Source organism: Fimbriimonadaceae bacterium, from assembly GCA_023957775.1.
Lineage (GTDB): Bacteria > Armatimonadota > Fimbriimonadia > Fimbriimonadales > Fimbriimonadaceae > JAMLGR01.
In genome coordinates this window covers 172,469-222,450 of the sequence record JAMLGR010000006.1, presented here as the reverse complement: position 1 = coordinate 222,450, position 49,982 = coordinate 172,469, and the positions used below count along the sequence as shown (strand labels likewise).

Below are 49,982 nucleotides of genomic sequence, written 5' to 3'. Positions count from 1 at the left end.
TCTGCGAACGCGGTGGAACGACCCGGTGGCCAGTCCCGAGAGCGGCATCTACAAGACCACCGACGGCGGCAAAACGTGGAAGCCGCTCACCGAGGGACTTCCCGATTTCGCCAAGGGCGAGTGCGAGCGGATCGGCCTCGACATATGTGACAGCCAGCCCAACGTGGTAGTGGCCGTGATCTTCCGCGACGGCGCGGAGGTGTTCCGCAGCGAGGACAAGGGCGAAACGTGGAAGGCCGTCGAGGGCGGGACCGCGGTCAAGAACGTATTCCCCGAATACTCCTGGTACTTCGGCCAGATCCGCGTCGATCCGAACGACCCGCTGACCATGGACGTGTTCGGGCTCCGGTTCGCCCGCACCACGGACGGCGGCAAGACGTGGAAGAACGTGCGGGGCAACCACTCCGACTACCACGCGGAGTGGATCAACCCCAAGGACTCGAAGAACGTGCTGGTCGGGAACGACGGCGGGCTCATGGTCAGCCACGACGGGCTGGACTCCTACGAGCACGCGAACAACATGCCCATCGCGCAGTTCTACAACGTCTCGATCTCGCAAGCCGAAGGCACGTTCCACGCGTACTCGAGCCGTCAGGATTTCGGCGGTTGGCGTGGCGAGATTGTGGTGAACCCGGACCGCACGCTCGAGGGCAAGTCGTGGGCGCCCGGCCCCGGCGACGAGTCGGGCCGGCACGCCGTGGATCCGACCAACCCCGACCTTGTGTACTACGTGACCCGATACGGCGGCGGACCCAGCCTGGCCGACTACAGCCAGAAGAACCCGCGCAACGGAAACCCGCCCCTCAACAAATCCCTCTCGCCCGACTTCGGAACGGACCGCAAGCGGGCGCAGTGGGTCTCCCCGATCATCGTCTCGCCCGCCGATCCCAACCGGGTGCTTTTCGGCGCGCAGTTCGTGTTCGTGAGCGACGACCAGGGGGCGACGTGGCGGAAGATCAGTCCCGACCTCACCAACCTCGACGAGGCGAAGCAGGGCAACATCGCGTACTCGACGGTCTTCGCCATCGCCGAGTCCCCGCTCAAGAAGGGCGTGATCTACGCGGGGACCGACGACGGCAACGTGCAGGTCACGCGCGACGAGGGCGCCACGTGGACGAAGGCGAACGCCGGTCTGCCCGAGGGACTCCACATCGCCACCCTCGAGGCCTCGCGGTTCGACGAGGGCACCGTGTACGTCGGGGTGAACGGCAAACGCAGCGACGACTTCGGCACGTACCTCTTCAAGTCCACGGACTACGGCAAGACCTGGACCTCCATTGCGGGGAACATCCCCGGCGGCTCGGTGAACGTGGTGAAGGAGGACCCGACCAACAAGCAGATCCTTTACGTCGGCACGGACATGGGCGTGTACGTCACGGTGGACGGCGGACGCAGGTGGACCGTGCTGGGGAAGGGCCTGCCCACGGTCTACGCCCACGACCTCGCGATCCGCAGCGACGGGTTCTTGATCCTGGCCACGCACGGCCGCGGCCTCTGGGGCATCGACCTCACCGGGGTGCGAGCGCGCTGAGGGGGATCTCACGCAAAGAACGCAAGGATCGCTATGGGGGAATTGCACGCGGAGGCGCAGAGGCTCGGAGGGGAAATCTCACGCAAAGAACGCAAAGAGCGCTATGGGTTTCACGCAGAGGCGCTGAGGCGCTGAGGGTGTTTTCGTCGGCCGAACCTCGCAGGGCGCGCTCCATCTTTGCGTCTTTGCGTTCTTCGCGTGCCAATCCCCCGCGCCTCAGCGCCTCCGCGTGAGATTCCCCTAGCGATCTTTGCGTTCTTTGCGTGAAACCTTCGGCGCCTTTGCGCCCCCGTCACAAATCGGTCACCTTCGCTCATGGACCCTTGGTTCAACGTTTTGACCAAACGAGGAGGACATGATGAGGATCCAAGTGACAACGCGCGCATTCGGCCGACTCTTTGCCGGAGTCGCCGTCTTCGCGGGGCTGAGCCTGCTGGCGGGTGCCCAGGCCCCTGACACTCAGGATGCGATCGCGCAATTCAGATTCACGGCCGTCCATCGAAAGGCGATGGCCGCCCTCAAAGCCGACTCCGGGCTGACGCGGAACCCGTATGCAGTTCTCGTCAAGTTTCGGAACGAAGCCGCAGTCTCCGCCAACGAATGGGCGAAGTTCGTAGCAGGGGCCACCACCCTGCGCAAGTTCCAGCTCGTTCCGGGTTTGGAACTGGTCGCCACGAACGGACGCTCACCCGAGGCGGTCGTCGCCGACCTCGAGCGAACGCCGGGCGTCGAGTACGCGGAGCTGGACGTGGTGATGCACGTCGACCAGAGCGGCGAACAGAGGTTCCCCAGCGACCCGAGCTTCTATCCGACTTCGTGGGGTTTCCACAACGACGGGCAGGCCTTCAACGGCTACCAAGCCACCGCCGGGGCGGATGTGAACGCGCCGGAAGCGTGGTGGATGACGATCGGCGACCCCGACTTCGTCGTGGCGATCATCGACACGGGCATCCAGTACACCCACCACAATCTCAACGACAAGATCTGGAGCAATCCGGGCGAGATCGTGGACGGCCTCGACAACGACAACAACGGCTATGTCGACGACATCCGGGGCTGGGACTTCTCCGAAGGAGACAACGATCCCATGGACCTCAACGGCCACGGCACGCACGTCGCGGGCATTGTCGGGGCGGAAGAGGGTGGCACCGAGCCGTTGCAGGGCATCGTGGGCATGATGTGGCAGTGCCAGCTCATGCCCCTGCGCTGCTTCGACGCGAACGGCAGCGGCCTGATGTCCGACGCGGCGCTCGCGCTCCAGTACGCGGTGAACAAGGGCGTCAAGGTCTCGAACAACAGCTATGGCTACAGTTCGGGGACGATCATCCAGACGCTCTACGATGTGATTCAAGCATCCCAGACGGCCGGGCACCTGTTCGTCGCCGCCGCGGGCAATGAAGGAAGCAACAACGACAAGGGGAAGAAGCGCCACTACCCCGCGTCCTTCGACCTGGACAACATCATCAGCGTGGCCGCGACCGACATGAACGACCAGATGCCAAGCTGGTCGAACTACGGCGCCTCCACGGTGGACGTCGGCGCGCCCGGCGACTACATCCTGAGCACCTGGCTCCTTAGCCAAGGCGTGACCCAGCAGTTCCTCAGCGGAACTTCCCAGGCCGCGCCCTTCGTCGCGGGAACGGCGGGTCTGCTCTACGTCCAGAACCCGGGCTGGACCTACCAGCAGGTTCGAAATCGGATCTTGAACACGGCGAGGCCGATCGCGGCTCTGGCCGGCAAGACCGTCTCGGGAGGCGTGGTGGACGCCGGTACGGCTCTCGGCAACGCGCCCGTGGGTCCGCCGACTCCACCCAACGCTCCGGGCACCCCGAGCCTTGGCAGCAGCGGAGGCACCGTGACCATCGCGTGGTCCGACAACTCGAACAACGAGGACGGGTTCGTGGTGGAGCGCGAGAGGAAGGTCGGCAACCGGTGGCGCGAGACCACGACCGTCGGCACCGTCGGTGCCGATGTCACGTCCACCACCGACCAGCCTGGCTCGGGGACCTTCCGGTACCACGTGCGGGCGTTCAACGGAGTGGGAACCTCCAACTGGAGCGGCTGGGCGCAGATCAACAACTAGGGGCAAACGGCCCGCGCGAAGTCGCGGGGTTTGGGCGGAGCCGGACAACGGATCCGCCCATCTTTTTGCGCGAGCCCCCCCCCCGCCTCAGCGCCTCCGTGTGAGATTCCCTTAGCGATCTTCGCGTTCTTTGCGTGAAACCTTCAGCGCCTCAGCGTGAAACACCCCTAGCGCCCTTTGCGTCCTTTGCGTGAAACTAGCAACATGCGCCAACCACGACACGGGGGCGGGTGGCGGGCGATTGCCTACACCTTGTCGAAGGCGCGTGAGAACGGGCCCATCCGGTTCTGGCGCGCGATGCGCACCAAGAACGCGTGCAAGACGTGCGCGTTCGGCATGGGCGGGCAGGCGGGCGGCATGCGGAACGAGGCAGGGCGCTTCCCCGAGGTGTGCAAGAAGTCGCTGCAGGCCATGGCCTCCGATATGCAGGGCCGCATCGAACCGCGGTTCTTCGAGACGTACCGCCTCGACCAGCTCGCCACGTTCTCGCCGCGCGAACTCGAACTTGCGGGACGGCTGGCCTTCCCCATTGTGGCCGGGCCGGGGGACACCCACTTCCGCCCTGTCTCTTGGGACGACGCGCTCGACGTCTGCGCCGACGCGCTTCGGGCGTCGCCCCCCGAGCGAACGTTCGTCTACTCCAGCGGCCGCTCGTCCAACGAGGCGGGGTTTCTGCTCCAACTTCTCGCGCGCGCGCTCGGTACGAATCACGTCTCCAACTGCTCGTACTACTGCCACCAGGCGAGCGGCGCGGGGCTGAAGGCGTCCATCGGCACCGGCACCTCCACCGTCGCGCTCGAAGACCTCGAGCGTTGCGATCTGCTCTTCCTGATCGGCGGCAATCCCGCGTCGAACCATCCCCGGCTCATGAGCGAGCTGATGCGCCTTCGCCGCCGCGGCGGCCACGTGGTGGTGGTCAATCCGCTGCGCGAGGTGGGGCTCGAGCGGTTCAACGTCCCGTCGAGCGCGACAAGCCTTCTGTTCGGTTCGGAGATCGCGTCGCTCTACGTGCAACCCACGATCGGGGGGGACATCGCCCTGCTGTTGGGAATCGCCAAACGGCTGCTGGAAAGCGGCGCCGTCGATCGGGCGTTCGTGGATAACCACACCGAGGGCTGGGAGGCGTTCCGACAACGGGTGGAGGACACGTCCTGGGAGGCCGTGGAGCGGGACTCCGGCGTCTCCCGCACCGAGATCGACGCTGTGGCGGACCTCTACGGGGCATCGAAGAGCACGGTGTTCTCGTGGAGCATGGGCATCACCCACCACCTTCACGGCGTGGAGAACGTGCGCTGGATCGCCAACCTTGCGCTGATGCGCGGGATGGTCGGCAAGCCCGGAGCCGGATTGATGCCGATCCGCGGCCACTCGAACGTGCAGGGTCTGGGCTCGATCGGCGTCACGCCCCAGATCCGCGCCCAGGCCGCCGAGCGGCTCGGCGAACTGGGGTTGACGGTGCCCTCTTTCGAGGGTTACGACACCTTGGCGACGATGGAGGCGGCGAGCCGGAGGGAGATGCAGGTCGGCGTCTGCCTCGGGGGCAACCTGTTTGGCGCGAACCCCGACGCGTCGTTCGCCTCCGAGGCGCTTGGACGGGTGGACACCCTGGTCCACCTCAGCACGACCCTCAACACGGGCCACGTGAGGGGCCGTGGTCAGACCACGGTGATCCTCCCGGTGCGGGCGCGCGACGAGGAGGAGCAGAGCACCACGCAGGAGTCGATGTTCAACTACGTGCGGCTCTCGGATGGGGGCCCCGCGCGGCTGGAAGGTCCTCGAGGCGAGGTGCAGGTGCTGGCGGAGATGGGGCGGCGGGCGTTCGCAGGTGCGGCCGCGGTGCTCGATTGGGCTGAACTCGCCGACCACAACGCGATCCGGCGCCTCATCGCCCGCCTCGTGCCCGAGTTCGAGCCGGTCGCCGACATCGGGACGACCAAACGCGAGTTCCACATTCCCGGCCGCGTTCTGCACGAGCCCACGTTCCGGACCGGGTCGGGCCGGGCCCGGTTCACGGACTTCCCTGTTCCCGAGGCGACGCCGCTGGGCGAACGCCAACTCAGGCTGATGACCGTCCGCACGGAGGGCCAGTTCAACACCGTGGTGTACGAGGAGACGGACCTCTACCGCGGCCAGGACCGTCGGGACGTGATCCTCATCCACCCCGAGGACCTGGCGCGGCTGGGACTCAAGCCCGACCAGACGGTGGAGGTGCGCAGCGAAGCGGGAACCCTGCGCGCCGTCGCGAGACCCTTCCCCATCGCCCGCGGGTGCGCCGCCATGTACTTCCCCGAGGCCAACGTCCTGGTCCCCAGACGCGCCGACCCCGTGTCGAGGACCCCCGCCTACAAGTCCGTGGTCGTAGAGGTCACGTAGCCTGGGAGTGCACGGTGGCGGCCGGCCTGGGAGTGCGCGAGCTTGCTCGTCGCCTTGCATCCGCCGGGCTCGCCCGGCGCTTCGGAACTCGCGGCAAGCCGCTCGGGTTCAGGGCGGCGCGCAAGCGCGCGCACTCCCACGTTACGGTGGCGGCCGGCCTGGGAGTGCGCGAGCTTGCTCGTCGCCTTGCATCCGCCGGGCTCGCCCGGCGCCTCGGAACTCGCGGCAAGCCGCTCGGGTTCAGGGCGGCGCGCAAGCGCGCGCACTCCCACGTTACGGTGGCGGCCAGTCTGGGAGTGCGCGAGCTTGCTCGTCGCCTTGGCTCCGCCGGGCTCGCCCGGCGCTTCGGAACTCGCGGCAAGCCGCTCGGGTTCAGGGCGGCGCGCGAGCGCGCGCACTCCCACGTTATGCGCGGTGGCGGCGAAGGAAGATCCTAGCGAAGAAGGCCTCCGTCTTGCGGGACCAGCGCATCATGCCGCCCTGCCACTTGTCCAGCACCGTGATCGGCCAGCGCGGCTTGGGAAGGCTTCCGTCGTAGTAGTTCACAAAATGCTTGTCCAGGGGCATCCGGTCCGGCCGCTTGTGCGTGCGGAACAGGTGATCCCAAAGCGCCACGCCCCAGAACCCCACCACGGCGAGGTTCGCGGTCGGCCGCCAGTGGTGCATGAGGTGGAACCCGTAGATGTACCGCGTGAGTTTGGCCGTGGCGGGCCGCTGCATCAGGGGCATCCACACCTTGTGGAACGGAAGGTGCAGGATCGCATGCCAGATCTCGTACGCCGAGTAGCAGATCGTCGCGCACGCGATGGTGGAAACCAGGATCGGCGCGCTCGGGAACAGCAGCTTGAACGGCAGGCCAAGCAGGATCAGGAACACGCCGTAGAAGATCGAGATCGAATACAGGGGGAACATCATCGACTCCTCCTGGTGCTTCTCTTCGATCGCGTACTCGCTGCGAACGGCTGCCAGCGCCTCCGGCTCCTTGGCCTTGACGGACGCCTTCACGTTCGTGAGGCCGTGGTGCGTCACGTGCGCGCGCATCATCGATCCGATGAACGGCAGCACCGCCGAGTGGAGCAGATAGCGGTGGTACAGATATTCGAACAGGCTCAGCGGAATCCCGAGCAGAAACGTGCAGAGCACGATCATCCAAGGGTTCGCAAGTTCGGAACGGAGCATGTCGGGGGCGACGAAGTAGAACACCACAAACGCCAAAGCCAACTGGGCGCCTGTCGCGAGGAAGAACACGCCGTAGGGCATTTTCGCGTGCTCGCCCTCGTGGCCCATCGGGTCCTCGATCACGGCTTCTTGGCTCGGAACAACGGGTTCGGCAGTCTCGTGCCGGGTGGAATCGATCGGTGTGGCCATAAATTTCTTGGGTCGTCTCGGGTTGGTCATCTTCGACGGACCCAATCCAAGAGACGCTTCAGGCGTCGGAAATTCACCGAACCTGCCAACAGATTACCCCGCGGCCCGGCACGAGGAGACGCCGGAGGCCCCAGCCCGACCCCAAGAGGGTCCCGGTAAACTCTCCCCGATGAAGATCGGAACGTTTGCTTACCCCGCACCGCGAAACGAACCCGTGCTCTCCTACGGGCCAGGAACCCCCGAACGGGCGCGGCTCAAGGAGGTCCTCGCCGAGCTGAAGGGCCAGCAGGCGGACATCCCGATGACCATCGGCGGCCAAGCCGTCCGGAGCGGCAACACCAAGGCCCTCCACCCGCCGCACGAGATCGCGCACACCCTCGGCCACTACCACGCCGGCGACCGGTCGCACGCGCAACAGGCGATCGACGCGGCCCTGGCCGCCGCTCCCGCATGGGCCGAGATGGACTGGGAGAGTCGCGCGGCGATCTTCCTCAAGGCCGCGGACCTCATCGCGGGCAAGTACCGCCCGTACATGAACGCCACCACGATGCTCGGCCAAAGCAAGAACGCGTTCCAAGCCGAAATCGACTCGGCGTGCGAGATCATCGACTTCCTGCGGTTCAACGTCCATTTCCTGGACGAGATCTACCGCCAGCAGCCCGCAAGCTCGCCCGGAGTGCACAACCGCATGGAGTATCGGGCCCTCGAGGGGTTCGTTCTCGCCGTCACCCCCTTCAACTTCACCGCGATCGCGGGGAACCTGCCCACCTCGGCCGCCATGTGCGGCAACGTCGTGGTGTGGAAACCTGCGAACTCGGCGATCTACAGCGCCCAAATGTTCATGCGGGTGATGCAGGAGGCCGGTCTCCCCGACGGTGTCATCAATCTCGTGTTCGTGGACGGTCCGACGATCGGCGACGTGTGCCTCAACCACCCCGCCTTCGCAGGCGTCCACTTCACCGGCTCCACGGGAGTCTTCCAAACGATGTGGCGGACGATCGGCGCGAACATCGAAAAGTACAACTCCTACCCGCGAATTGTGGGTGAAACGGGCGGCAAGGACTTCGTGATCGCCCACAAGAGCGCGGATCCCGACGTGGTGGTGACAGCCCTGCTGCGCGGTGCGTTCGAGTTCCAGGGGCAGAAGTGCTCGGCGGCTTCGCGGGCGTACCTGCCGAGCAACCTTGCGGGCGAGATCAAAGAGAAGCTGCTGGCCGGGATTCGGTCCTTCAAGATGGGCACGGTCGAGGATTTCTCCAACTTTGTCAATGCAGTCATTGACGAAAAGGCATTCGATTCGATTGCGAAGTACATCGAAAGCGCGAAGAACGACCCCGACAGCGAGATCCTGATTGGAGGCGGCTATGACAAGTCGAAGGGCTACTTCATCGAACCCACGGTCATCGAGGCCAAACAGCCCAAGGTCAAGACGATGTGCGAGGAGATCTTCGGCCCGGTGCTGACGATCTACACGTACGACGCGGACAAGTGGGAAGAGGCGCTCGCTCTCGTCGACGGCACGTCGCCCTACGCGCTCACCGGCGCGGTGATCGCCACCGACCGGGGCGCGATCGAGACGGCGACGCGGATGCTTCGCCACGCCGCCGGGAACTTCTACATCAACGACAAGCCGACGGGGGCCGTGGTCGGCCAGCAGCCGTTCGGAGGCGCAAGGGCCAGCGGCACGAACGACAAGGCCGGCTCCCAGCTCAACCTCTACCGGTGGCTGAGCGCCCGGACGATCAAGGAGACCTTCGAACCGCCGGTGGACTACCGCTACCCGTTCCTGTCGGAATAGCCTGGGAGTGCGCGAGCTTGCTCGTCGCCTTTTCTCAGCCGAGCTTGCTCGGCGGCTCGAGACTCGCGACAAGTCGCTCGGGTTCAGGGCGGCGCGCAAGCGCGCGCACTCCCAGATTCGAGCTTGCTCGCGCACTCCCAGACTCGCGCGAGCTCGGGCACTCCCAGATTATCTTGGGTCGGGTTTGAGCTCCAGTTTCTGCTCCCGGGTGGCACCTCCGGCCTTCAGCCGCACCGTGTAGGTTCCGGCGGGCATCCACTCGCCGCGCGGGCCCACGGGGGTGTCGCCTTTCACTGCGGTCATCGGGAGGCGGGGACCGCCGCCGGGCGGTTGGGAGTACTGGTCCCACACCAGGCGGTGCAAGCCCGGCTCCGCGCTCACCCGCTCGGGCGGGCGCGCCCAGAGCGTCATCACCGTGATCGCGTCGGGGTCGATCGGCACAGGCTTGTCGTCGCTCGAGTACCTGCGGACGACCTTGCCGTCGCCATCCACGATCTCGATCGTTACGGGGCTCGCGACCGGGCCGCGCAGCCAGTAGTAGAGAATGGCCCCGTCGGGCGGGTTCTTGCCCGCCGGCTCCTCCGGAGGCAGCGGCGTGTCGGTGTTCTGGTTCCACACCAGCCGGTAGGACGGCTGCGGGGCAAAGAGGTAGAGGTCTTGGTTCGTCACCGGGGGGGTCGAAACCGCCATCTGTCGCAGAGGCGAAACGTCGTCCAGGATCCAGAACGAACGACCGTGCGTCCCCACGACGAGATCGGCGTCCTTCACCACCAGGTCCCGAATCGACGTCGCGGGCATGTTCTGGCGCAGGAGGTTCCAGTGGTCGCCGTCGTCGAGCGAGAAGTAGACCGCCCGCTCCGTTCCGCAGTACAGCAGCCCCCGCGCGACGGGATCTTCGCGCACCGTGTTCACCGGCTCGTTGTCCGGCAAGCCCGAGGTGATGCGCTTCCAGGTCTTGCCGCCATCGTGCGTGCGGTAGATCCAGGGCTTCAGATCGTCCACCCGGATCCGATTGATGGCCGCGTACACCGTGTCGTCGTCGAAGTGGCCGGCATCAAGCTGCGACACCTTGCTCCAAGGCGTGAGTTCGGGTGGCGTGACGTCCTTCCAGCTCTTCCCGCCGTCGCGCGTGAGGTGGATCAGCCCGTCGTCCGTTCCCGCCCAGATCGTGTCCACGGTCTTGTTCGAGGGCGCCACCGCGTAGATCACGCCCCTTCGCCGCATCGTCGCAAGATCCTGCGTGGCGAACACGCCGACGCTCGCCGGCACTGCGGGTTGCGGACGCGAAAGATCGGGGCTGATCACTTGCCACGTCTTCGCCGCATCGTCGGTCTTGTACAAGACTTCGGTGGCGAAGTACAGCGTCTTGCGATCCACCGGCGAGAAGAGCAGCGGCATCGTTCGCAACGCGCGGTGCCCCTCCCCACGCCAGTTCGGACCCACGTTCTCGGCGCGCCCTGTGCGATGGTCGTAACGGGTGACCTTCCCTCCGTAGATGAGGTTGGGATCGAGGGGATCGGGCGCGACGTAGGCGTACTCGTCGGCTCCCACAGGGTGCCAATCCCGGAACGTGATCTGCCCGTCCGGGCCGCGGCTCAACACGCCGGCCGAGCCGCTCTCCTGCTGTCCCCCGTACACGCGGTAGGGGAAAGCGTTGTCCGTCGCCACGTGGTAGAACTGCGCGGTCGGCTGGTTGTACCAACTGCTCCACGTGCGGCCGTCGTTGACGGAGATCGCCGCGCCCTGGTCGGCGGCGGTGAGGATCACCTCGGGACGATCCGGATCGATCCAAACCGTGTGGTAGTCGTCCCCGCCCGGCGAGCCCTTGATGCACGTCCACGTCTCGCCCGCGTCCTCGCTCCGGTAGAGCGAGGTGTTCGCAACGTAGATGCGATCCGGGTTCTTGGGATCGACCTTCACCTCGGCGAAGTCGTCGCCGCGCCCCCACAACCGCTGCTGATCGCTCACCCGCCGCCAACTCTCGCCCGCATCGTCCGAGCGGTAGACGCCGCCGAGGCGAGCCGCATCGACCATCGCATACATGCGCGAGGGCTTGCTGGGCGCGATGGCCACGCCGATGCGACCCAGACCTTCGGCGAACGTCGGCAGCCCCTTCGTGAGCTTGCGCCAGTGGGCGCCGCTGTCGGCGGTCACATACAACCCGCTCCCGGGCCCCTGCCACGCTCCGTTCTCCCAGGGTCCCTGCCTCGCCGACCAGAGGTCCGCGTACACGATTTTCGGGTTGGTGGGGTGCATCGCCAACGTGGCGGCGCCGGTGTTCTCGTCGATGTAGAGCACCTTGGACCACGACTGCCCGCCGTTCGTCGAACGAAAGACTCCGCGCTCGGTGTTCGGGCCGTACGGGTGACCCAGCACTCCGACGAACAACTCGTCCTTGTCCTTGGGGTTCACCACGATCGCCGGAATCTGAAGCCCGTCGCGCAGGCCCATGTGCTTCCACGTCTCGCCGCCGTCGTCGGAGCGGTACACCCCGTCGCCCACCGAAAGGTCCGGCCGCTGCAGCCCTTCCCCGCTTCCCACGTAGATCCGGTTCGCGTCGGAGGGCGCCACCGCCACAGTGCCGATCGAGCCCGTGGGTTGGTCGTCGAAGATGGGATTCCATGTGAGTCCGTAATCATCGGTCTTCCACACGCCCCCGTTGTTCACGCCCACGAGGAACGTGCTGGGATGCCCTGGCACACCGGTCGCGCCCACGGTGCGGCCGCCTCGGAACGGACCGATGCAGCGCCACTCCAGGCCTGCGTAGGCGTTGGCGGGCAGAGACTGTGCCCGGACAGCGGCGACACCGGTGCAGGCAAGGAGAGCGGCGAGGAGGCGAGTGTTCACGAGGAACTGTTCGCCGCACGAGAACGCATTCCCTTTTGGGGGGTTTCGGCACGCCCGTCTAGCGGGCGTGGCACCTTCTGCGCAACCTTTCTGCGCCCATGGATCGGCGCACTCCAGATCAGCCGACGCTCTTTTGGAACTTGGAGGTGGCCACCACGAGAAGAGCCACCGCAATCACCGACGTCGCCACAAAACTGCCCCAGAGCTCCCCGTAGCCCGCGGCCCGCACCTCCACACCCCGCAGGATCTCCAACTGGTGCGTCAGCGGCAGGGCGTTCGAGATGATCCGGAGCAAGCCGGGCATCGTGTCGCGCGGGAAGATGAAGCCGGACATCAGGATCGAGGGCATGAAGATCAGAGTCGACATCTGCAACGCCTGCGCCTGCGTGCGCGCAATCGTGCTGATCAGCAGCCCGATCGCCAGCGACGCGACGATGAACGGGAGCGAAAGCACGAACAGCAGAATCATATTCCCCGCCACGTGGACGTCGAACAGCAACGCCCCAAGGTAGATGATCCCGCTCATCTCCAACAGCCCCAACACGAAGAACGGCGCGAGCTTGCCCAACATCAGGCCGTATTTGCCGACCGGAGTGACCATGAGCTGCTCGAGCGAGCCCTGGTCGCGCTCCCGCACGATGCTGTTGGACGTGAGCGAGCTGAGCACGATCTGGAGAATGAGCCCCACCAGGCCCGGAATCATGAACACCGCGGTGCTCATGTTCGGGTTGAAGAGCACATCGACGCGCGCATCCACCTGGCCCGGTGACGGCGGCCCCGGCGCCGCAATGAACGCCGTTCGCGCCCGCGTGGCAACCTGGCTGTCCGAGCCGTCGAGCAACACGCCCACCTGAGGGTGGCCGCCCGCCAACAGCGTCCGGCTGAAATCCGGTGGGATGATCACCGCCACGCGGGCCGTGTTGGCACGCACCAACCGCGCCGCCTCTTCGGCCGTGGGGACCGTGAAGTTGAGATCCAAGTACTGGGTCGCGTGTAGCTTGGCCAGGTACTCCCGGCTCTCGCGGCTTCGGTCGAAGTCCACGACCGCCGTGGGGATGTGCCGCACGTCGAAGTCGATCGCGTAGCCGTACATGCACACCTGGAAGATGGGAATCGCCAGCGCGAGGATGAGGCTCGCGCGGTCGCGCATCAGATGCGCCAGCTCCTTGCGGGCGACGGCCCAGAGCCCGTTCACGGCTTGGCCATCCTTCGCGTCAGCGTCACGAAGACATCCTCCAGGGACGGCTCGATCTCGCGGATCGGCGGCTCGGGGAGGCCCGCATCGCGCATCGCTTCCACCACGTCGCGATCCCGCGTCGCGGCGTCTACCAGAAGGTGGACCTCGGCCTCGACCAGCGTCGCGTCCACCGTGAACGGCTGCTTCCTCAGAGTCATGAGCGCCTGCGCCGGGCTCGCGCTCAGAACGGCGATTCGGCGCGTTCCCTCGGGTGACACCTCCGGAAGCGCCTTGAGGTCCGAAGGGGTGCCCCGCACCATCAGCTTCGAAAGATAGATGTACGCGATGTCGTTGCACCGCTCGGCCTCATCCATGTAGTGCGTCGTGACGAACAGGGTCTTGCCTTCCCCGGCAAGTTGAAACAAAAGGTCCCAGAGGTCCCGCCGCGCCACCGGGTCGATCCCCGCGGTCGGCTCGTCGAGGAACACGATCTCGGGTTCGTGGATCAAGGCGGCGGCCAGGGCGAGGCGTTGTTTCCAACCACCGGATAGTTGGCCCGCCCGCCGCTCGAAGTACGGTCGGATCCCCACCAACTCGACGACGGTCTCCATGCGCTCCTTCAGGTGCGCTCCGCGCAGCCCGTACACGCCGCCGAAAAACGTGAGATTCTCCTCGACGGTCAGGTCTCCGTACAGCGCAAACGACTGGCTCATATAGCCGATCGAACGCTTCACGGACTCGCTCTCGCGCACCACGTCGTACCCGTTCACGGTCGCGGTGCCGTCGGTGGGCGCCAAGAGGCCGCAGAGCATCCGGATGAAGGTGCTCTTGCCGCTGCCGTTCGGCCCCAAGAAGCCGAAGATCGTGCCCTTCTCCACCGTGAGGCTCATCGATTCGACCGCGGTGACGGAGCCGAAGCGCTTGGTGAGATCCTCGGCGACGATTGCGCTCACTGCCATCCCCCGACACGCTTGACGGTCGCCGCCATTCCGGCCCGAATCTTCGATTCCACCCGCGCCAGACGGAGGCGCACGGCAAAAACCTGCTTCCCACGCTCTTCCGGCGTCTGCAGGTTCGCCGGCGTGAACTCGCCCTGGGTGGCGATTCGCTCGACGACGGCTGGAACTAAATCGGAAAGACCATCGACCTTCAGCTCGGCCGTATCGCCAACTTGGACCTTCGACAACTGAGACTCGGGTAGACACACCCGAAGCCAGATGTCCGACGGATCCGCAAACTGGATCACGGGCCCGCCTGGAGGAACCAGATCCCCGTCTGCAACGAGGACACTCTCCACGATTCCGTCGGCCGGGGCGACGATCGCCCCTTCGTCGACAAGGTCTTCGGCCTTGCCGAGCTGGGCCTCCGAGGCCGCCGCGCCGGCTGCCGCCTGGCCGCGTTGCTCGGGCGTCGCCCCCTTCAAGAGCTCGTCAAGCACGGCTTGCGCCTGTCGCAAACGCGCCTCGGCCGCCAGCACGTCCTCGCGCCGAGGCCCCTCAATCAAGAGATCCAGGCTCTGCCTCGCCGCATCGCGCGCCGCCCGCAGCCGCGCGATGTCCTCCCTGCGCGTCCCCGCCCGAACCGCGTCGGCCTGGGAACGCGCGGCTTCGTAGGCCTGGCGCGCCGCCTCGAGCTCCTCGGGCGGGGTCCCTCGTCGGACACCCGCCAGCACCTGTTCGGCTTCGGCCTCCCGCGCACGGGCGGTGGCCGCGGCGGTCGCCGCCGCCTCGGCTGCGGCCTTGGGCACCGCCCCGTCCTCGAACAACGCCCGCGCACGTTCCGCATCTCGCCGAGCCTGGGCGGCCGCGGCTTGGGCGGAGGCGAGCCGCGCCTCGGCCTGGCGCCGCTCCTCGGTGGTCGGGCCGCGTTGCGCGGCGCGGTATCGAGCGTTCGCCTGGCGCTCCATGGCCTCCGCGGCGGCTCGGTCCTCCGGGCGAGGCCCCGCGACGGCCAGTGCCAGGGCCGCCTCGGCCTGCGCGAGCTGCTGGCGACCGATAGCGATCTCCTCGGGCCGAGAGCCCTTTCGCAGGGCGGCGAGACCTGCTTCCAATTCGGCGACCACGGCACTCTGGCGGGCAATCTCCTCCGCCCGCGGCCCGATCTCGACCTCGAGACTCTTGAGCCGCGCTTGGTCGGCCAACGCGCGTGCCGCGTTCGCGTCCTGCTCGGTCGGCGTCGCCTCCAACCGCACCAGGACCTGTCCCTTCTTCACCGCGTCACCCTCGCGGACCAAGATCTTCGCGACGCGCCCGCCCACCCGGCTGGACAGCTTCGCGGGCTGCGCCTCGAAAATGCCCGAGAGTTCGCTGCGTTTGGCATCGCGAACGCGATCGACCGCGATGCCCGCGACCACCAGGACCAAGATGACGAACAAAGGCATGAACCTACGGACTTTCATCGACTCGACTCCTTACAAGGGAAGGCCATTGAGGCCAGGGTCTCCAGAAACTGTTTCTCGGCGGCCGCTCCCATCACTTCCATGCCGCCGATCTCCGCGTACACCGAGCGGAACCGGAAGAACCCGTCCATCGCCGACAGCAGGACGATGAGGAACATGGCCGGATCGACACCCGGCGGCAGTCCGGATCCGGGCTGGCTCATCCTGGCGCGAAGGCGCCGAACGCGCTCCCGAATGTTCGGGTCCATCTCGCCCGCGTCCAAGCTCATCCAGGCCAGCAGACGCTGAAGCTGGGGGTTCTTGCGCATCAGCTCGAATCGCGCCCGCACGATGTCCTCCAGATCCAAGCCTTCCGCCTCCTCGAAGAACCGGTCGACCACCGCCATCAGGGGACGGACCCGCTTGTCGAGCACCGCGTCCCACAAGCCGCGCTTGGACTGGAAGTGATACAGGACGAGGCTCTTGGCCAGCCCCGAGTCGCTCGCGACGGCCTCCAAGGAGGTGCCTTCGAACCCGAACTCGCCAAAGCGAGCCATCGCCGCGTCGAGGATCGCGTTGCGGGCGCCCTCCGGATCTCGCGTTTTTCTTGACCGCACGGTCAGATTATTGACCAATTGGTCAGGAAATGCAAGGCGAAAGTCCTAGTCGTCCTTCAAGACCTTCGGGCCGATCTGCAACCCGCGGCGCACTTTGGGCCTGGGCGTCTTCGCGCCCTTGATCGCGCCCCAAAGCACGTCGTTCAACTCCTCGTCCGGCAACGACTCCTCCGCGTACAGGTTGATCATGCGGGCGCTGTCCTTCGCGCGGTAAGCGTTCGAAGGATTGACCTCGCCTACGATCTCCTTGGCGGGAAGGATCGCCTCGTAGGGCTCGGAGTTGCCGGCGTCCGCGGCCAGGAATCCGAACGGCGAGGCCGCGGCGTCGTACTGGTTCAGGGGCGTCATGCCCAGCACCAACCCGATGGTCCGCAGCGCGCTGTCAGTGTTGTAGAACCGGTGGTCCACCGTCGCGCGCGGCACGTAGGGGCTGATCACCTGCACGATCGAGCGGTGCGCGTCGATGTGGTCGTAGCCCGCTTGGGCGTCGTCTTCCAGAACGATGATCAGCGTGCTCTTCCAGAAGGGGCTCTTCGACACGGCTTCCACGAGCTGCCCCACCGCGTAGTCGTTGTCCGCGACCATGGCGCGCGGCGAGAACATGCCCGGCGACGTGCCCGCCGTGTGGTTCACGCAGAACCGCACGAGTTGAAGGGACGGCATCTCGCCCGCCTTCACGAACCCGTCGAACTCGGTCTTCCACTCCGAGAACCGGCTCGGCGAGCGCTTGCTGCCGAACGACTTCAACTGCTTCGGCGCGGAGACCCCGTGTTTGATCCACGCCTCGCTGTCGGGATACGAGAGGTCGTAATGGCGGAAGTCGTCGTCGCTTCGGCCGACCAGCGCGCGCTTGGTGGGCGTGTTGTCCTTGACGTCCTTGAGCACGTCGTTCCGCTTGTCCGCAGGGTCGTTCGACTGGAGGAAGAACCCGTAGTTGCGGAACGAAACGCCGTGCTGCAGCGCCTTGTCCCAAAGGTAGCCGCCCGACGGGCGGGCGACGTCGGAGATCCCGATCATGTCCACCGGCACGCCGTTGTTGGAGCCCTCGGTGTCGTAGGAGCGACCCCGTCCGCTGTAGTTGTACGGCGTGTTGCGCGAGGCGTACGCCGAGACCATCCCGGCGGTGCTCCACAACCAACCGTCCTGCGAGACCTCGGCGGGACAGTAGAAGTTGTCCAGCAGCGCAAACCGCTCCGCCAGGGCGTGCTGATTCGGGGTCACCGGGCGCGGGAACAGACAGATGGAAGGGTCCCCACCAGGCAAATCGCCGAATACGTTGTCGTACGTGCGGTTCTCCTTCACGATGTAGATCACGTGCTGGATGCCCGGGTTGGCAAACCCCTTGAGCGTCGAGCCCGAGATGCCGGGGCGGATCCAGTTGTTGACCACCACCTGCTTCGACCAGCTCTTCAGCCGCGCCTCCGAGGGAACGGCCACCCGCGACACGGTGCCCTCGAGGATGTCTTGGATGTACTGCCCCCACGTGCCGACCGGCTTGTTGTTGGGGTTCCGCACCTGAATGCCCTTCGCGCTCGCGACGAACAGGTGCTTCCCGTCGGGGGCTGCGACGACGCTCGTGGGGAGCCAGCCCGTCGGGATGTACCCCTTCAGGCGCCTGTGCACCGTGTCCACGACGGCGATCGCGTTCAGGTCGGCCAGCGTCACATAGAGTGTCTTGCCGTCGGGCGACAGGCCGAGTCCTGTGGGCGTGGCCCCGGGCACGCCGCGCACGTCGTCCGGCCGGAGCAGCACCGTGGCCAGGATGCCGCTGCTCGCTGTGGAGAGGAAGCTCACCGTGTCGCTGCCCGAGTTGGCGACGTAGAGCACGTCCTGGTTCGGGCTCAGGGCGAGCCCGACTGGGGCGGCCCCGGTGGGCACGTTCTTGAGCAGGCGCATGTCCGAAGGATCGATCACCGACACCACGCCGTCGCGCTCGCTGGTCACGTACACGCGCTTGCCCGCACGCGGTCCCTGGGTAACCGCCGCGACGGCCATGGGGAATCCCGGCAGGGGGATGCGGCCTTGGTGGGTGCTGTTCCTCAAATCGAAGAGGCTCAAGGAAGCGCGGTAATCCGTTTCATGAGACGTCTGGTTGTTGACGACGAACAGGGTGTTGTCGCCAAACTGCCGCTCATCGAGGACCGCCAAGCCCGCCGGATGGTTGGGAATCTTGCCCTCTCCCCACCGCGGAACAGTCAGATCCGGCCCATCGGGGCTGAGTTTCCCGTTTTTGGACAACACAAAGCGCGAAATCCGGTCCTGCGCCCCGCGCGACGCGTACAGGACGGGCGTCGAACTCTCCGCCAGGTAGTCCCCTTCCCAACGAACGTCTAGCTCCGCGACGAACGCCAGTCCGTAATACAGCCCATCCCGCAACTGCCCCTGGGGCCGCGCGTTGAAGTCCAACTGCGAAACCAACTTCCCGTCTGCAACCCGAATCACGCTCAAGAACTCGCGGTACCCGGCGGTGGTGACCACGAGGAATTTCCCGTCGGGACTGAGCGCCATGTTCAGCGGGTAGCTCCCGACGGGCGTGTGCAGGCCCGCAGGCGTGATCAGCTTGCCCGTCGGCAGCTGGGCGGATTGCTGCGCCAGGCAAGGTACGGCGAGGACCCCGAGCAGAAGCGAAACAGGGAGATTTCGACCACAACGCATGGAGCCAGATTACACGCGCTCTCAGCGTCTTGACACAACCTTATCGAATGCGACCGCGGGCGACGGGGCAAACCGAAGCACGCGATCGGAGATGCGGGCGTGCAGACGCGCGGCGTTCGGGTAGCCCGTCGCCGCGGGATCGGGCTTCTCGAACATGCTTCTCCGACCCTCGATGCGCAGACTGCCGGCCGGGTCCAGCGTCACGAACGCGAACAAGGGGTCGTGGTACACGGCGCGCGCACCCTCGCTCCCAAACCCGTCTCCGGCCCAGAAGTACGACGCGCTGTTGATGTGGACGTAGTGCACTCCGTTGATCACGCTCGCCTCGTCCAGGTGGTGGTGGCCGCACAGGCACGCCACCACGGAGCCGGGGGCTCGCGCGTTGGCCTCGTCGATCACCCGGCGCACCTCGAGCCGGTTCGGCACGGTGTAGCCGGTCCACACCTCGTCCAGCGATTGGTGCGAGAGGATCACCGCGGGCTTCCCGGGCTTGGCCAACTCGCCACGAAGCCACTCGATCTGCTCGGGACTGACCCGATCGCGGAGCGAGGACTCGATGTAGTAGTTGCCGTGGTCGTAGTCCACATGCTTCCCGCCTTTGAGGATGAAGTTGCAGTCGAGCACGAGGAGCCGGAACGCCCCCGCGTCCAAGGCGTAGTAGGGCTCCGTCATGCCCCACACGTCCATGATCTCCCGCTTCGCGCCGAGGTCCATGTCGTGGTTGCCGAGCACGTGGTGGAGGGGCCCCGAGAACTGCTCCCAGCGCTTCACCAGGGCTCGGCCCGCGGGTGTCGGGTGGCAGAAGTCACCCATCTGCACGAGGAACTCGGGCTTCTGCGACTCGACCGCGGCGAGGAACGCGTCCAGACGCCTCTCCGCGTCGGGTTGCAAACCATGGTGCAGGTCGGCGATCACGCCGAAGCGGACGGGTTTCGCCCCAGGCACGAGTTTGGGAGCAATCGCCATCGCGGCCGAGGCCTGCAAGAACTCCCTGCGGGTGCACTTCACGCTTCCATCGTACGACGATCGTCCGAGAGAGCCAAGGGGGTGGCCAGGGCGGAAAGGATCGGTGTCGGGGAAGAGGATCGGAAGAACCAGCCCGCCCAATGGCCTGAATTCATTGTAATGGTTCGCGGGGCCGACGGGTGTAAGAAAGGCGTTGAAATCCCGATCGCCGGAACCGCGTGTTCTCGCCCGAGGCAAACCGGGGACAATGGAGGATATGACGTCCAGAAGTGCCGCCTCGCCCAGCGCCGCTGCGGCAGGCGGGAGCCGCGTGGGTTGCTGGCGTTCCCAACGGGAGGCGCGATGACACCGATTCGCGAACCGCTTCTCGAGGCCCGTACCGCGGCGGTCCTGCTCGCCGCTCGACGGGAGGGCAAGAGCGGAACGACCGCCTCTCTCGATCTGGGCTGTTCGCAAACGCGCGTCTCCCTCGGCGCCGAGGGAGTCTCGGCGGAGGGCCTGTCCGCCTCGTGGACCGACCTCGAGGAGATTGCCAAGGAGCCGCGCAAGGTCTTCGCCAGCATCGACGGGGAGTGGCGGCCGGTGCAGGTGTTCAGCGAGGAGACGCGTTGGCTTCGTTCCCTCTGCCCAACGGAGACCGCGCCCACGGTGCTCGTCAGCGGCATCCCCATGCATCGCATCAAAGCGTGCGACCCGATGTCCGACACCCGGGCCAAAGTGAAGGCCTTGGGAACGCCCCGGGGGCGCGTGCTCGACACCGCCATGGGATTGGGCTACACGGCGATCGAGGCAGCCAAGACCGCAGAATACGTTCTCACGCTCGAGATCGATCCTGCGGCGGTGGAGATCGCCCGCTGGAATCCCTGGTCGCGCGCGCTCTTCGAAAGTCCCGTGATCGAACTCCGCGTAGCCGATGCGGCAACCGAAATCGAGGCGATGCCGGCCAACGAGTGGAGCGCGATCATCCACGATCCGCCCACCATCGCCTTGGGGGGCGACCTCTACTCGCTCGCCTTCTACGAACAGTTGCGCCGCGTGTTGCGCCGCAAGGGCCGCCTGTTCCACTACGTGGGCGATCCCAACAGCGGGCAAGGCGCCAAGATGACCCCCGGCGTGATGCGCCGACTGTCGCAAGCCGGATTCTCGCAGGTCCAGCGCGCACCCGAGGCCTTCGGGGTCGTCGCGACCGCCTGAGCCCACCTCGACGTCTGGCGCGACGGCGTCTGTTTCCGCTAGACTGCTTCGCACCAGGAGACCATCGATGCTCGCGCTGACCGCTATCCTCGCAACCGGCGTCCCACTCGCCCAGACCGTGCTCCCTCCCCTGATTCCCAAGCCGGTGAAAGTCGTCGTGGGTCTCGGCACGTTCACCATCGACGAGGGCACCCGCTTCGCCGCTACGGGGGAGGCGCGCAAGGTGATCGAGCCTCTTCGCCAGATGCTCGCCAAGGCCAGCGGGTACAGCCTGCCCTACACCACCACGTCGGGACCCGGAGTCATCTCGGTCAGCCTTCAGCCCAACCTCGCCTACCTTGGTCGGGAAGGCTACGCCCTGGAGGTTTCGCCTGCCCACGTCCGGCTCGAAGCCCCCGCGGTCGGCGGACTGTTTTACGCTTCGCAGACGCTGCGGCAGCTTCTGCCGCCGTCGGTGGAACGCCCCGACGATCGCCAGCCCGAGAGTTGGAGACTTCCCTCGGTCGCAATCGAAGACTCCCCGCGATTCGAGTGGAGAGGCCTGCATCTGGACGTGTCGCGGCACTTCTTCCCCAAAGAGGAGATCAAGCAGTACCTGGACTCCATGGCGCTGCTCAAACTCAACGTGTTCCACTGGCACCTGGTGGACGACGGGGGGTGGCGCCTCCAGATCAAGCGCTACCCCAGACTGACCGACGTCGGCGCGTGGCGCAAGACCATGGACGAGGTTTGGTCGCAAGGCAAGCTGGAGTTTCCCGAGCCCGAGGACAAGAGCCCACGTTACGGGGGCTTCTACACGCAGGAGGACGTCCGCGAGATCGTCGCCTACGCCAAGGCGCGCAACATCACCGTCGTGCCCGAGATCGAGATGCCGGGCCACAGCATGCCGGTCATGGCGGCGTACCCTGAGGTTACGTGCACGTATTTCGCTCAAAACGTGTGGAAAATCGCCACCGGCATGCACCACGCAACCAACTACTGCCCCGGCAAGGAACGCACGTTCGAGTTCTTGGAGGGTGTGCTGGACGAGGTGATGGAGCTCTTCCCTTCCAAGGTCATCCACATCGGCGGGGACGAGGTGAACAAACTGCAGTGGAACCGGTGCGACGACTGCCAGAAGCGCATGCGGGACGAGCGCCTCGCCACGCCCGAGGCGCTCCAAAGCTGGTTCTTGCAGCGCATGGAGAAGTACCTGAACGCCAAAGGGCGCACGATGATGGGGTGGGACGAGATCCTCGAGGGTGGTCTTGCGCCAAACGCTCAAGTCATGTCCTGGAGGGGCGTGGACGGAGGGATCGCGGCCGCGAAGTCGGGGCATCCCGTGGTGATGACCCCCACCTCTCACTGCTACTTCGATTACAGCTACCAGTCCATCAGCACCCGAAAGGCGTTCGAGTTCGAACCGGTTCCAGAAGTTCTGACCGCCGAAGAGGCCAAGCTCGTGCGCGGGGGACAAGCAAACGTGTGGACCGAGTGGATGTCCACGTGGGAGAAGGTCGAGACGATGGTCTTCCCCAGACTGTTGGGCATGGCCGAGCGTCTTTGGAGCCCGGCATCGAATCGCGACGCCGACGCGTTCCTTGCCCGCTCGGATCGCTTCCTCGAGCGATTGGATGCCCTGCGGCTCGCTTACGACGTGCCGACTCCCACTCCGAGCCACTCGGCGTTGATCTTCGCCAAGCAGGCCAAGCTCACATTTGCCCCGCCCGCGACCCCCGGCGCCACCGTACGGTACACGTTGGATGGAAGCGATCCCACACCCGATTCTCCCAACTACTCGGAGGCGATCACGGTGGCCGACACGACCCAGGTTCGCGCCGCCACCTTCGTGCCGAGTGGGCGCCGCTCGGAGATCGTGTCGGTCGCTTGCGCGCGTTATGTTCCGCGAGCACGGACGGGCCTCGAGCCCGGCCTGCACCTACGCTACGTGGAAGGGGAGTGGGATCGCGTGCCCGACCTTCACATCGAAACCCCGAGGCCTGTGGCCGACATCGACCCGAAGCCGTTCCTGGGGCGCGACAAGTTCGGTCTTGAATGGACGGGATATATCTCTATTCCCTCCTCGGGCACCTATACGTTTCAGTTGGGCAGCGACGATGGAAGCGTCCTGTGGCTCGCGGGCGTCAAGATCGTCGACAACGATGGCCTTCACGGCTACGGAGCGAAGTCGGGCGCCGTGGATCTCGAAGCGGGCGTGTACCCGTTCAAACTCGGCTACTTCGAGGCAGGCGGCGCAGACGGCGTGGATTTGACCGTCTCCGGCCCCGGCATTTCTGCGGGACCTGTCCCTGCCGCTTGGTGGCTGCGTGAACCGCTCAGCCCTCCCCGCTCGTAAGAAGGACCAGGAATGAAGGAAGGCAACCAGCAACTGACGCCGGGCATGATCGCTCTTTTCGCAGGAGTGGGAGGTTTGGTCGTGGGTTCCGTCGTGGTCTTCGCCGCGATGCGCAACCAGGCCCCCAAGGTCGTGTTGCCCGCAGGCGAACCCGCACCCGTGGCGAGTGCGCCTCCCGCGGTGGTCCCCGATCCCGTGGATCCCGCCTCGGCGGAGGACCCCGGAGCCGCGGCCGACGGGGCAGGCGAGACCGCTCCGGGCACATCGCCGACGACCCAGCCTTCCGGACCGGGTGCGGCACCGACCGTTCCTCCGCCCACCTCGCAGATCAGCGGCACCCTCGGACCTGCGAACGGCCTGCCCAGCGGCACCGATCCCCTGATCCCACCCTCCCCCGATGTGACGCTCCGCGAGCCCGAGGTTCGACTGGTTCGGCTGAACGTGTACACGGCGAACCCCGAAGAGGCCCAGGAGGAGCTCGTGCGCTCGCTCAAGCCGTTGGGCGGCCAGATCCGCACGTTCGCGGATTACGGAAACCCGGCCCACACGCCATCCATCGGAATGCTGATCCTCATTCCCGAAGAGGGCGTCGAGAAGCTGGTGAACTTGGTGCACGCCCAAAACGGCAACGTCGCCGAGCAGAGCTGGAAGACGACCGTGGCCTCCCGGCAGGCGCGTCTCGAGGACGACGTCCAAGCGGCGCTCTTCGACCTCAAGGCGCAGCGCCAAAGCCTTCTGGTCAAGTACTTCGAGGATGCAACCCCTGTGAAGGAGGTCGACGAGGCGATCGCCAAGATCGAGGACAGCATCAAGAAGCTCCACATCCCGGCAGAAGCGCAGCAGCGCGCGGCCGTGAAGATCACGTTCGGCCCTCGCGGCTGACCCCCCACCTTTGCGGACTCTGCGTCCTTTGCGTGAAACTGCGGCCGGGGGGCTAGAAGCTGCAGGTACCCGCGCGCCCGGCCTTTTCGAAGTAGCGCTGGTGGTACTCCTCGGCGAGGTGGAACTCTCGGGCAGGCTCGATCGAGGCCACCACCTCGCGGCCGGCCTTTCTCTCGATCTCAGCCACCGCCGATCGCACGGCCTGTTCTTGCGCGGCGCCGTGGGTGAATACCGCCATGCGGTACTGGCTCTTCGCGCTGCTGCGACCCCGCGTGGGGTCGTTCTGGTCGAAGAACCGGCCCAATAACTCCGCGTAGGAGATCGCCGAGGGGTCGAACTCCACCTGAACAGCCTCCGCGTGGCCGGTGCCACCGGCGCACACCTGTTGGTAGGTCGGATTGGGGGCGTTGCCGCCCGTGTAGCCCACACCCGTAGCGACGACTCCGGGAATCAGGCGGAACTCCGCCTCCACGCCCCAGAATCACCCGGCGGCGAACGTCGCCAGCTCCGTCGTGCCCCCCGAGGCGGGTCGGTACCCGGTAGGTGACAATCGCGAGGCCATCGCCTCCTCTTCGGCCGGGCGCCCGAACAACCCGAGGAAGGGAATCATCGCAAGCCCCGCCGCGAGGGCCACCAAAGAGATCGTCGTGTTCATGTTCGAGAACTGGAACACATCAAGAAGTTCCTAGGTTCCGCCACAAGCCCCCGACAAACGACAAACGAAGAACGAAAAACGAAAACGCCCGCCCCGAGCCGTTCGGGGCGGGCGCTCGTCCGCGGTCTAGAACGCGGGGGGCGGGGGCGGAGGTCCGCCAAAGCCACCCGGGGGCGGGGGCGGGCCGCCGGCGTCGTCGAACTTGAAGGCCTTGCCGAGCATCGACTGCCACTTGCTCTTCTGCTGCCCGTTGAGGACGGCGAGGATCTTGGCATCGATCTCCTTCTGCATCTTCTCCATCTGCGCCCGCATCTGCTGCGGGTCCGGCCGCTGGCCGTTGCCGCCGAACTGACCCCGCATGCCCTGCATCGCGGTCTGCTGGATCTCGCGGATCTGATCCCGCTGCGTCTCGCTCAGACCCACCTTGTCGGCGACGTCCGGGCGATTGAGGGCTCGAGCGCCCTGGAGCTGGAGATCCAACTCGTGGTAGCGCTTGTACTGTCCGTCGTTGAGGATCGCCTTGACCTTCGCGTCCTGCTCCTCGGCGCGCTGGCGCATCGCCTCGGGGTCGAAGTTGGGAGGTCCACCCTGGCCGCGCTGGCCGCCGCCGACGCCACCCTGGCCACCCTGGCCGCGCTGGCCGCCGCCGACGCCACCCTGGCCGCCCTGGCCGCGCTGTCCACCGCCGAAGCCGCCCGCTCCGCCGGGGCCTCCGGGGCCACCGCCGGGTCGGCCAAACTCGGCCTGAATCTTCTCGATCTGCGTCTGCGTGAGCTTGAGCTCCTTCTGCACGTCGAGGCGCATCAGGATGCCCGGGCCGCCTTGGCCGCCCCGCATCCCACCCGGTCCGCCGGGACCGCGCTGGAAGCCGCCGCCCTGGCCGCCTTGGCCGCGCTGTCCACCGCCGAAGCCGCCTTGGGCGATGGCGGCACCCGACAACGCCACCGTTGCCACGGTCGCCAAAATCGGAATCCACTGTCTGTTGTTCATCTGTTGCCTCCATGAGCGCCGTTCGGCGCGTGTTGGTTACAACCCTAGATTCGCATCGCGGGGTGAGGAAATCGTTAGCGGCGCGTCCATCGGCGAAATTAGTTGGAAAGGGGGATGCGGACCGTGGCCACGGTCCCGCGGCCCAGCTCGCTTTCGAACTCCAACTTTCCCGCGTGGGCGTCGACAAGCCCCTGCGTAATGGCCAGCCCGAGTCCACAGCCGCCGTCCCCTCGGCTCCTCGCATCGTCCACGCGGTAGAAACGCTCGGTCAGCCGAGGCAGGTGCTCGGGAGCGATGCCCTCGCCGTCGTCTTGGACCCGCACCACCGCGGAGTCTCCCTCACGACCCACGCGCAGCTCGATCGATCCGTCCGAGGGTGTGTGGCGCGCCGCGTTCTCAAGAAGGTTCTCGAAAACGCGCTGGAGCATGTCGGGGTCCGCAAGGGCAAGGACGGACTCGTCGACCACCACACCGGGCCCGCGCCCGCCAAGCGCCGCCACGGCGCTCCACGCGCGCCGCGCCACGTCGGCAACGTCGGTCTTCTGAACCTTCATCTCGAGCCGGCCGGAGTCGGCTCTGGCGAGCAGCAGAAGCTGCTGGACCAGCCGAGACATCGCATCGGCGGCCTGGTCCGACACCTTCAGCGCCCGTTGGTAGCGTTCAACGCTCGGCTCCCCTTCGAGCGCCGAACTCGTGGCGAGCTTGATTCGGGTCAGGGGGGTGCGCAGCTCGTGCGAGGCGTCGGCAGTGAACCGCCGCTGCCGCTCGAACGAGCGTTCGAGGCGCGCGATCATTTCGTTGAACGTCGACGCCAGCTCGCCCAGTTCGTCCCGGCCCTCGACATCCAGCCGCCTGGAAAGGTCCTGGGCACCGATCTCGGCTGCCGCTTTGGTGACGTCGCGCACGGGGCGCAGCGCCCGACCCGTGAGGAACCATCCGCCGATCCCCGCGATCAAGACTGCGAGCGGGAGAAGCGTGGCCAAGATCCCCAAGTGGCGGCTCCACCCTTGCTCGACGTCGGTGAGTTCCCGCCCGATCTGGATCACTCCGCGCTCGCCGGTCTCGCGCGGCCACGGCACCGAGAGCACGCGGATGCGCTGCCCTTCCGCGGTCACGGTGACGAAGGCCTCGCGCCCCGCGAGCGACGCTTTGAAGGCGCCGAGGTCCCACGGGCCCAACCCGTTGGGCCCCAATCCCCGCCCGCTCTCCTCCAAGAAGCGGGGCCTACGGACTGCCGCAATCCGCTCGGTCTGCGGATCGAAGCCGGGACTCGCGACTCCAAAGGGCCGAAACGGGTCGTTCGGGGGGCCGCCGCCCTGTGGACCCGGCTGCGGCTGGTCGCCGGGTTGACCCGGGCGTGGACCGCCTGGTTCTCCTTGGGGCGGTCGCGGACCATCCGGGCCGCCGCGACCCGGGTCCTGCGGCGATCGGTTGAATCCACCAGGCGGCACGCGCTGAAAACGGCGCGCGCGGTCGCGAAGCTCGTTGTCCACGGACGCCGCCAACCGGGCTTGCGCGGCGTAGACGATCGTCAACCCAAACCCGCCGAGGACGATGGCCAGCACCGCGACGTTCCACAAGGCGAGCTTCACGCGAAACGAGAGCGGCTTCACGTTCCGGCCTCCGGCGTCTTCAGCACGTAGCCGACCCCGTGGACGGTGTGAATGAGGCGGGGGCGATCCCCCGAGTCGATCTTCTTCCGCAACAGCGCCACGTGGAAGCTGACGACGTTGGAGTAGCTTTCGTCGTCGCCCCACACCTGTTCTTGGATCACCTCGCGGGTCAACGTGCGCCCCTCGTTCCGCGCCAGCGCTTCGAGCAGCTCGTATTCGCGCGGCGTCAGCGCCACCTCTTCCCCGCCGCGCGTCACCTTGCGCGCGCCCGAGTCGATCACGAGATCGGCGACCTGGACGATCTGCGCTTTGTGCACGGCGTCGCGGCGCAGCAGGGCCCTCACCCGCGCCATCAACTCCTTGAAATCGAACGGTTTCGGGAGGTAATCGTCGGCGCCGCAGTCCAGACCTTTGACGCGGTCCTCCACGGCGTCGCGCGCGGTCAGCATCAGGATCGGCACGCGGTTGCCGCCGCGCCGGATGGCGGCACACACGTCCATGCCGTTTCGCTTGGGCAACATGAGGTCCAGCAGGATCAGGGCGTAGGGCCCGACGACGGCCATGTCGAGACCCGCCTCGCCATCCAGGGCGACGTCCACCACAAAACCGGCGCTTTCGATCGCCTCCTTGAGGCTCTCCGCGATCACTTCATCGTCTTCGACCACCAGAATGCGCATGAAAACACCTGCAACCTAGCACGATGGCACCCGAAGGTGAGGAAATCGTGAGCCTAGCTATTGCCGAGCGAGAAGAGTGCGGCCGCCAGCGCCTTGCGCGCTCCCTCTGCGACGGGAAGGGTTCTGGCGCGCACGGCCTCCGGGAGCGCGTCGAACAGCTTGACCGGATCGACGGCGGCCACTTGAGTTCCCCCCGTGACCGAGCGGAGAACGACGTTGCACGGCATGAGCAGGCCGATCGAGGGGTCGGCTTGAAGTCCCGCGTAGGCCAACGGAGCGTTGCATGCCCCCAGGATCGTGTACGGCCCAATCCGCTCGCCCAACTTCTCGAGCAGCGTCTCCTGCATGTCGATCTCGGTCAGCACGCTGAAGCCCTGCGCCTTCAACGCCTCCTCGACTCGGGGACGCACCTCGTCGAGGGTGCCGGAAACGGTGGTGGTCAGCGCCAGGGAGTTCAGTTCCATCGGTTGCCTCTCCCACGACGATACCTGCGGGCGTTGCGATCAGGTGGCCACTTGGCCTTCGCGCAGTTCGACGATCTGATCGGCAAGGAGGTGGACCCCGGCACGGTCGTGGGCGACGAGCAGGGTCGGGATCTTCCACTCGGCCATGCAGCGTTGAACGAACTCCGCCGCACGCTCCTGGAGCGACTCGTCTAGTCCCGTCCACGGTTCGTCGAGCATCAACAGGTCCGGGTCGCTCAGCAGCGTCCTGCCAAGCGCCACGCGCCTTGCCTGACCGCCGCTCAGCGTCGCCGGCGCCCGGTCCACCAGCTCGCCGAGTTCGAGGACGTCGAGAACGCGTTGAACCTCGATGCTCCCGCCGGGCCTGCGCCGCCGCCCAAACTCCAGGTTCTCTCGCACGCTGAGATGCGGAAACAACAGGCTGTCTTGAAAGACCAGGCCGACCTTGCGACGCTCGGGCCGCAGCCAAACCCCAGCGTCGGTGTCGCCGAGAACGTCTCCGCCGAGCACGATTCTCCCCCGCTCCGGGCGAAGGAGCCCGGCCACCAGCATCAGCACGGTGGTCTTGCCGCTCCCGGACGGACCGCACAGCGCCGTCACGCCGTCTCCCGCCCCAAACGCGACGTCGAGAGCAAACCCGCTGGCGTAGCGGTGCCGGCACCGGAACTCCAGCGGCATCAGGACCTCGCCGCCTTGACGTACGACCGTCGTTCCAGAATCTCCGAAGCCACCAGGGCGCCCGCCGCGATCAGGACCGAAACGCCCACCACCCGCCACACCGCCTTCTCGCCGCCGGGCACTTCCAGCATCGAATAGATGAAGAGCGGAATCGTACGCGTCTCTCCCGGAATGCTGCCCGCGATCATGATCGTCGCTCCAAACTCGCCGATGCTGCGCGCAAACGCAAGGAGCGCCCCCGCGATCACCCCATGGCGTGCGAGGGGGAGCGTGACCGTCCGGAACGCGTCGAAAGGCCCCGCCCCCAGCGATCGGGCCGCCCCTTCGAGCCGCACGTCCACCGAGGTGATCGCCACGCGGATGGAGCGCACCATCAAGGGGAACGCCACGACCGCGGACGCCAGAGCCGCCCCCTTCCAATCGAAGACGAACCGGATTCCAAACCACGCCTCGAGCCACCGCCCGAGGGCTCCGTTCGAGCCAAACGCCACGAGCAACAGGTATCCCGTCACGACCGGCGGCAACACCAGGGGGAGGTTCAGCACGGTCTCGAGCACGATCTTGCCGGCGAACCGCCTCCGGGCGAGAAGCCACCCCAGCGCTATGCCGAAGGGGAGGCTGGCGGCCACGGCGACGGCCCCGACCAGCAGACTGAGCCGAACAGCCTCCCACTCGGCGGACGATAAAGCCGTCACCCCCGCCTCCCAGCCGCCATCGCAAATCCGTGGCGCTCAAAGACCTGGCGGGCGAAGTCGCTCTGGAGCATTCGGTAGAACGCTTCCCCGGACCCGTCAACCGGAGAGTCCCTCAGCAAGAGCAAGGGATACACGATCGGGTCGTGGTCCGAATCGGGAAACGTGAAGACGGCCTCGACCCGCTCGCTCGCAAGCGCGTCGGTCGCGTAGAGCACGCCGGCCTGCGCCTCGCCCCTTTCGACATAGCCCAGCGCCGAGCGCACGTCCTGGCCACGCACCAGGCGCCTGGCCGCGACGAGACGATCCAACAGGCCGTGGGCGCGCAGGGCCTGCTCGGCGTACACGCCGGCCGGCACGCGCTCACCCGCCAGCGCCACGAAGCGCACGCTCGTGTTCAAGAGGTCTTCGGGGGCGCGGATCTGGGCCGGATTGCCTTTCGGCACGACGAGGACCAGACGATTCGCCAGGAGGTCGATGGAAGCCCGCGCCCAGCCGTGCGAGTCGAGGAGATCCCCCCACTCCTTGCTGGCCGAGAGGAAGACATCGGCATGAATCCCCGCTTCGACTTGGCGCGCGAGCATGTTCGAAGCCCCCGCGGACACGCGCACCTCGATGCCACGCTCATTGGCAAAGCGCGTGGCGATCTCTTGGACTGCGTCTGCGGAGCTGGCGCTTGCGAGGACCAGGACGGAGGCCGCGGGCGTCGTCGGGGGCTTCCCACATGCGGCAAGGCCGAGCAGCGCGACCGCGATGAAGCAATGCCGAGTGGGCCATCCCATAACCTTCCGTCTCCGCGCCCGACGTGCGCCGTGCCAAGCATACGCGATCGAAGGTCAGGGAGACGTTTCCCAGGCGATGTGGCTCGGCTTCACCGTGGCGCAGAGGGGCTCGCCCTTGGGATCGGTCATGCGCACCGTTGCCTCGAGCGGGTCGCCACTCGCCACGTGCGCCGCGACGACCTCCCACGGCAACTCCTTGAGCTGCACCTTGGCGCGTCGAAAGCCGATCCAAGAGCCGTTCGCACGAACGCCCCAGCACAAGTACAGAAACCGTTCGGAGACGGTGCCGTGCGCATAGGGACCGAGGAAGTTGGGGCTCCCCGCCGTCGTGCGCTCGACGCGCAACGGGACGTCGAACACGACCTCGGAGGCATCGCCTGGAACGTCCTCGACGACTTCCGAACCCCGTTGGACGCCCAGCCGCACCCCGTCCTGTCCTTGAAACGTCGGGCCCGGCATTTCGGTGCATCGAATCCGGATGAGGAGTTGTCCGCCAGCCATCGGAAGACAGTACCCAGAGCTCGCTGAAGTTGGCGCGCCGCCCAGATTCGGAGCAGAATGGGAGGATGGCGCACGAGCGGAAGATCCGCATCCGGCTCTTCGGGACGTTCCAAGCCTGGACCGCCAAAGGAACCCCGGCGAGCTTGCCGACCAAACATGCGGCCGAGGTCCTGGCCTTGCTCGCCAGCAGAGATGGGCGCGCCGTCCGCCGGTCGGAACTTGCCGAAGCGGTTTGGGGCTCGGCGGACGACCGCAGCAAGGCCAGCCTTCGGAATGCGCTTTCCTCGATCCGACGCACTTTGGGCGATCCTCGCTCGCTCGTCACCGATCGAGAACTGGCCCGGCTGGACACGACCCTGTGCACTTCAGACGTCGGCGATGTGGAGAGGCTGCTTCGCAAGGCCAATCTCGTCACGAAGACCAACATGCTCCAAGACACGGTCCGAAGGGTGGACGTCATCCTGGATTCCGAGTTCCTTTCGGGCTGGGACGCCGATTGGGTGCTCGGCCCGCGTGCGTACTGGGAGGCCCAGCGGGAAGAGGCTTGGTCGATGCTGGGCGAGGCCCTGGAAAACGACGGCCTCTACGAGGAAGCCCTGTCGGTTGCAAAGGAGGCTCTGAAGCGCCAACCTTGGAACGAGGTCGCTGCAGGGAGAGCGATGCGATGCGCCGCCGAAATGGGCGAACTGCATGTCGCGCAAGAGATTTTCAACCAACACGAGTCGTCGTTGCGGGAGTCCGAAGTCTCCGCAGCCTCCGCGGTCCTCGTCCGCATGGCTGAAGTCATTGGGAAAGGCGACTACCCTCGCCACTCCGATCGGCGCGACTTCGAAGACCCTTCGGAACAGGACGCGATTGTTCGCGCGTTCGAAGAAAGCCTGCAGCACGGTGGCGACGAGGCCCTGAAGTTCGTTGCGTCCAACACCAACTACTGGGTGCACACCCGAAATCCCAGCGCGGCGCTCTCGGTCATGGAGAAATGTCTTGCCGCCGCGCACGATCCCTCGGAAGCCCGTTGCCGGGTTGCCTTCGCCGCATCGTTCCTTGCCCAGTTGCTCGCCGACTACCGAAGAGCGGAGACCCACCTGCTGTTGGCCCAGGAAGACGCGGAACGGCTCGCCTCCGATACGCTGATCCTGCAAACCGCTGCCCGGCTGGGCTTCTACTACTTGGAGGTCCGAGACCCGGCGTCTGCGCGCCGGGCATTCTCACGGGGCACGGAGGTCATCGATCGCGTGCACGATCCATGGGTTCAAGCCCAGTTCAAGATCAACTATGCGGGCCTCGTGTGGCACGAGGGCGACTCGGATCAAGCCATCGCGCTCTACCGATCGATTCAGACACTCCCTCCACTCGCGCGACTTGACCACCACCGCAGTGTCGCGTTGGCGAACCTCAGCATGCTGTATGGGGAGGAGGAAGAGTGGGAGGCGGCCGTGCGAAGCGGCGAGGAAGCCGTCCGGGTTGCCCGCGCCTTGGGGAACCACTACGTCGAGGCAGCTTCGCTGATTGGGCTCGGCGTTGGCCACGCCGGTCTAGGGGACAGGACAGAGGTCGGGCGCACGCTCACCGACGCGCTTGGCATCATGCAGCGCCGCAGCTACCGTCGGTTGGTCGTCATCGGTCTCGACAAGGTGGCGATCATGTGGACCGTCGTCGGTCGCCCCGATCTGGCCGGATGGGCCTTTCGAGCCGGCGAAACCCTTCGCGAACGGATCGGCCATCCCCGATCGACGGTGGAAAAGCGGTTGGCGGCGCGGTACCGACCGAAGATGTCCGCCCCTGAAGCCTGCGGGAAGAGCCTTCGCCGAACTTCCTTCGACTCGGTTGTTCAGCAGACTTGCGACCACCTGGCCCTCCTGCTCTGAGCGGTCTTTTTGCGGTGAATTTGCGATGGCGCGATAGACCTTGGTTGCTATGCGCCGAAACACAAGAAACCAACCCTATCTCGCCATTGCGATCACGTTGCTGCTCCTGATCCTTATCGGATGCGGAGGCAAAGGCGGCGGCGGCACCGGAGGCTCGGGCGGAGGTTCAGGTGGAGACGGCCGAGGTCGAACCGCGTTGCCGGCCGGGCTCAACCTTCCGTTGAACACCCTCAAAGCGTCCTCGAGCCTCGCCGATGCCTCGGTCCAGTCGGACGGCACCTTCACGGCGAGCGTACTCTCGAACAAGCCCCAACTCGTCACGATCGATAACGCCCAAGGGGACCCCGTGCTCCTCGGATGGGTCGGGACGGGCCATCCGGACGTGGATGTCAAGAGCACCGCCGAGGTCCTGCTCTACTTCGGAGCGGGGCTGTTCCTCCTTCCCGAGGACGGCCAGACGGTGGCCGTTCGCGACTTGAAGGACACGCAGCAGGCCATCGACTTGGCGGACGCGATCGCGGCCGAGTATGCGGGAGGCGCGACGTCCCTCGACGACATGAAGGAGGCCATCAAACCTCGTCTGGAGGAGGCCATCGACAGCCTCCTTGCCAGCCGCGGCCTCCTCATTCAGCCGACGGAGCCCAGAAGCGGGCTGCAAGTGCTGCGCGCCGAGGGCGACAGCGCGATCCAGATCAAGAACGCGTACCGTCGTCGGGCGATCGCCCATATCGAGCGCATGAGCTACGACGACGAGAACGGCAACACGACGCCTTCGCCCGAGCGGGTCGCGGTCGTCGACGTTTCGCCGACGGCCCACTTCAACTCCCTGATCGGGGGTCTGATCGACATCCTGGGAACCGGACAAATGCCGTACGCCCCGGTCACGACCGCGGCGATCCCGATTCCGCTGACGCCTGAGGGGGCCTCCTCCACGAAGTACCGCGTCACGGCCGTCGGGCTCGGCAGCAGCGACGGCGATTGGGACCTCACGGACGAGGTGGAACAAGCCTCGTACCGGAAGGTCGTCGCACGGACCCTGATCGCCGACTTGTTCCTGCCGATGATCGTCAACCTGGCGGCACCGATTGCGCTCGATGGGCTTGAAGAGCGGATCAACATCGTGCTGGCCACCGAGGTGTACCAAAGCGCCGTCAACGCGCTGTTCGACGTTCTGCCGGGAGTGTTGGACAAGGCCCGAACCGGGGACGTGAAGGGCGCGATGGTGGACATCTACAAGGCGTTCGCCACCAGTCCCGGGCTCCAGTTGGCGGTGCTCGCGTTGGTCCACGACATCATCTCGTCGGGATACGGACAGGAGATCGCAGAGCAGTTCATGACGAAGGTGTACGCGCTCTTCGACGGGATGGGCGGCCTCGACAAGTTCCTGACGGTCGCGGACAGCGTCGTCCAGGTCGTCTCGATCGCCGCGTCCCGCAGTGCCGACGTGTTCGAAATCGACACCACGGGCGCCAAGGTCACTTTGACCCCGGACGAACTCACGATCTTCCCGACGTCTCCGCTCACGACATTCGAGGCGATCGTTCAGAACCGCGATCCGAACATCGCCTATCGTTACCACTGGAAGTCCGGTGGCAACGGAAGGGTCTCGTCCGGCGGCCAGTTCGCGATGGACATCGAGACCGATTCGGAGTTCGCGGTGTTCTCACCGGATGTCGGGTTCCGAGGCGATACGTCGCTCAGCGTCGAGGTCTTCTATATGGAGGGCGCGAACCACGTGCGCGTCGGCGTCGATCAGGCTCGGATCGAGGTCTCCAACACACGCGCGGTCCTCAATCCGCGCAGAAGTTCTCTGCTGCACGGGGAGAGCCAGAACATCTCCGTCACGCTCCTCCCCCCGGATGCCGCTTCGGGAACCGTCTGGTACCGGTTCAACGGAACCACGAACTACGGCGAGTTCAACGAACCGCTGGGAGAGTGGACCCGGGACGGCCGACTCACCTACACCGCTCGGAGTACGGACGGCGTCGACTCGATCTCGGTCGAAGTCGCGGAGAACATCGACGGCCAACTCGTGACCCTCGCGCGCGATGAGGGCGAGATCCGGGTGGAAACGCGCCACTCGATCATCTTCGGGTCGTACCAGACGATGCAGCGGATCGAGAATGGGCGCCACGCCACGCTTGCGACGGTGATCATCCCGAAGGCCGAAGGGGCAACGCACTATCAGTTGCGCGCTTATGGAGGCAACGATCCCTACTACTACCACTACTCCATCAACTTCTCGTCGCCATTCCACCACGACTGGGGTGCCGACCAGGGCAGCGTGTGGTGGCAGGGAATCTCGGGGGTGTGGGGGCCCGAGTCGGGGGCCGGCCAGGCGATCTCCTACATGGATGGGCGCTTCGCCTCCGGGTGGATCTGGGAGGTCGAGGTGACCTACTAGCCCAAACGAAATGCGGGGGGGCCGGGGCGCATAGTAAAGAACCGGCCGTTCCCCGCAGAGTATTCGAACTCCGTTGCGTATCGAGCGCGCCACCTCTCGAGGAAGCCCTCCGGGTCTTCCCTTCGAATCAGCGCCCACACGCTTCCTCCAAACCCTGCACCGAAGGCGGTGGCACAAGGAGAACCCACGGCGCGCGCCGAGGCCGCCAAGGCGATGGTTTCAGGAATCTGGTTCCCAAGCAGCCCCGCTCCCATCGATTGGGACCGGTTCACCCAGTCGGCAAAGGTCTCGAGGTCTCCGCTGCGGAGCGCCTCGGCGGCGGATGGCACCGCGTGCCCGTCTTCGAAGTCGAAGTGCGCCTGCCGATGCTTGAGCGCGTCGTCCACCGGAGGCTCGCCGGCTTGGAGCCGGGCCATCAGGTCGGATGCGCGGTTGTACGCTTCCCGAGCGGCGCCGGCCTTGTGGGCGGAGACGCCCGACCCGCCAACCGCGATCAGCCACTCCCCTGGCAGCGGGTACGATCCCAGCCGCTCGATCGGGCGATACCGGTAGAGGCCGATTGCATCGACGCGCGAGCAGAGGATCGCCACATGGTCCTCGCTGCCGCCACGGGTTCCCACGCCCGTCGGGGCGGCGCCTCCAAGCCCGGCGAACGGGCGCCCGGCTTCCACGCTCGCCAAGTAGGCGGCTTGCCCCTCTGGCGTCGCCGTGGCCTCTCCCAGCGGTGTCCCTTCGAATCGGCCGTTGGCCGAAGCCACCGCCTGAAACAGGGCGATCAGGAGCGCGCTGGAACTCGAGAGGCCGGCATCGCGCGGGAGGTTGCTGGCCAACGCGCACTCCACGCCCCATTGGAGATTCGAGGCGTCCTGGGCGAAGCGGTTGGCCAACGTACTCGCGTAGAGCCTCCACCCGGCTTGGGGCGCCCCTTCCTCAAAGAGAGCGAAGCGGGCGGTCTCGTTCTCGTCGGTCGCATGGACCGTGAGCGTCCGCTCCTGGCACGTGACGAACACGAGGGCGAACCCCCGTTCGGCCGCGCAAGTGAGGCTGCGCCCGCCCGCATAGTCCGTGTGCTTGCCAAGGATTTCGACCCGGCCCGGGACCCACCAAGCCGATGAGGCCAGGTTGCCGCTGACTCCCGACTCCACCAAGGCCTGCGCGGCCCGGGACACGAGGGGCGCCGCGAGGGCCGAGGCGCCGTCCGAGAGGCCACCCGCTCGCAACGCTCGCTCGGCGCGGTCCACCGACATCCAGGCGGTTAAAGGCTCAACCATCGAACGCGCGCACTTTACCCGCGCGAGGTGCCATCGGGGTGCCGTCACGGGTGCCACGCCCGCTCGTCGGGCGTGCCGAGTGCCGCATCCAGCAGGGCGCGGGTGCCACGCCCCGCTCGACGGGCGTGCCGCCACCATCACCGGTTCGCGGCGGAACTGCGGACCACGGCTTTGCCCACATGCTCCAGCATCACAGTGCGGGCCCTGGCCAACTCGGCGTCGGACAACGTGTTGATCCTCGAAGCCAGGGCTGCCGGGTCGATCCCCAGTTGCCGCCTCCGGGCGATTCCGAACGCGACGCCGTAGGGGTTGAGGGCCATCTCGGTCTCCGGGGTTCCCTCGAGACCCAGCAGAAACCCGAAGGTGCGCGTTAAGAGCCGCGTGTCCACCTGGGCCGCTTCCAGTTCACGCCGGACGATCGCTTCGATGCGTGTGGCGGCTTTGGCCGCATCCTCCCCGGCGAGCGGAGGCGCCGAAACGATCAGCACTTCGGGCCGATCCAACGGCGCGAACTGCACGGGAGCCACACCCTTGGGCGCCCCGAAGTCGATGGCCCGTGTCTGCAGGATCGACGCGAGCATCAAGAAACCCGCGTACTCCGGATCCTTGGGACTCGGTGCCGGGTAGGCGACTGCGGCGTAGCCCCCACCCAGCAGGCCCGACGCGGGCAACTCGGTCGTGCCGGTCGTGACCGGCGCGCGGGCAAGCGCGACCTCCGGAAGAGCCTCGCCGCCTGAGATCTTTCCGAAGGCCTTCTCCACCATGGCTTGAGCCTGAGCGGGGGCAAGGTCCCCGGCCAGGACGAGCATCGCGTTGCGCGGCTGGTAGTAGGCGGCGACGCGCGCGCGGAGCGTGTCGAGGGGGATCGCCCGCATCTGCTCGAGGACCCCGCCGCGGCGCGCCCCGACCAGGGGTGGAGCCACGGCTTGCGCGGCATAGTTTTGTGAAGCCAAACTAGGTACAGACTTGTACATATTCGCCAGCTCGACCTCGAGCCTGCCAAGCTCTCGCTGGACGTCCTCGGGTTCGATCCGAAGATCGGTCATCCGAGCCGCCGCGTCGGCAAGCTCCGCCTCAAGCCGCTCCTTGGGGAACACCGTCGAAACCAGGGTGTAGTCATCCCCCGTTTGGGCGTTGAAGCCATCGGGATAGGTGTCGACCAGGGTGTCGACGTCCCTAGCGGGGTGGCCCGGCGTCGCACAGGTCGCCAACAGGTGCTCGATAAGGTGCGCCATGCCAGAGGCGCCTTCCGGGTCGTTCCGGTCCCCGATCGAGTACTGGACGACCAGAGCCACCGACTTGGCGCCTTCGATGGGCCTCAGCACGACCTCGAGGCCGTTCTTCAGAGGCTCGGCCTTCGCCGCTTCCGGCGCGGGCGCAACTCCCTTGGAACAGCCGCAGAGAATCAGGACAACGGTCGCAATAAGGGTCCACTTCATAAGCGCCTCTTCGGACGGAAGCGTCGGCCGGTTCCACCCGAACCCGAAGAGTACCGCCCGCCACTCGCAGGAGTGAGGCGAGTCAGAAACCGCTGCCGGACGGGTGGGAAGAGTCGCGGGGGCGATGCCCGTTGGACGGTCGTGAGTTCAATGCACGCCCGTCGAGCGGGCGTGCCCCCCCCCGGGGTTTGCGACAGCCTCTACGAGGGGGCGCGGACGAATTCGGCAAGGACGGCGGGCGCCTCCTGGCCATCCGGGGTGATGTTGAACATCCGCATCGTCCAATGATCCTGCCCACCGGGCTCGAACTCCACGCGCCAACCCCAATCCGGTCCTTCCGGCGCGGGGTAGGAGCCGAGCAGTGCCACCACGCCCGGAGCTGAGGGCACTTCACGCAACGCCATCGGGCTATCCCCCATGTGCCAGGAATCCACCCAGGTGGCTTGGGCCGAGGTCCCGTCCTTCGAAGCCCCAACCAGGGCGAAGCCCTCTTGCGTCTCGCCGCTCTCCTCCCAGGTGTAGTGGACCCCGAGAAATTTGCCGTTCGCTAGCGGTTCCACACGTGCGGTCGCCTTCGAATCCGACGACGGATCCCCTGGCATCAGCCAGAGCTTGTTCTCTCCCGTCCAGGAGCCGATCATCGCTTTCCAAAACTCGGGCACGCTCATCTCGTCCCTCCTTCCGCGGTGATTCTACACCTCGTTCCCAAGGAGGTGGCTTCGACGTGGGCGCACGCCCGTCGAGCGGGCGTGGCACCCGGGGAGGGGAGGGAGGGGGGTTACAGGGTATAGAGCAGCAGGGTGCCGAGCTGCCGGTATCCCACGGTCGGATACAGGTGGGCGCCGGTGTGGCTGGAAAGCAAGACCGATGCTCGGTCCCCCAGGCGCCGATCGTCCTCCAGCATGCGGCCCATCAGCGCCTTGGCGATTCCCTTGCGCCGATGCTCCCGCACGACCTGGAGGTTCGCACACCAGCGCGCCGTTCCGGCGTCGATGCTGGCCACCCAACCCACGATCTCGCCGTCGATCTCGGCGACATACTGCCGCCAGGCGGAATCTTCCGCAAGGAACTCGTCTCGGAGCGGTTTGCGCCGGAGAAGTCGACCAAGCCGCGCGGCCCGTTCGGGATCTTCAACCCGACTCACGATCGCCGGACTCTCGGCCACAGGCACTGCCTGCAAATCGTGAACGAAGAGGGGTTCGGTGGCGCCAAGCCGATACCCAAGGGCTTTGAACCCGGCGCGCTCCTCGAGGTCCGACTCGCCGAGAGGGCACACCCAGGCGACGGCGAATCGGCCCCGCGCATGCCTTCCCGCAACGTCGTCGACCCGCTCTGGAGCGAGCCCAAGCGCAACCCACTCCTCGTTGCGCGGGTCTCCCTTCTTCCCCGGTCCGTCCCGCATCACCCAGACATCCTCGATGCGCTCGACGACGTAGGGGTGCGCAAGCGATCGGGTGAACGCGAAACCGCGCACGAACGCCTCCACCGCCTCCTCGATCCGCATCAGTGGAGAGTACCTATTGGGTCCCGGCACTCCACCCGTCCTCACTCACGCCCGTCGAGCGGGCGTGGCACCACAGGGGGCACCCCGGAGGGTCACGTTCAACTCCAAGGGCCAGGGGATCGTGCGGTACTTCTCCATCGGAGGGGGGCCGCACGACGCGCCACCGAGACCCATCACGAAAGCGTCGAGGCACACCACGAGGTCCTCCCGCGGGACCGGACGCTCGAATCGCGGCGGTTCGCCGGCATAGTGCCTAGCGCGCTCCAGCTGCTCCGGCAGGAACCGGGACACGGCGAAGCTGAACAAACCCTCGAACACGATCGCACCCGGCGTCGGCGCATTCAGGGTTCTTCCGTGCGCGGTGGAAAGAGTCGCCCAGCGAACCTCCTCACGGTTGCCGTTGTCTTGCGGGCGCACGTAGAACTCGCCGGCCTCGGCTACCGGGCAAGACCAGAGGCCAAAGTCCGCCGAAGCCTTCCGGTCGGGGTAGTTCTCATGGGGGCCCCTGCCCCAATAACGAAGGGTCTCGAACTCCCCGGCGGCAAACAGCCGGAGCCCGACCTTCGGCAGAGGCGGCAGTTCGCCGATCGGTTCGAAACGATGACGCATCACGATCTCGCCGTCGGCATCGATGCGGTAGGTCGCATCGTGGCGAACGCCGACCCCGGCCGCCCCCAAAGCGTGGACCTCGATGTGAACTTCAACTTGGTCCTCCAAGGCCTTCCACTCCCAGAGAACCACCCGTCGCTCAGGATCAGCCAACCCGGAAGCAACGACCGCCTCGCGCAACCACTTGTCGTTGTCCGTTTGGGCCCGGTGGAGGTTGACCTCAGGGCCTGACGAGATCAGCTCGCTGCCACCAACACGGTAGGCCCGAAACGTCGCCTCACCCTTGGGGAACGTCACGGAGAACCCCTCGCCCACGAGGTGGAGCGCAGACTCCGTCTCGCTCACGCTGGGAGCGGAGGCGCCCCTCTCCCGAGAAGGGAGGGGTCCTTCTCGGAGGGCCCCTTCCAGGGCGAATTGCGCCCTGGCCACAGCTTCACCCGCCTCGGATCGGGAACGAGGCTGGGCGCGCACGGCCCAAACGTCCAGGTACCGCGCCTCGGAAGGCAACTCGGGGAGAGTGACCCGCCCGATCTCGCCCGGTGGCACATCGATCCCGGGAAAAACGCCGCTCGTCGCAGGACCTCCCACCACCTCCCAATGGAATTCGAATTGATCCAAGTTTGTAAAATCAAACTTATTCTCAATCAGAAGCTCTCCCTCCGCCAGTGAGAACCCGATCCGCTGGTAGACACGGGCCACCTCGAGCAGCTTCGCGCTGGTCTGTCGATCGGGCGGGACGATGCCATTGATGCAAAACGGACCGTCGTTCGGGAAGTCCCCGAAGTCGCCCCCGTAGCCGTAGAACTCCAACCCGTTCTCGTCCAATCGCCGAAGCCCCTGATCGACCCAATCCCAAACGCACGCGCCCATCAGGCGCGGGTGGCGTTCGATCACGTCCCAATACTTCGCAAAATTCCCCATCGCGTTGCCCATCGCGTGGGCGTACTCGCAGACGAAGAACGGCTTCTCGCCCCCCTTGGCCCCTTCGGCATCCAACCACTCGACGGTCGGGTACATGCACGAGTCCACGTCGGCCGTCTCGTTGTCGCGCTCGTAGTGCGTGGGACGCGTCGCATCCAGGGCTTTCACCGCCTTGCGCACCGCTCGGAAGTTGCACCCTGGCCCGGCCTCGTTGCCGTAGGACCACATCACGATGCATGCGTGGTTCCGGTCGCGCACGACCATGCGCTCGGCGCGGTCCACATGAGCGGCCTCCCACTCGGGGTTGTTGCCCAGCGACTTCTCCAGCGAGTAGCCCATTCCGTGGGACTCGATGTTCGCCTCGTCGATCACGTAGATCCCGACCTCGTCGCACAATTCGTACCATCTGGGATCGTTCGGATAGTGGCTCGTCCGTACCGTGTCGATGTTGTGGCGCTTCATCAGCTCGAGGTCCTGCCGCATCCTCGTCTCGGTCATGGTTCGCCCGAGGTCCGGGTCGTGCTCGTGCCGGTTCACTCCCCGCAGCTTGACCGCCGCGCCGTTGATCCAGAAACGCCCTTCTCGAATCTCAACATGACGGAACCCGTGCCGAATCGTGCGCTTGTCCACGACCGTGCCATTGGGATTCAGGAGACGCAGTTCAAGCGTGGTCAGAAAAGGGTCCTCGGCCGACCAACGGCGGGGCGCCTCGACCCGCAATCGGAGCAAAGCGCGGCCCGACTCGGAGAGCGCCTCGCTGGCGCGCTGGGGCCGCGGCGTCCCCGGCTCCAGCACTGCCTCGACCGTGTGTCCCTCGCCGGGCCCCTCGACCTCCACCTGCACGTGGAGGTCGGCATCGTTTCCCACCCACGCGTCCCACGCAAAGAAATCACGAAGGTGAACGGGTGCCGGCGAGAACAGGAACACGCTGCGGAAGATCCCGCCGAAATGGAACATGTCCTGGTCTTCCAGATAGGAGCCGTCGCTCCACTTCACGGCCTTCACGGCCAGCAAGTTTTCACCCGGTGCCAAGAAAGGCGTCAAGTCGAACTCGGCGGGGGTCTTTGAGCCCTTGCTGAAGCCCACCTCCCGCCCGTTCAGCCACACGGTGAACGCGGAGTACACGCCGCCGAAGTGAAGGTGCACGGGCCGGTCCGCCCACTCGGCGGGCACCTCAAAGCGCAGGCGGTAGCAACCCGTCGGATTGTCTTCGGTCGGCACATGCGGCGGATCGCACGGGAAGGGGTACTGCACGTTCGTGTAGATCGGGATGCCATGCCCCTGCATCTCCCAGCAGGAAGGAACGTCGATCTCGCCCCATGGCGAGTCGTCGAACCCCTCCGATTCGAATCCCTCAGTTGCGGACGCCGGGTTCGGCGCCCACATGAACTTCCAGCGACCATCGAGGCGGAGCACGAAAGGGCTGGTTTCGGGTGCTTGACCGGGTTCGACAAACGGCCAGGACGTGGCGCGCGGCGGGAGTCGGTTTCGATGCGTGAGCGAGGGGTTCTCCCAGTCCAGAACGGCCATACGCCGAAGGCTACCCTTCCCCGTGGGAGTGCGCGAGCTTGCTCGTCGCCCTGAATCCACCGAACTTGTTCGGTTATTTGGACCGGCGGCAAGCCGCTCGGATCAGGGCGACGAGCAAGCTCGCGCACTCCCACGTTTGGGTTACTTGTGCTTCAGCGCGCCTGCCGCTACCGGCACTGGCTTCTGACCCAACGGGGCCAACGCCAGCTTCAACTCGGCTCCGCCCGTCTTGTTGAAGTAGCCGATCTCGATCGCGTGCGGGCCGGCGGCCAGCGCGACGGCGCCAGAATTCTCCTGCATCGAATGCAACCCGTCGTTGTCCACGACCAACTTGCCGTCCACCAGCAGGCGCGAACCGTCGTCGCTTGCGAGGAAGAACGTGTAGACGTCGTCCGCCGGAACCACCACGTAGCCGCGAATCCGCCGCCCGTAGTGTTCGCGCGTCTTCAACGGATCCAAGCCGACGACCGGTTCGACCGACGTGCCCTCCGGCTTGAGCGCGCCGAAGTCGGGCACCTTGTCCCAATCGCCCGCGAAGGTCTCGACCGTCAAACCGGGCATCAGACCCGTAACGGGTGCTGCAGGCTTGGGCGTGACCTTCTCGAAGCGCCGCTCGACGACGCCGGTCACGGGCTTCCCGTTGTGGAACGCCCTGGCCCTGACCGTGGTCGTCCGGTCGATCGTCAAAGGCGCTTTGGCGAGCGGCGAAGAGGCGGTGGGGGTCGACCCGTCCACGGTCACGCGAACCTCCAACCCCTCGCCGGCGCTCACGCTCACGGGGAGAGAGCGCACGAAGAACGCCGCGCCCGCGTCGATGATCGGCTCCGCGTAGATGACCGGCTTCCCGACGAGATCGAGGGCGATGACCGACACGTTGGGATCCGGAGCGCGGGTCGGGATCTCGATCTCCACCTGACCCTCCTTCTGCGTCGCCGCCAACCGCGCGAACGTGCCCAGCAAACGCGCCCCGCGCACCTGGTTCCCCAAGCCCGAGACCTTCAGCCGGCCGTCCGTCGGCCAATCGAACACGTGGAGGTAGAGCGTCGTGTCGGCGCCCCGATTCTTCATCGTGGCCCGGCCCCACGGCAGCGACTTGAACGGACTCGCGGACGTCCCATAGATCGCCTCGCCATTGTCCCGCATCCACGCGCCCATCTCCTTGAGTCGCTCGACGCTGGTCGGGGGAATGAGCCCTTCGGCCGTCGGGCCGACGTTCAGAAGGAAGTTGCCACCCTTCGAGGCAATGTCGCTGAGCAATTGGATGAGCTGCTTGGTGGTCTTGAAGTTGTGGTCGGCGGCATTGTAGCCCCAGTGGCCGTTCATCGTCATGCACGTTTCCCAGTCCACGCCGGGCAAACCGGTGGCGGGGACCTCTTGCTCGGGCGTCCCGTAGTCGCCGTAGGCGTGATCGTCCTTGCTCAGTCCGGCCATGCCGTCGCGCCACACGTCCACGCGGTTGTTGACGATCACCTTCGGTTGCAGCTTGCGGCACAGTTCGTATAGCTCCTTGCCGTACTCGTGGGTCCACGTGCTCTCCCACTCGCCGTCGAACCACATGATGCCGATGTCGCCGTAGTTGGTCAGCAGCTCGGTGACCTGCGCTTTCAGGTACTCGAAGTAGCGCTTGAAGTCGGCTCCTTCGGCGGTGCGGTCCTCCCACGCTCGGCGCGGCAGGTAGTCCGGATGGTGCCAATCCATGATCGAGTGGTACCAACACATCTTCAGCCCGTGGCGGCGGCACGCCTCGGCCAGCTCCTTCATGATGTCGCGCTTGAACGGCGTCGCCATGACGTCGTAGTCGCTCACCTTCGAGTCGAACAGCGCGAAGCCGTCGTGGTGTTTCGTGGTGATGACGATGTACTTCATCCCCGCGTCCTTGGCGATGCGGCAAATCTCGTCCGCGTCAAACTTGACCGGGTTGAACTGGTCCTTGAACTTCTCGTACTGGCGAACGGGGATCTGGGCCGTCGTGAGGATCCACTCCGCGTGGTTGGTCGAGTCGCCCCACTTCCCCGCGGGGATCGAGTACAGGCCCCAGTGGATGAACATCCCGAAGCGCGCCTCGCGCCACCAGTCCATGCGCGGATCTTGCTTCAGCGTCTGGCCCGCGGGAACCGTGGTGGCCAAAGTGGCGAGGAGGGCGAGCGTGGCGAGCATGATGAAACGTTACCTTTATGCGGGGGACGGGAATCGGGAAACGGGAATCGGGAATCGGGGAACGGGAATCGGGAATCGGGAAACGGGAGTCGGGGGGGGGGGCTAGTCGCGGATTCTTGTTCCCCCGTCGTCGACGTTCGGGGAGAAGCCGTCGCGCCAGGGTTTCTCTGGATCGTAATCGGGGTTGGGCGTCGGGAACTTCGCGCCCTGCTGGGCGAGCGAGGTCTTGAGTGTCTTGAGGAGCGCCTCGGCCCGCTCCGGCATCGTCTTGGCCAGGTCCTTTGTTTCACCCAGGTCGGTCGCCAGGTCGTACAGCTCCACCCGCTGGTCTTCGTGGAACCAGAGCAGCTTCCACCGGCCCTGTCGAATCGCGCTCACGGGCAGGCGCCCGGCCGTATGGTAATGCGGATAGTGCCACGTCAAAGTGCGCTCGGGCGTGTTGGGAAGCGGGTGGCGAAGGGTGCCGAGCAGGCTCGTGCCGTCCAATCGCCCCGGGATCGGGACGCCGGCGGCCTGGAGGAACGTGGGGTAGAAGTCCACGGTCGTCACCATCTGGTTCGCCACCTGGCCTTCGGGAGTGACGCCGGGCCACCGCACGATGAGCGGTTCGCGGATGCCTCCCTCGTAGAGAAATCCCTTGCCGAGCCGCAGGGGATTCTGCGGCGAGACGTTGTGCACCCCGCCGTTGTCCGACGTGAACACAACCAGCGTGTCGTTCTCCAGGTGCAGGCGATCCAAGGTGCGGAGGATCCTTCCAACGCTGTCGTCCACCGCGCTCACCATCGCGGCGTAGGTCGGGTTCTTCTGGAGCCGGCCGGGCGCCTTGGCGGCAAAGCGTTTGGCCACATGCGGCTTGGCCTGGTAGGGGGCGTGCACGTTGTAGTAGGGGAAGTAGAGAAAGAACGGTCGGTCCCGATTCTCTTCGATCTGACTCACGGCCTGGTCCGTGAGCAGGTCGGTCAGGTACTGGCCGGGCTTGCCGGGGTCGGGCAGAAACCGCACGCGCCAGTAGTTCTTCGGATCGTCCCACCCGAAGGGGTACGTGTAGGACGCGGGCTGGCCGTTGACCCCTCCGCCGATGTTCACGTCGAAGCCGTGGTCGGTCGGCCAGGCCCCTCGCCCACCGAGGTGCCATTTGCCGATGTGGATCGTCCGGTAGCCGCGCCCTTTCAGCGCCTCGGCGATCGTGGTCTCGCCCGCAGGCAGCTCTTGGTTGAACTCGGGCGGCGCGAGTTTGGCGTGCGGGTAGCGCGCGCCAGGGATCCAATCGGTGATGCCGACCCGCGCGGGCGTCTTGCCGGTGAGCATCGCCGCCCTCGTGGGGGAGCACACCGGCGCGGCCGCGTAGGCGTTGGTGAAACGCACCCCTTGGCGTGCAAGGCGGTCGATGTTAGGCGTTTCGTAGAAGTCGCTTCCCTGGCACGCCAGGTCCATCCACCCCATGTCGTCGACGAACAGCAACACGATGTTCGGCGGCCGAGCGGGCACCCAGCTAGCGGCAAGGAGGAGGGACGCGACCATTGGGCAAGGCTACCCCCCGATTCCCGATTCCCGATTCCCGTCCCCCGGATTCCCGTCCCCCCGATTCCCGGTTCCCGGTTCCCGATTCCCGTCCCCAAAAGCGAGTATCCTCACGCAAGCCTGCGCGGCACGAAGGAGCACGCTATGAACCGTTGGTATGTTGCAGTTGTTTCGACCCTTGCCCTCGCCCTGGTCGGGTGCGGCGGCGGATCGAAGGGTGCTTCGGCCCCGGACGTCGAAGTGGTCTCCTTCCAAGGGGGCTATGGCATCGACCAGTTCGAGCAGTCCGCAAAAGAGTGGTCTGAGAAGACGGGGAAGACGGTCGCGATTACCGGAAACCCTCGCGTTTGGGAGCAGCTCAAGCCGCGCTTCGTAAAGGGCGACGTGCCCGATCTCACTTGGCCCGGATGGGGCATGGACACCTGGGGACTGATCTACGACGGCCAACTCCTCGATCTCAACCCGGCTCTCGACAGTCCGCCCTACGGCGCGACCGAGGGCAAGTGGCGCGATTCGTTCGACCCCCAGCTTCTGGCGCTCGGCCAATACGAGGGCAAGCAGTACATGCTCCCTTACCACGTGAACATCAACGGCTGGTGGTACAACAAGAAGCTCTTCGACCAGAACGGTTGGAAGGTCCCGACGACCTTCGACGAGTTGCTCGCGCTCAACGATCAGATCAAGGCCAAGGGCATTGCGCCGCTCACGTTCCAAGGGCAGTACCCCTACTACATGCTCTACGGCTTCGTTTACTCGTGGGCCATCGCCGACGGTGGCAACGACATGTGGAAGGCGTGCGTCAATCTCGAACCCGGTGCGTGGAACAACCCGCACATCGTGAAGGCCGCCCAGATGGTGGCGACCCTGCGGGACCGGGGCGACTTCCTGAAGGGCTCGCTGGGCCTGGATCACACCACGAGCCAGCTCGAGTTTCTCAAAGGCAACGCGGCGATGATCCCGTGCGGCACCTGGCTGTACTCCGAGATGGAGAACGTGATGCCCGAGGGCACCGAGATCGAGTTCATGCTGCCCCCGTTCGTCGCGGGTGGCGCCGGCGACCCGAGCGCGGTCATGGTCTCGATCGAGCCTTGGATGGTTCCGGCGAAGGCGAAGCACCCGCAGGACGGAATCGATCTCTACAAGTACATGACCACCCCCGAGAAGGCCAAGGAGTTCGTCGAGGCCAAGGGCACGCTGATGGCCATCAAGGTGGCCGACGGGGTGAAGTACCCGCCACATCTCGTGCGGCCCGCACAGATCTTCGAGAACTCCACCTACAAATGGCAGGCGGAGTTCCGCTCCTGGTACCCGCGGTTCAGCAAGGCCGCCGAAGATGCGATGGCTGCGCTGATCGACGGCAAGATGGCCCCGCAGCAGTTCGCGGACGCGCTTGAGAAGGCGGCGGACGCGACCCGCAACGACCCCCAGGTGGTCAAGCACAAGGTCGAATGAGGCGTCGGGGGCGGATCGCGTTCGCCCTGGCGTTCATCGCTCCGGCGGTGTTGCTCTACGCGGGGCTGGTCCTGTGGCCGCTGTTGCGCGCGTTCGCCCTGTCGCTCTATCACACGCGGGGACTGTCCACCAAGAAGGAGTTCGTCGGTCTCCAGAACTACACCGACCTCGCCAAGGACGAGATCTTCCGCACCGCGGTGACGAACAACCTCAAGCTGCTCGTGGTCGTGGTGGTCGCCGTCACCGTTCTCGGGTTGCTGCTCGCCCATGTCACGGAGGGCAAGGGCCCCGTCGCGAAGGTGCTGCGCTCCGTCTATCTCTTTCCGCACGTGATTTCGATCGTCGTGGTCGGCATCCTCTGGCAGTTCCTGCTGCACCCTTCGATCGGCATCGTGACCGCCACGTTCGACCGCCTGGGGTGGAAGGACCAGCCCACGTGGCTCGGCGATCCCTCGACGTCCCTCCTCTCGGTGGCGGTCGCCTTCGTGTGGTACGGCATCGGGTTCTACATCATGCTGTTCTCCGCGGCGCTGAAGGGTGTGCCCGGGGACGTGTTCGAGGCGGCCGAGTTGGATGGCACGCGCGGGTTGCACCGGTTCTGGACGATCACGTGGCCCCTGATCTGGTCCATCCGCCGCGTCGTGGTCGTGCACGCGGCCATCGCGACCCTGAACACCTTCGCGCTGGTGCGCTTGATGACGAACGGTGGGCCGTTCCGCGCCAGCGAAGTGACCCTCACCTACCTGTACGAGCAAGGGTTCCAGCCGAACTCCTTCTACGGCTACGCCACGGCGATCGCGGTTCTGAACTTCCTCCTCGTAATGGGCGTTTCGTCGGTCATCCTCGCGGCATTCCGCCGGGATCCTCAGGCGGTGCGCCGGTGAAGGCGCTTCGCTTTGGGTGGAGGGGTGTGACGGTGCTGTTCGTCCTCGCGTTCCTCTTGGGCGTCACGGGGCCCCTGGCCTGGGTCCTGGCGAGCAGCCTGAAGAGTGCGACGCAGATTGCGACCGACCCTTGGGCATTGCCCACGACGCTCCAGTGGGATAACTATGCGAACGCGTGGAACGGGGCCAGCACCAACCTTGGGCGCGCGTTCTTCAACAGTTTGTTCGTGGCGCTGGCCACCATGGTCGTGCTGATTCCGATCAGCGCGATGGCCGCCTACGTGCTCGCCAAATACGCATTTCCCGGTTCGAAGGCCATATACGCCTCGTTCCTCGCGGGCATGATGTTCCCCCAGTTCCTGGTGATCGTCCCGCTCTATCTCACGATGGTCGATCTGAGTTTGGCGGACACGCTGCCCGGTCTGATCCTCGTGTACATCGCGTTCTCGCTTCCCTTCACCGTCTTCGTCCTGACCGGGTTCTTCCACAACCTCCCGGACGAGCTGGGCGAGGCCGCGATGCTGGACGGATGCGGACACGCCAAGACATTTTGGCGGGTGATGCTGCCCCTGGCGCGGCCCGGGCTGGTGGTGGTGACGATCTTCAACCTCATCGGTCTGTGGAACGAGTACAACCTCGCGCTCGTGCTCGTGAACTCCGAGGAGCGGTTCACTTTGCCGCTGGCGCTCGCGAAGCTGAGCAACACGGCCCAGTACACCAGCGACTGGGGGGCGATGTTCGCCGCGATCGTGATCACGATGGGCCCGGTGCTGCTGGTGTACTGGTTGCTCAAAGAGAAGATCCAGGAGGCGATGCTCGCCGGCGCGGTCAAGGGGTGAGCGCCGTGCCGGCCGCCAGGATCTTCCGGACCGTCGTATCGATCTCCCGTGCGGTTTGGCCCATGGTCTCCCCCGAGTAGTGCTCGGCGATTTGGAGCACGTCCATCGTCCAGACGTCGACCCTTCCGTCGCGCTCGGTGACCGCGATCCGGCAGGGGAGGTTCGGGACCGCGCGAAGATCGGCGGCGAGGACGGCCGACGCGTACTTGGCGCTGCAGACCCCGAGGATCGTAGTCGGAGGAATCACGATGTCCTTCTCCTTGGCGCGCGCCGTGACGTCGAGTTCGAAGACGACGCTGAACTTCGCCTCCGCGGACGCGTCCTTCAG

39 protein-coding genes (1 of these 39 cut by a window edge) are annotated in these 49,982 nt (G+C 66.1%); 12 read left to right on the top strand and 27 right to left on the bottom strand.

Annotation, left to right across the window (positions count from 1 at the left end; genetic code table 11):
• The 3 genes from M9921_07315 to M9921_07305 all read left to right on the top strand — a co-directional run.
• A partial coding sequence (locus M9921_07315; GenBank protein ID MCO5296649.1) for a hypothetical protein occupies nt 1-1,531 on the top strand: 1,531 nt, incomplete at its 5' end.
• 358 nt (nt 1,532-1,889) lie between these two features.
• Entirely contained in the window at nt 1,890-3,614 is a 1,725-nt protein-coding gene (locus tag M9921_07310) for a S8 family serine peptidase (GenBank protein ID MCO5296648.1), read from the top strand.
• Between the two features lie 204 nt (nt 3,615-3,818).
• A complete protein-coding gene (locus M9921_07305; protein MCO5296647.1) occupies nt 3,819-5,987 on the top strand; it encodes an FdhF/YdeP family oxidoreductase in 2,169 nt (722 codons plus the stop codon).
• On the opposite strand, the gene M9921_07300 is transcribed toward M9921_07305, so the two are convergent.
• Nucleotides 5,957-6,385 carry a hypothetical protein gene (locus M9921_07300; GenBank protein ID MCO5296646.1) on the bottom strand — a complete coding sequence of 143 codons (429 nt, stop codon included), beginning with the start codon at nt 6,383-6,385 and terminating at the stop codon, nt 5,957-5,959. The two genes, M9921_07305 and M9921_07300, sit on opposite strands and share 31 nt — an antisense overlap.
• A gap of 7 nt (nt 6,386-6,392) precedes the next feature.
• The gene (locus tag M9921_07295) at nt 6,393-7,355 is read right to left on the bottom strand and encodes a hypothetical protein (GenBank protein MCO5296645.1); all 963 of its coding nucleotides are present in this window, start codon (nt 7,353-7,355) and stop codon (nt 6,393-6,395) included.
• Between the two features lie 169 nt (nt 7,356-7,524).
• Here M9921_07295 and pruA point away from each other — a divergent pair, with 169 nt between their 5' ends.
• Nucleotides 7,525-9,153, top strand: coding sequence for an L-glutamate gamma-semialdehyde dehydrogenase (pruA, locus tag M9921_07290; protein ID MCO5296644.1), 1,629 nt, complete (start codon nt 7,525-7,527; stop codon nt 9,151-9,153).
• 168 nt (nt 9,154-9,321) lie between these two features.
• Here the strand turns inward: pruA and M9921_07285 are convergent, their stop codons facing one another.
• The 7 genes from M9921_07285 to M9921_07255 form a co-directional block, all read right to left on the bottom strand.
• Entirely contained in the window at nt 9,322-12,000 is a 2,679-nt protein-coding gene (locus M9921_07285) for a hypothetical protein (GenBank protein ID MCO5296643.1), read from the bottom strand.
• Between the two features lie 118 nt (nt 12,001-12,118).
• Entirely contained in the window at nt 12,119-13,195 is a 1,077-nt protein-coding gene (locus M9921_07280) for an ABC transporter permease (protein MCO5296642.1), read from the bottom strand.
• Entirely contained in the window at nt 13,192-14,130 is a 939-nt protein-coding gene (locus tag M9921_07275) for an ABC transporter ATP-binding protein (protein MCO5296641.1), read from the bottom strand. Before M9921_07275 ends, M9921_07280 begins: the two co-directional genes overlap by 4 nt.
• On the bottom strand, nt 14,127-15,575 hold the full coding sequence (locus M9921_07270; GenBank protein ID MCO5296640.1) for an HlyD family efflux transporter periplasmic adaptor subunit: 1,449 nt from the start codon (nt 15,573-15,575) through the stop codon (nt 14,127-14,129). Before M9921_07270 ends, M9921_07275 begins: the two co-directional genes overlap by 4 nt.
• Nucleotides 15,572-16,171: a TetR family transcriptional regulator gene (locus M9921_07265; GenBank protein MCO5296639.1), complete on the bottom strand. Its 600-nt coding sequence runs from the start codon at nt 16,169-16,171 to the stop codon at nt 15,572-15,574. Before M9921_07265 ends, M9921_07270 begins: the two co-directional genes overlap by 4 nt.
• A gap of 45 nt (nt 16,172-16,216) precedes the next feature.
• Entirely contained in the window at nt 16,217-18,826 is a 2,610-nt protein-coding gene (locus tag M9921_07260; GenBank protein MCO5296638.1) for a hypothetical protein, read from the bottom strand.
• Between the two features lie 21 nt (nt 18,827-18,847).
• Complete coding sequence (locus M9921_07255) at nt 18,848-19,834, bottom strand: metallophosphoesterase (protein MCO5296637.1); 987 nt, start codon at nt 19,832-19,834, stop codon at nt 18,848-18,850.
• A gap of 300 nt (nt 19,835-20,134) precedes the next feature.
• Between M9921_07255 and M9921_07250 the strand changes: the two genes are divergently transcribed.
• The 3 genes from M9921_07250 (at nt 20,135) to M9921_07240 (ending at nt 24,203) form a co-directional block, all read left to right on the top strand.
• The gene (locus tag M9921_07250) at nt 20,135-20,986 is read left to right on the top strand and encodes a methyltransferase (protein MCO5296636.1); all 852 of its coding nucleotides are present in this window, start codon (nt 20,135-20,137) and stop codon (nt 20,984-20,986) included.
• Nucleotides 20,987-21,053: 67 nt separating this feature from the next.
• Nucleotides 21,054-23,321, top strand: coding sequence for a family 20 glycosylhydrolase (locus M9921_07245; GenBank protein MCO5296635.1), 2,268 nt, complete (start codon nt 21,054-21,056; stop codon nt 23,319-23,321).
• A 12-nt stretch (nt 23,322-23,333) separates the two neighbouring features.
• Nucleotides 23,334-24,203, top strand: a complete 870-nt coding sequence (locus M9921_07240) for a hypothetical protein (GenBank protein ID MCO5296634.1) — start codon at nt 23,334-23,336, stop codon at nt 24,201-24,203.
• 52 nt (nt 24,204-24,255) lie between these two features.
• Here the strand turns inward: M9921_07240 and msrA are convergent, their stop codons facing one another.
• From msrA to M9921_07190, 10 genes are all read right to left on the bottom strand, one after another.
• Nucleotides 24,256-24,675 (bottom strand): peptide-methionine (S)-S-oxide reductase MsrA, encoded by a 420-nt coding sequence (gene msrA / locus M9921_07235; protein ID MCO5296633.1) that lies wholly within the window; start codon nt 24,673-24,675, stop codon nt 24,256-24,258.
• 9 nt (nt 24,676-24,684) lie between these two features.
• Complete coding sequence (locus M9921_07230; GenBank protein ID MCO5296632.1) at nt 24,685-24,876, bottom strand: hypothetical protein; 192 nt, start codon at nt 24,874-24,876, stop codon at nt 24,685-24,687.
• Nucleotides 24,877-24,984: 108 nt separating this feature from the next.
• Nucleotides 24,985-25,848 (bottom strand): hypothetical protein, encoded by an 864-nt coding sequence (locus tag M9921_07225; GenBank protein ID MCO5296631.1) that lies wholly within the window; start codon nt 25,846-25,848, stop codon nt 24,985-24,987.
• A gap of 98 nt (nt 25,849-25,946) precedes the next feature.
• Complete coding sequence (locus tag M9921_07220; GenBank protein MCO5296630.1) at nt 25,947-27,461, bottom strand: ATP-binding protein; 1,515 nt, start codon at nt 27,459-27,461, stop codon at nt 25,947-25,949.
• The gene (locus M9921_07215; protein ID MCO5296629.1) at nt 27,458-28,138 is read right to left on the bottom strand and encodes a response regulator transcription factor; all 681 of its coding nucleotides are present in this window, start codon (nt 28,136-28,138) and stop codon (nt 27,458-27,460) included. Before M9921_07215 ends, M9921_07220 begins: the two co-directional genes overlap by 4 nt.
• Nucleotides 28,139-28,191: 53 nt before the next feature.
• Entirely contained in the window at nt 28,192-28,602 is a 411-nt protein-coding gene (locus M9921_07210; protein ID MCO5296628.1) for a DUF302 domain-containing protein, read from the bottom strand.
• Nucleotides 28,603-28,641: 39 nt separating this feature from the next.
• Nucleotides 28,642-29,280, bottom strand: a complete 639-nt coding sequence (locus M9921_07205; GenBank protein ID MCO5296627.1) for an ATP-binding cassette domain-containing protein — start codon at nt 29,278-29,280, stop codon at nt 28,642-28,644.
• Nucleotides 29,280-29,975 (bottom strand): molybdate ABC transporter permease subunit, encoded by a 696-nt coding sequence (gene modB, locus M9921_07200; GenBank protein ID MCO5296626.1) that lies wholly within the window; start codon nt 29,973-29,975, stop codon nt 29,280-29,282. Before modB ends, M9921_07205 begins: the two co-directional genes overlap by 1 nt.
• Nucleotides 29,972-30,754: a molybdate ABC transporter substrate-binding protein gene (gene modA, locus M9921_07195; GenBank protein ID MCO5296625.1), complete on the bottom strand. Its 783-nt coding sequence runs from the start codon at nt 30,752-30,754 to the stop codon at nt 29,972-29,974. Before modA ends, modB begins: the two co-directional genes overlap by 4 nt.
• Nucleotides 30,755-30,808: 54 nt before the next feature.
• Nucleotides 30,809-31,255: a DUF5990 family protein gene (locus M9921_07190; protein ID MCO5296624.1), complete on the bottom strand. Its 447-nt coding sequence runs from the start codon at nt 31,253-31,255 to the stop codon at nt 30,809-30,811.
• Nucleotides 31,256-31,320: 65 nt separating this feature from the next.
• Between M9921_07190 and M9921_07185 the strand changes: the two genes are divergently transcribed.
• Both M9921_07185 and M9921_07180 read left to right on the top strand, forming a co-directional pair.
• Nucleotides 31,321-33,123 carry a winged helix-turn-helix domain-containing protein gene (locus tag M9921_07185; GenBank protein ID MCO5296623.1) on the top strand — a complete coding sequence of 601 codons (1,803 nt, stop codon included), beginning with the start codon at nt 31,321-31,323 and terminating at the stop codon, nt 33,121-33,123.
• A gap of 49 nt (nt 33,124-33,172) precedes the next feature.
• Nucleotides 33,173-35,527: a hypothetical protein gene (locus tag M9921_07180; protein MCO5296622.1), complete on the top strand. Its 2,355-nt coding sequence runs from the start codon at nt 33,173-33,175 to the stop codon at nt 35,525-35,527.
• Here the strand turns inward: M9921_07180 and M9921_07175 are convergent.
• The 7 genes from M9921_07175 to M9921_07145 form a co-directional block, all read right to left on the bottom strand.
• A complete protein-coding gene (locus tag M9921_07175; GenBank protein ID MCO5296621.1) occupies nt 35,524-36,798 on the bottom strand; it encodes a hypothetical protein in 1,275 nt (424 codons plus the stop codon). The two genes, M9921_07180 and M9921_07175, sit on opposite strands and share 4 nt — an antisense overlap.
• A gap of 137 nt (nt 36,799-36,935) precedes the next feature.
• Entirely contained in the window at nt 36,936-38,237 is a 1,302-nt protein-coding gene (locus M9921_07170; GenBank protein MCO5296620.1) for an insulinase family protein, read from the bottom strand.
• Nucleotides 38,238-38,437: 200 nt separating this feature from the next.
• Nucleotides 38,438-38,905, bottom strand: a complete 468-nt coding sequence (locus M9921_07165; protein MCO5296619.1) for a DUF1579 domain-containing protein — start codon at nt 38,903-38,905, stop codon at nt 38,438-38,440.
• Between the two features lie 110 nt (nt 38,906-39,015).
• Nucleotides 39,016-39,741: a GNAT family N-acetyltransferase gene (locus M9921_07160; protein ID MCO5296618.1), complete on the bottom strand. Its 726-nt coding sequence runs from the start codon at nt 39,739-39,741 to the stop codon at nt 39,016-39,018.
• 45 nt (nt 39,742-39,786) lie between these two features.
• A complete protein-coding gene (locus tag M9921_07155) occupies nt 39,787-42,801 on the bottom strand; it encodes a DUF4981 domain-containing protein (protein ID MCO5296617.1) in 3,015 nt (1,004 codons plus the stop codon).
• Between the two features lie 141 nt (nt 42,802-42,942).
• Nucleotides 42,943-44,958, bottom strand: coding sequence for an alpha-L-fucosidase (locus tag M9921_07150; GenBank protein ID MCO5296616.1), 2,016 nt, complete (start codon nt 44,956-44,958; stop codon nt 42,943-42,945).
• Nucleotides 44,959-45,060: 102 nt separating this feature from the next.
• Nucleotides 45,061-46,479 (bottom strand): sulfatase, encoded by a 1,419-nt coding sequence (locus tag M9921_07145; GenBank protein MCO5296615.1) that lies wholly within the window; start codon nt 46,477-46,479, stop codon nt 45,061-45,063.
• A gap of 144 nt (nt 46,480-46,623) precedes the next feature.
• Here M9921_07145 and M9921_07140 point away from each other — a divergent pair, with 144 nt between their 5' ends.
• Genes M9921_07140 through M9921_07130 form a run of 3 tightly spaced genes read left to right on the top strand, consistent with a single transcriptional unit; the run spans nt 46,624 to nt 49,654 of the window.
• Entirely contained in the window at nt 46,624-47,931 is a 1,308-nt protein-coding gene (locus tag M9921_07140; GenBank protein ID MCO5296614.1) for an extracellular solute-binding protein, read from the top strand.
• On the top strand, nt 47,928-48,815 hold the full coding sequence (locus M9921_07135) for a sugar ABC transporter permease (GenBank protein ID MCO5296613.1): 888 nt from the start codon (nt 47,928-47,930) through the stop codon (nt 48,813-48,815). The genes M9921_07140 and M9921_07135 overlap by 4 nt, the downstream gene beginning before the upstream one ends.
• Nucleotides 48,812-49,654, top strand: a complete 843-nt coding sequence (locus tag M9921_07130; protein MCO5296612.1) for a carbohydrate ABC transporter permease — start codon at nt 48,812-48,814, stop codon at nt 49,652-49,654. The genes M9921_07135 and M9921_07130 overlap by 4 nt, the downstream gene beginning before the upstream one ends.
• Here the strand turns inward: M9921_07130 and M9921_07125 are convergent.
• Nucleotides 49,644-49,982: the 3' portion of a DUF302 domain-containing protein gene (locus tag M9921_07125; GenBank protein MCO5296611.1), read on the bottom strand. The gene runs 129 nt beyond the window's last position; 339 of the gene's 468 nt are visible here — the last part of the coding sequence; its start codon lies off the right edge, out of view — the gene reads right to left on this strand; it ends in the stop codon at nt 49,644-49,646. The two genes, M9921_07130 and M9921_07125, sit on opposite strands and share 11 nt — an antisense overlap.

Coding starts and splice junctions, on each gene's coding strand:
- M9921_07135 (MCO5296613.1), top strand. CDS start 47,928: ATGAGGCGTCGGGGGCGGATCGCGTTCGCCCTGGCGTTCATCGCTCCG.
- M9921_07305 (MCO5296647.1), top strand. CDS start 3,819: ATGCGCCAACCACGACACGGGGGCGGGTGGCGGGCGATTGCCTACACC.
- M9921_07240 (MCO5296634.1), top strand. CDS start 23,334: ATGAAGGAAGGCAACCAGCAACTGACGCCGGGCATGATCGCTCTTTTC.
- M9921_07270 (MCO5296640.1), bottom strand. CDS start 15,575: ATGAAAGTCCGTAGGTTCATGCCTTTGTTCGTCATCTTGGTCCTGGTG.
- M9921_07245 (MCO5296635.1), top strand. CDS start 21,054: ATGCTCGCGCTGACCGCTATCCTCGCAACCGGCGTCCCACTCGCCCAG.
- M9921_07215 (MCO5296629.1), bottom strand. CDS start 28,138: ATGCGCATTCTGGTGGTCGAAGACGATGAAGTGATCGCGGAGAGCCTC.
- M9921_07150 (MCO5296616.1), bottom strand. CDS start 44,958: ATGCTCGCCACGCTCGCCCTCCTCGCCACTTTGGCCACCACGGTTCCC.
- M9921_07180 (MCO5296622.1), top strand. CDS start 33,173: ATGCGCCGAAACACAAGAAACCAACCCTATCTCGCCATTGCGATCACG.
- M9921_07170 (MCO5296620.1), bottom strand. CDS start 38,237: ATGAAGTGGACCCTTATTGCGACCGTTGTCCTGATTCTCTGCGGCTGT.
- M9921_07260 (MCO5296638.1), bottom strand. CDS start 18,826: ATGCGTTGTGGTCGAAATCTCCCTGTTTCGCTTCTGCTCGGGGTCCTC.
- M9921_07225 (MCO5296631.1), bottom strand. CDS start 25,848: ATGAACAACAGACAGTGGATTCCGATTTTGGCGACCGTGGCAACGGTG.
- M9921_07190 (MCO5296624.1), bottom strand. CDS start 31,255: ATGGCTGGCGGACAACTCCTCATCCGGATTCGATGCACCGAAATGCCG.
- modA (MCO5296625.1), bottom strand. CDS start 30,754: ATGGGATGGCCCACTCGGCATTGCTTCATCGCGGTCGCGCTGCTCGGC.
- M9921_07205 (MCO5296627.1), bottom strand. CDS start 29,280: ATGCCGCTGGAGTTCCGGTGCCGGCACCGCTACGCCAGCGGGTTTGCT.
- pruA (MCO5296644.1), top strand. CDS start 7,525: ATGAAGATCGGAACGTTTGCTTACCCCGCACCGCGAAACGAACCCGTG.
- M9921_07155 (MCO5296617.1), bottom strand. CDS start 42,801: ATGGCCGTTCTGGACTGGGAGAACCCCTCGCTCACGCATCGAAACCGA.
- M9921_07165 (MCO5296619.1), bottom strand. CDS start 38,905: ATGAGCGTGCCCGAGTTTTGGAAAGCGATGATCGGCTCCTGGACGGGA.
- M9921_07140 (MCO5296614.1), top strand. CDS start 46,624: ATGAACCGTTGGTATGTTGCAGTTGTTTCGACCCTTGCCCTCGCCCTG.
- M9921_07250 (MCO5296636.1), top strand. CDS start 20,135: ATGACACCGATTCGCGAACCGCTTCTCGAGGCCCGTACCGCGGCGGTC.
- M9921_07295 (MCO5296645.1), bottom strand. CDS start 7,355: ATGGCCACACCGATCGATTCCACCCGGCACGAGACTGCCGAACCCGTT.
- M9921_07145 (MCO5296615.1), bottom strand. CDS start 46,479: ATGGTCGCGTCCCTCCTCCTTGCCGCTAGCTGGGTGCCCGCTCGGCCG.
- M9921_07160 (MCO5296618.1), bottom strand. CDS start 39,741: ATGCGGATCGAGGAGGCGGTGGAGGCGTTCGTGCGCGGTTTCGCGTTC.
- M9921_07175 (MCO5296621.1), bottom strand. CDS start 36,798: ATGGTTGAGCCTTTAACCGCCTGGATGTCGGTGGACCGCGCCGAGCGA.
- M9921_07310 (MCO5296648.1), top strand. CDS start 1,890: ATGAGGATCCAAGTGACAACGCGCGCATTCGGCCGACTCTTTGCCGGA.
- M9921_07210 (MCO5296628.1), bottom strand. CDS start 28,602: ATGGAACTGAACTCCCTGGCGCTGACCACCACCGTTTCCGGCACCCTC.
- M9921_07185 (MCO5296623.1), top strand. CDS start 31,321: ATGGCGCACGAGCGGAAGATCCGCATCCGGCTCTTCGGGACGTTCCAA.